Origin of the sequence: Clostridium sp. ATCC 25772, from assembly GCF_001573875.1 — a bacterium.
Classification (GTDB): domain Bacteria; phylum Bacillota; class Clostridia; order Clostridiales; family Clostridiaceae; genus Clostridium_J; species Clostridium_J senegalense.
In genome coordinates, this window is sequence record NZ_LFRG01000023.1 from 1 (window position 1) to 52802 (window position 52802).

41 protein-coding genes and 2 other annotated features are annotated in these 52802 nt (G+C 26.6%); of the genes, 10 read left to right on the forward strand and 31 right to left on the reverse strand.

Features of this window, described 5'->3' with window-relative positions; translation table 11 throughout:
• Positions 1 to 228 precede the first annotated feature (228 nt).
• Positions 229 to 2874, reverse strand: a complete 2646-nt coding sequence (locus AZI32_RS10030; protein WP_061995702.1) for a valine--tRNA ligase — start codon at positions 2872 to 2874, stop codon at positions 229 to 231.
• A gap of 113 nt (positions 2875 to 2987) precedes the next feature.
• Positions 2988 to 3199, reverse strand: a binding site (T-box leader).
• A 499-nt stretch (positions 3200 to 3698) separates the two neighbouring features.
• Between AZI32_RS10030 and AZI32_RS10035 the strand changes: the two genes are divergently transcribed.
• Entirely contained in the window at positions 3699 to 4061 is a 363-nt protein-coding gene (locus AZI32_RS10035; RefSeq protein ID WP_061995703.1) for a CDC27 family protein, read from the forward strand.
• 171 nt (positions 4062 to 4232) lie between these two features.
• Here AZI32_RS10035 and AZI32_RS10040 read toward each other — a convergent pair whose 3' ends face one another.
• The 3 genes from AZI32_RS10040 to AZI32_RS10050 all read right to left on the reverse strand — a co-directional run bounded on the left by AZI32_RS10040 (position 4233) and on the right by AZI32_RS10050 (position 7869).
• Entirely contained in the window at positions 4233 to 5390 is a 1158-nt protein-coding gene (locus AZI32_RS10040) for a transglutaminase-like domain-containing protein (protein WP_157450887.1), read from the reverse strand.
• A gap of 193 nt (positions 5391 to 5583) precedes the next feature.
• The gene (recX, locus tag AZI32_RS10045) at positions 5584 to 6405 is read right to left on the reverse strand and encodes a recombination regulator RecX (protein ID WP_061995705.1); all 822 of its coding nucleotides are present in this window, start codon (positions 6403 to 6405) and stop codon (positions 5584 to 5586) included.
• Positions 6406 to 6636: 231 nt separating this feature from the next.
• Positions 6637 to 7869, reverse strand: coding sequence for a pitrilysin family protein (locus AZI32_RS10050; RefSeq protein WP_061995706.1), 1233 nt, complete (start codon positions 7867 to 7869; stop codon positions 6637 to 6639).
• Between the two features lie 512 nt (positions 7870 to 8381).
• Here AZI32_RS10050 and AZI32_RS10055 point away from each other — a divergent pair.
• Positions 8382 to 10022 (forward strand): DEAD/DEAH box helicase, encoded by a 1641-nt coding sequence (locus tag AZI32_RS10055; protein ID WP_061995707.1) that lies wholly within the window; start codon positions 8382 to 8384, stop codon positions 10020 to 10022.
• A gap of 273 nt (positions 10023 to 10295) precedes the next feature.
• On the opposite strand, the gene AZI32_RS10060 is transcribed toward AZI32_RS10055, so the two are convergent.
• Positions 10296 to 11033 carry an AIR synthase related protein gene (locus AZI32_RS10060; protein ID WP_061995708.1) on the reverse strand — a complete coding sequence of 246 codons (738 nt, stop codon included), beginning with the start codon at positions 11031 to 11033 and terminating at the stop codon, positions 10296 to 10298.
• A gap of 408 nt (positions 11034 to 11441) precedes the next feature.
• Between AZI32_RS10060 and AZI32_RS10065 the strand changes: the two genes are divergently transcribed.
• A complete protein-coding gene (locus AZI32_RS10065) occupies positions 11442 to 12059 on the forward strand; it encodes a flavin reductase family protein (protein ID WP_061995709.1) in 618 nt (205 codons plus the stop codon).
• A gap of 630 nt (positions 12060 to 12689) precedes the next feature.
• Positions 12690 to 14594 (forward strand): NAD(+) synthase, encoded by a 1905-nt coding sequence (locus tag AZI32_RS10070; RefSeq protein WP_061995710.1) that lies wholly within the window; start codon positions 12690 to 12692, stop codon positions 14592 to 14594.
• A 74-nt stretch (positions 14595 to 14668) separates the two neighbouring features.
• On the opposite strand, the gene AZI32_RS10075 is transcribed toward AZI32_RS10070, so the two are convergent.
• Both AZI32_RS10075 and AZI32_RS10080 read right to left on the reverse strand, forming a co-directional pair.
• Entirely contained in the window at positions 14669 to 15187 is a 519-nt protein-coding gene (locus AZI32_RS10075; protein WP_061995711.1) for a chromate transporter, read from the reverse strand.
• A gap of 3 nt (positions 15188 to 15190) precedes the next feature.
• Positions 15191 to 15727: a chromate transporter gene (locus AZI32_RS10080; RefSeq protein WP_061995712.1), complete on the reverse strand. Its 537-nt coding sequence runs from the start codon at positions 15725 to 15727 to the stop codon at positions 15191 to 15193.
• Between the two features lie 118 nt (positions 15728 to 15845).
• Here AZI32_RS10080 and AZI32_RS10085 point away from each other — a divergent pair, with 118 nt between their 5' ends.
• Positions 15846 to 16268 carry a YaaR family protein gene (locus AZI32_RS10085; RefSeq protein WP_061995713.1) on the forward strand — a complete coding sequence of 141 codons (423 nt, stop codon included), beginning with the start codon at positions 15846 to 15848 and terminating at the stop codon, positions 16266 to 16268.
• Positions 16269 to 16328: 60 nt separating this feature from the next.
• On the opposite strand, the gene AZI32_RS10090 is transcribed toward AZI32_RS10085, so the two are convergent.
• Together AZI32_RS10090 and AZI32_RS10095 are read right to left on the reverse strand one after the other, a co-directional pair.
• Entirely contained in the window at positions 16329 to 17663 is a 1335-nt protein-coding gene (locus AZI32_RS10090) for an MFS transporter (RefSeq protein WP_061995714.1), read from the reverse strand.
• A gap of 600 nt (positions 17664 to 18263) precedes the next feature.
• Entirely contained in the window at positions 18264 to 19598 is a 1335-nt protein-coding gene (locus AZI32_RS10095) for an MFS transporter (RefSeq protein WP_061995715.1), read from the reverse strand.
• A 980-nt stretch (positions 19599 to 20578) separates the two neighbouring features.
• Between AZI32_RS10095 and AZI32_RS10100 the strand changes: the two genes are divergently transcribed.
• A complete protein-coding gene (locus AZI32_RS10100) occupies positions 20579 to 23242 on the forward strand; it encodes a cation-translocating P-type ATPase (RefSeq protein ID WP_061995716.1) in 2664 nt (887 codons plus the stop codon).
• Positions 23243 to 23272: 30 nt separating this feature from the next.
• Here AZI32_RS10100 and AZI32_RS10105 read toward each other — a convergent pair whose 3' ends face one another.
• Positions 23273 to 24112, reverse strand: a complete 840-nt coding sequence (locus tag AZI32_RS10105) for a S1-like domain-containing RNA-binding protein (RefSeq protein WP_061995717.1) — start codon at positions 24110 to 24112, stop codon at positions 23273 to 23275.
• A 135-nt stretch (positions 24113 to 24247) separates the two neighbouring features.
• Entirely contained in the window at positions 24248 to 24754 is a 507-nt protein-coding gene (locus AZI32_RS10110) for a gamma carbonic anhydrase family protein (protein ID WP_061995718.1), read from the reverse strand.
• A gap of 706 nt (positions 24755 to 25460) precedes the next feature.
• Between AZI32_RS10110 and AZI32_RS10115 the strand changes: the two genes are divergently transcribed.
• Entirely contained in the window at positions 25461 to 28451 is a 2991-nt protein-coding gene (locus AZI32_RS10115; RefSeq protein WP_061995719.1) for a vitamin B12-dependent ribonucleotide reductase, read from the forward strand.
• A 52-nt stretch (positions 28452 to 28503) separates the two neighbouring features.
• Here AZI32_RS10115 and AZI32_RS10120 read toward each other — a convergent pair whose 3' ends face one another.
• From AZI32_RS10120 to AZI32_RS10140, 5 genes are all read right to left on the reverse strand, one after another.
• The gene (locus tag AZI32_RS10120) at positions 28504 to 30030 is read right to left on the reverse strand and encodes a hypothetical protein (RefSeq protein ID WP_061995720.1); all 1527 of its coding nucleotides are present in this window, start codon (positions 30028 to 30030) and stop codon (positions 28504 to 28506) included.
• A 40-nt stretch (positions 30031 to 30070) separates the two neighbouring features.
• On the reverse strand, positions 30071 to 31459 hold the full coding sequence (locus AZI32_RS10125; protein ID WP_061995721.1) for a HAMP domain-containing sensor histidine kinase: 1389 nt from the start codon (positions 31457 to 31459) through the stop codon (positions 30071 to 30073).
• Between the two features lie 4 nt (positions 31460 to 31463).
• Positions 31464 to 32153, reverse strand: coding sequence for a response regulator transcription factor (locus AZI32_RS10130; protein ID WP_061995722.1), 690 nt, complete (start codon positions 32151 to 32153; stop codon positions 31464 to 31466).
• Positions 32154 to 32314: 161 nt separating this feature from the next.
• Positions 32315 to 32632 (reverse strand): hypothetical protein, encoded by a 318-nt coding sequence (locus AZI32_RS10135; RefSeq protein ID WP_061995723.1) that lies wholly within the window; start codon positions 32630 to 32632, stop codon positions 32315 to 32317.
• 117 nt (positions 32633 to 32749) lie between these two features.
• Complete coding sequence (locus AZI32_RS10140) at positions 32750 to 33490, reverse strand: SDR family oxidoreductase (RefSeq protein WP_061995724.1); 741 nt, start codon at positions 33488 to 33490, stop codon at positions 32750 to 32752.
• A 496-nt stretch (positions 33491 to 33986) separates the two neighbouring features.
• On the opposite strand from AZI32_RS10140, the gene AZI32_RS10145 reads away from it, so the two are divergent.
• A complete protein-coding gene (locus tag AZI32_RS10145; RefSeq protein WP_010293161.1) occupies positions 33987 to 34157 on the forward strand; it encodes a 4Fe-4S binding protein in 171 nt (56 codons plus the stop codon).
• 122 nt (positions 34158 to 34279) lie between these two features.
• Here the strand turns inward: AZI32_RS10145 and AZI32_RS10150 are convergent, their stop codons facing one another.
• The 9 genes from AZI32_RS10150 to AZI32_RS10190 form a co-directional block, all read right to left on the reverse strand.
• A complete protein-coding gene (locus tag AZI32_RS10150) occupies positions 34280 to 35137 on the reverse strand; it encodes a YitT family protein (protein WP_061995725.1) in 858 nt (285 codons plus the stop codon).
• A 315-nt stretch (positions 35138 to 35452) separates the two neighbouring features.
• Complete coding sequence (locus AZI32_RS10155; protein WP_061995726.1) at positions 35453 to 35788, reverse strand: hypothetical protein; 336 nt, start codon at positions 35786 to 35788, stop codon at positions 35453 to 35455.
• Between the two features lie 198 nt (positions 35789 to 35986).
• Positions 35987 to 36391, reverse strand: coding sequence for a YtxH domain-containing protein (locus AZI32_RS10160; protein ID WP_061995727.1), 405 nt, complete (start codon positions 36389 to 36391; stop codon positions 35987 to 35989).
• Positions 36392 to 36639: 248 nt separating this feature from the next.
• The gene (locus tag AZI32_RS10165; RefSeq protein WP_061995728.1) at positions 36640 to 37803 is read right to left on the reverse strand and encodes an SAM-dependent methyltransferase; all 1164 of its coding nucleotides are present in this window, start codon (positions 37801 to 37803) and stop codon (positions 36640 to 36642) included.
• A gap of 306 nt (positions 37804 to 38109) precedes the next feature.
• Positions 38110 to 39501, reverse strand: a complete 1392-nt coding sequence (asnS, locus tag AZI32_RS10170) for an asparagine--tRNA ligase (protein WP_061995729.1) — start codon at positions 39499 to 39501, stop codon at positions 38110 to 38112.
• A 123-nt stretch (positions 39502 to 39624) separates the two neighbouring features.
• Positions 39625 to 39874 (reverse strand) — a binding site (T-box leader).
• 187 nt (positions 39875 to 40061) lie between these two features.
• On the reverse strand, positions 40062 to 40904 hold the full coding sequence (locus AZI32_RS10175; protein ID WP_061995730.1) for a YjjW family glycine radical enzyme activase: 843 nt from the start codon (positions 40902 to 40904) through the stop codon (positions 40062 to 40064).
• Positions 40894 to 42396, reverse strand: a complete 1503-nt coding sequence (locus AZI32_RS10180; protein WP_061995731.1) for a YjjI family glycine radical enzyme — start codon at positions 42394 to 42396, stop codon at positions 40894 to 40896. The genes AZI32_RS10175 and AZI32_RS10180 overlap by 11 nt, the downstream gene beginning before the upstream one ends.
• A gap of 335 nt (positions 42397 to 42731) precedes the next feature.
• On the reverse strand, positions 42732 to 43409 hold the full coding sequence (locus AZI32_RS10185) for a hypothetical protein (protein ID WP_061995732.1): 678 nt from the start codon (positions 43407 to 43409) through the stop codon (positions 42732 to 42734).
• 77 nt (positions 43410 to 43486) lie between these two features.
• Positions 43487 to 43744, reverse strand: a complete 258-nt coding sequence (locus AZI32_RS10190; RefSeq protein WP_061995733.1) for a hypothetical protein — start codon at positions 43742 to 43744, stop codon at positions 43487 to 43489.
• Between the two features lie 316 nt (positions 43745 to 44060).
• Between AZI32_RS10190 and AZI32_RS10195 the strand changes: the two genes are divergently transcribed.
• Positions 44061 to 44555, forward strand: a complete 495-nt coding sequence (locus tag AZI32_RS10195; RefSeq protein ID WP_061995734.1) for a metallophosphoesterase — start codon at positions 44061 to 44063, stop codon at positions 44553 to 44555.
• 91 nt (positions 44556 to 44646) lie between these two features.
• On the opposite strand, the gene AZI32_RS10200 is transcribed toward AZI32_RS10195, so the two are convergent.
• Positions 44647 to 45633: a biotin--[acetyl-CoA-carboxylase] ligase gene (locus AZI32_RS10200; protein ID WP_061995735.1), complete on the reverse strand. Its 987-nt coding sequence runs from the start codon at positions 45631 to 45633 to the stop codon at positions 44647 to 44649.
• Positions 45634 to 45706: 73 nt separating this feature from the next.
• The gene (locus tag AZI32_RS10205) at positions 45707 to 46348 is read right to left on the reverse strand and encodes an HDIG domain-containing metalloprotein (protein ID WP_061995736.1); all 642 of its coding nucleotides are present in this window, start codon (positions 46346 to 46348) and stop codon (positions 45707 to 45709) included.
• A gap of 234 nt (positions 46349 to 46582) precedes the next feature.
• On the opposite strand from AZI32_RS10205, the gene AZI32_RS10210 reads away from it, so the two are divergent.
• A complete protein-coding gene (locus AZI32_RS10210) occupies positions 46583 to 47068 on the forward strand; it encodes a hypothetical protein (RefSeq protein ID WP_061995737.1) in 486 nt (161 codons plus the stop codon).
• A 69-nt stretch (positions 47069 to 47137) separates the two neighbouring features.
• Here the strand turns inward: AZI32_RS10210 and AZI32_RS10215 are convergent, their stop codons facing one another.
• From AZI32_RS10215 to AZI32_RS10230, 4 genes are all read right to left on the reverse strand, one after another.
• Positions 47138 to 48685 (reverse strand): VanW family protein, encoded by a 1548-nt coding sequence (locus AZI32_RS10215; RefSeq protein ID WP_061995738.1) that lies wholly within the window; start codon positions 48683 to 48685, stop codon positions 47138 to 47140.
• Between the two features lie 484 nt (positions 48686 to 49169).
• On the reverse strand, positions 49170 to 50522 hold the full coding sequence (locus AZI32_RS10220) for a VanW family protein (RefSeq protein ID WP_061995739.1): 1353 nt from the start codon (positions 50520 to 50522) through the stop codon (positions 49170 to 49172).
• A 250-nt stretch (positions 50523 to 50772) separates the two neighbouring features.
• Positions 50773 to 51693: a zf-HC2 domain-containing protein gene (locus AZI32_RS10225; RefSeq protein ID WP_061995740.1), complete on the reverse strand. Its 921-nt coding sequence runs from the start codon at positions 51691 to 51693 to the stop codon at positions 50773 to 50775.
• Between the two features lie 4 nt (positions 51694 to 51697).
• Entirely contained in the window at positions 51698 to 52183 is a 486-nt protein-coding gene (locus tag AZI32_RS10230; protein WP_061995741.1) for an RNA polymerase sigma factor SigX, read from the reverse strand.
• Positions 52184 to 52802 lie beyond the last annotated feature (619 nt).

A 52802-nucleotide genomic window follows, 5' to 3' on the forward strand; every position in this document is an offset into this window, starting at 1 on the left:
TCTCAAGCTTATAGAGTTTGAGATTTATTTTTTTGCAAAAATAAAGCTGTGCACTAATTATTTAGTGCGACAGCCCCATTTTAAAAATATTATATATTTTTAATTAACAGTTATTGTAATTATTTTTCTCAACTGATAACAAAAATTTAATGTAAATTTTATTTTTAAAAAAATAAAATAGCCCTTACAATTAATCATAAGGACTATTTTCAAGTTATTTTATATATATTATTTAGTTAAATTTTCTATACTCTCAAGTACAGCATTATACATTTCTTTATATTTTTCACCTTTTGCCTTTTCTTCCTCTACAACAGCAGCTGGTGCTTTTGATACAAATCTCTCATTAGATAATTTTTTTTCTACTCTTTCAATTTCTGATTTTAATTTAACTTTTTCTTTGTTTAATCTTTCAAGTTCTTTTTCTAAATCTACAAGTTCTAATAGTGGCATATATATTTCAGCACCTTTAGATACTACTGTTACAACATTTTCTGGTGCATCTTCTTTAGAGTTTATTAATATAACTTCACTTGCTGAAGCCAATTTTTCAAAGTATGGAACTCCCTCTTTAAAAGGCTCTGATACTTCTGTTGCATAAATATAAGTTTTTGCTTTTCTTGAAGGTGGAACATTCATTTCACTTCTAGCATTTCTTGTATTTTTAATAGCATCTATAATATAATTCATATATTCTTCTGCTTTTTCATCTTTTAATTCTTCTGCAAATTCTGGCCAATTAGAAATTGTTATTGATTCTGAATCCTCTTTTAAGTGAGTATATATTTCTTCTGTTATAAATGGCATTACAGGATGAAGTAATTTTAATCCAGCTACTAATACATCATTTAATACATTTAATGTAACACCTTTAGCTTCATCATCATCACTATATAATACAGGTTTTACAAGTTCAATATACCAATCACAGAATTCTGTCCACATAAAGTCATATACTTTTTGAAGTGCAACTCCAAGCTCAAATTTCTCTATATTATCAGTAACTTCTTTGATAATAGAGTTCATTCTTGATAATATCCATTTATCTGCTATTGAGTAATTAGTACAATCTTTGTATTTTTTCATTAAATCTTCATCAAAGTTCATCATAACAAATCTTGAAGCGTTCCATATTTTATTTGCAAAATTCCTTGCAGCTTCAACTCTTGACTCATAGAATCTTATATCACTTCCAGGAGCATTTCCTGTTACTAATGAGAATCTTAATGCATCAGCACCATAATTTTCTATTACTTCTAATGGATCTACTCCATTTCCTAAAGACTTAGACATTTTTATTCCTTGATCATCCCTAACAATTCCATGCATAAGAACATTTTCAAATGGTACTTGATCCATATTATAAAGTCCTGAGAATATCATTCTAGCTACCCAGAAGAATATTATGTCATATCCAGTTACTAATGTATTTGTTGGATAGAAATAACTTAAATCCTCTGACTTTTCTGGCCAACCTAATGTTGAAAACGGCCATAATGCAGAACTGAACCAAGTATCAAGTACATCCTTATCTTGTTCTACATTTGAAGAGTTACATTTTGAACAAGCTGTAACATCGTCTACAGATACTGTTAACGCTCCACAGTCTTTACAATACCAAACCGGAATTCTATGACCCCACCATAATTGTCTTGAAACGCACCAATCTTGAATATTTTCCATCCAGTTAAAGTATATTTTTTCGAATCTTTCTGGTATAAACTTAGTTTCTTTTTCTTTTACAGCTTTAATTGCAGGTTCTGCTAAAACATCCATTTTTACATACCATTGCTTTGATAACATTGGTTCTACAACTGTTTTACATCTATCATGTATTCCTACATTGTGACTATGATCTTTAATCTTAACAAGATATCCTTCTTTTTCTAATTCTTCAACAATAAGTTTTCTTGCTTCATATCTATCAAGACCAGAGAATTTTCCGTAACCTTCACTTACTTTACCATTTTCCTCTAAAACAACTATTTCAGGAAGGTTATGTCTTTTACCTACTTGATAGTCATTTGGATCATGAGCTGGTGTTATTTTAACTGCACCTGTACCAAATTCAACGTCAACATAATCATCTGCTACTATTGGAATCTCTCTATCCACTAGTGGTAATTTAAGCATTTTTCCTACTAAGTGAGCATATCTTTCATCTTTTGGATTAACCGCTACTGCTGTATCTCCAAGTAATGTTTCTGGTCTTGTAGTTGCTATTTCTATTTTTTCATCACTACCTACTACTGGGTAATTGATATGCCAGAAATGTCCACCTTGCTCTTCATATTCTATTTCAGCATCTGAAAGTGCTGTCATACATTTAGGGCACCAGTTTGTTATTCTATTTCCTTGGTATATAAGCCCTTCATTATAAAGTTTTACAAAAACTTCTCTAACTGCCTCACTAACCCCTTCATCCATTGTGAATGTTTCACGAGTAAAGTCTGCAGAACAACCCATTTTTTTAAGTTGTGTTCTTATTCTCTCTCTATATTCTTCTGACCACTCCCAAACTTTTTCCAAAAATGCTTCTCTACCCATTTCTTTTTTCTTTAAACCTTTTTCAAGTAAAGCATTTTCTACTTTAACTTCTGTTGCTATACTTGCATGATCTTGACCAGGAAGCCATAAAGTACTATATCCTTGCATCCTTTTAGTTCTTATTAATATATCTTGAAGTGTATTATCAAGAGCATGACCTAAGTGTAATTGTCCAGTTATATTTGGTGGTGGCATTATTATTGTATATGGTTTTTTATTTTCATCAACTTCTGGTGTGAAAAACTTCTTTTCTTCCCACCATTTATACAATCTCTCTTCAAACTCTTTCGGATCATAATTCTTTGCTAATTCTTTATTATTTTCCATAATAATTCCTCCTCTTCTTTATCTGTTTTTATATTTTTTTTACAAAGTTAAATTTTTAATGTATATATGCTTAATTTTCATAATTTATAAAACAAAAAAAGAGCTCTTTCATCCAAAAGGACGAAAAAACTCGTGGTACCACCTTTTTTCCCTGCAAAAACAGGCTCATATAAATTAACGATTTGACAACCGTCTTTATCTACTAAAGTTCAATAAAGAAGCTCCAAAGCTACCTTCAGATTATTCCATATAGAAAACCTTTCACCCTAGAGTTTTCCTCTCTTTGATATTTCCAAATCCTACTCCTCTTTTTCAATGCTTTTATTTTAAATATTATTTTAAATAATTATATATTAACTCTGCCATAAAAGTCAACAGAGTAAATATAGCGAAACTGTAGTTTTATATATAAGTTTATTCATTCCAAAACTTGGATACCTAAAATAGTGAGCCATGCTCCCAATCACTTAGAATTCAAAACTACATTTTGTATAAAAATATTTTAAGGTTATTGAATAAATTTAAATTTGGGCTTGTTTCCCTATATAGGGTTCCAAGTTGACTTTTAAAATTATCCATTCCAAAACTTGGATACCCCAAATAGTGAGACATGCTCTGAATCACTTGGAACTCAACACTGCATCTTGTATGAAAATAATTTAAAGTTATTGAATAAATTTAAATGTGAGCTTGTTTCCCTATAGTATTCCCAAAATACTAGATTAAATTGTAAATTTGTTATTAATTATATTTAAATATGTATAATTTAAGGCTTATTGTCAATTATTACAAATGTAATTATATTTTTATTTGGGAGGTCTTGTATGAAATATTTTGAAAAAGCTAATGATCTTTATAATAAAAAACAATATGAACATGCAATAAATTTTTATAAAAAATCTATTGAAACTAAAGAAAATGAGGCTGCTTCCCTTTATAATACAGCAGTATGTTTTATCAAATTAAAAGAATTTGATAAAGCTATTATAAATTTACATAATGCATTAAACATAAAGAAGGAAAGCTCCTATTTCTTTAATCTTGGCTATTGTTATGCAATGATTAATGAAAAAAATAAGGCACTAAATTATTTTAACATTGCATGGTCATTAAACCCTAAAGATACTGAGTGTGAAAAAGCCATTAATTTAATTTTAAAATCTTATCTTCACAAAGCATCTTCATAAAAAACATAGAAATAACTAGTCAAAACCTATTGATATTTCAAATTTTGTAGAAACTATAGTGGAAGAAATTTCTCCTGATATAAGTTACGGAATGATTTTTACTTTCATATGCAAAGTTAATTTTAAATTAAGCTTTTTTCTATAAAACATCAACAGTATTGACTAGTTATTTTACCATTGTCCTACAACTTTAGAATTCCTATGATCATTTTCAAAATTATTATTATCAAAGTAATTTCCACCAGAATAAAATGTTGTATCTACACTTATCCACCTATCACTTGATTCATCATAAAACTCATTCCATGAATGACTTACCCATTGTTCGCCATTAAATCCTTCACCTATAACCATTCTAACTTGAATATCATTAGCTCTACACATTGCCACAAATAGACATGCATAGTCAAAGCATACACCTTTTCCTGTGTTAAAAGCTTCTACTGCTCCTGATTTTACTATTTTTAAGTTGTTTGATATAACTTCCATTGCTTTTTCATCGTCATATTTTATATTATTACCTATCCAATTATAAATATCTTTTGATTTTTCATAGGTACTTTCATTTTCTTTTACAATAGATAAAGCAGTTTTATTTATAGAAGCGCTAGATTTAACCCCTTCATCTAAAGTAATTCCATTGTAATAAATTATAGCTTTTCTATCCAAATACTCATTAAAAACACTTTTATCATTTTTACTAATGTCCGTATCTTCAACAATTATCTTAAAAGAATCATTCACTACTTGAGGCAAATTTTTAACTACATTTGAATTTATCACTGGATTTACAACATTATTTGATAGATAAGTATATATTTGTGATTTTTCCAAAGTATTCATATACTTTGGATTTTTATTAAACATAGCTCCAAAGCTTAATAAAAAGCATAGTACAACTAAGTTGCAAATTGCCTTAGGACTTTGAAATAATGCACCATATATTCTTCTTGACAAATTGGATTTTCTTTTTAAACTATTATCAATAGCCTCTAATATTGGGGTTAGTATTATGCTACTAGCAACCCATAAAATAAACACAAGTATTCCTTGAATTACTAATATAAAAGATATTGTTACTACAATTCTAGTAATAAAAAGATTTTTAGTACATAAATTCATTATCCAATTAGGTAAGTATTCATAAATATTATTGAACTTACCTTCATTATGCATTTGAAAAATAATCCATACCTTTTTACTACCTATTATTATAGAAACTATCAATGCTAAACTAGTAAAAATAGAATTTATTACTTCTTTTAATGCTTCTGATGAATTCTTTTTAAGAAATCCTATGATAATAGGATATATGAAAACTGCTATCAATATTATATTTACCACATTATTTTTCAGAATATAACACCACCTTTTATAGTTATATGGTTCTAAGTTTGCATCTAAATTTATGCATTTATCAAATGAGAAAATTTAAGATTATAATTAATAGTTATATTTATTTTTTCCTAACTGATAACAAAAATGTGACGGATAAATTAAATTTGGCTTGTTTCCCCATATACTACAATATTTCTTTTAATATAGTTTTTATTTCATCATATTTATATCCACGTCTTAATAAATAATCATATAACTTTTTATGTAGTTTATCTTTATTTTTTTCTGATTTTTTTAAAACATTTAATCTTTTTAATGCTAAATTATTTAATTCTTCAAAGTTTACTTCCTTTTGTTCTACAGTTTCTGAAAAATCATCACAAACTACAATACTATTTACCACTTTATTTATTATACTAAAATTATATCCATTTCTTAAAAGATAATCACTTAATTTTTTTTTCACTTTTAAATGATTTTTTTCACTTTTGATTAAAGTGTTATATTTCTTTTCGCCTAATTTTAATGCTGTTAATTCCTCTTGTTCATTAGAAATATTACTTAACTTATTTTCTATAACATCTTCACCTATTCCTTTATTGGACAGCGAAAATTTTATTTTTGATTTCCCGTGAACTTTAATTTTATCTTTTATATAAAGTTCTGCATATCTTATATCATCAACAAATGAATATTCTTTTAAAAATTTTATAACTCTTTGTATAGTTTTATCATCATATTCTTTACTTAGTAATTTATCATATATCTCTTTTTCTGTTTTATAAGATCTTTCTAAAACCTTTAATGCAACATTTTTAGCCTTTATATAATTATCTTCCTCTACAACTTCTATAATCTTATTTTTGTCTAATTCTAAACCTTTTTTTAAATTATGATAATAAACCAATTCACCGCTACAAGCAAATAAAAATTCGTCATTAACATATACATTTACTCTATCTTTATTATTTTTTTGAACTTGAATTTTACTTATAATGTATTTCATAATAATTTTTATTAGGATCCTTTCTTTAGCATCTATATATCTTTAAGAACTCTAGATAGACAATCTCCCATTTAAATTTATTCAATAGCTTTAAAATATTTCAAATGAGAAAATTTAAAATTAATATTTCACTTCTAGTTAACGATTTACTTTACTTAAGAGTGAATATTTAAGCGTTCTTGTTTAAAAAAGCTTAAACCAATAAAAATTTCATTAGTTTAAGCTTTACTTTTATTTATCTCTAAGTAATATATGAATTGTAGGATTTTTTAAAACTTTTCTTGCCACTTTATATAAATCTTCTTTAGTTACATCACTTAGCTTTTCCATTTCCTCTATGAATTCATATATAGGTTCACCTTCCATAGATTGATGCAATGCATAATTTCCTAAATCTGTAACATCTTCCAACGTTGATGCCACTGCAGTTTTAAATACCTTTTTCATAATCTCTATAGTTTCATCATCAAATACTATCTTTTCTTCTGTTATATCTTTTATACATTTATCAATAGTTTCTAATGTTTCTTCAACATTTTCTTCTGCTATTGATGTATAAATATATAATGTTTTTAATCCTTCACTTAAGTCTAATGTTGTATACACATCATAAGCAAGTCCCCTGTCTTCTCTTAACTCTCTAAATAATATTGAGTTGGAACTTTCTCCGAACTTATGATTTAAAACTCTAAGTGCTAATTCCTCCTCTTTTGTAAGATTGTTGAAAGAATATAAGTACAATACTGTACTTTGTTCTATTTCCTTTTTATAAGTTATTTCTTTTTTACATATATTCTTTTCAAATTCTACAATAGGCTTATTTACTTCCTTTGATTCCCAATCCCCAAAATAATTATTAATTAAAGTTCTTATATAATCATGATCATAGTTTGAAACTATTGATATATAGCAATTATTTGGAACATAATATTTATTATAAAACTCAATCAAGTCTTCTTTTGTCATAGCATTTATATGGTTTTCTTTTCCTATTACATCACACTTTAGTGGACTTTTTAAAAATGCCATGTTATTTATTCTATTAAAACTTAATTCTTCTAAATCATCTTTTCCACTTTTTACTTCAGAGATAATAACTCCTCTTTCCTTTTCTAACTGTTTTCTAGGAAATATAGAGTTAGTTGTCAAATCTGCTAACAAATCTAAAGACTTATTTAATTCCTCATTAAGAGTTGTAGTACTATATACTGTACACTTATAATCTGTATAAGCATTATACTCTCCCCCTAAACATTCTAATTCATAATTTAAAGCCTCATTATCTCTGTTTTTAGTACCTTTAAAAAGCATGTGTTCAACGAAATGGGCTATTCCTTTTTTATCATTTACTTCATATAACGCCCCTATATTAAACCCAACATGAACTGAAGCTAACTGAGTTTCTTTCTTTATTGTTATAAGTCTTATTCCATTTTCTAAAATAATATCACAGGTATCAAATATATTCTTAATAGTAATACCCTCCTCCCAAAATTTTCATAATCATTTTAGACATATTTTTAAAAATAACATTCAAAATTCAAATAATATTTTGTTTCAAAATATACAAGAATACTGAATTATTATTTTTTAATGTTTTAAACTAAATATTTTTATTATATCATTTTATTTCAACATAACAAGAATAATTCTTTTATTCCTATAAATTACTATAATATATTGCCCTTACTAAAGCAAATCTTATATTTTATCATCAAATTTATAATTTTTTTTGCATTTTCCTACTATATTATTTTCACGATTGATGTTATAATATATATTTTTTCAATATATTCCATTGATATTATGTTAATACTATGTTACTATAAGTTGTATTTCAACTTTAGAAAAACTTAAAATATTAATTATTTAATAAGTTTATAGATTTATATGACTAACTACATTATAGAATAACATTATTAAGTTTATAAGTTATTTAAATTTTTATATAAAACATAATAGAAAGAGGAATGTTAATGAATAAAATTAAATTTGAAGATTTAAATCTTAAGCCTTCAATATTAGAGGCTATTAATGATTTAAAATTTGAATATCCGTCTGATATTCAAGCTAAAAGTATACCAGTAAGTTTAGAAGGTTTTGACTTAATCGGTCAAGCACAAACTGGTACTGGAAAAACTGTTGCATTTGGTGCTCCACTTCTTAGTCTAATGGAACCCTCCAACGGAAACGTTCAAGCAATAATGTTAGCTCCAACAAGAGAACTTGCAATACAAGTTAGTGAAGAATTAAGCAAACTAAATAAGTATGCTCAATATAAAATACTTCCAATTTTCGGTGGTCAATCAATTGATAAACAACTTAAACCATTAAAAAAAGGTGTAGATATAGTTGTTGGAACTCCTGGAAGAATTCTTTATCATATAAATAGAAAAACTCTTAAATTAGACCACGCTAAATTCCTAGTTTTAGATGAAGCGGACGAAATGTTAAACATGGGATTTATAGAAGATATAGAGCTTATTATAAGCAATTTAAAGAAAGACAGACAAACATTATTGTTTTCAGCTACAATGCCAAAAGCTATTAAAAGCTTAGCTCAAAACTATATGAAATCTGACGCTAAACATATTGCTATTGCAAAACAATCTCTAACTGTATCTAAAATAAAGCAATTTTATTTTGAAGTAAGTCAAAAAGACAAACTTGAAGCTCTTTGCAGAATTTTAGATGTTGATGCACCTAAAAGCGCTATACTATTTTGTAAGACTAAAAGAGGTGTTGACGAATTAGTTTCTGCTTTACAAAGCAAAGGATACATAGTTGAAGGTATGCATGGTGACATGAAACAACTTCAAAGATTAAATACTTTAAAGAAATTCAAAACTGGTAATTTAAATTATTTAATAGCTACTGATGTTGCTGCACGTGGAATTGATGTAGAAGATATAACTCATGTTATAAACTATGATTTACCTCAAGACACAGAATCTTATGTTCATAGAATTGGAAGAACTGGTAGAGCTAACAAAGAAGGTACAGCTTATAGCTTTGCAAGTCGTAGAGAAATGTCTATGATAAGACAAATTGAAAATGTAACTAAGAGCAAAATGGAGAAAAAACAATTACCAACTTTAAATGATATATATGCTTCAAAATCAGAGAGTATATTAGAGTCTGTTAAAGCTACTTTAGAAGAAAATTCTTATGAAAGCTTTATACAAACTTCTAAAAATTTAATAGACGAATTCGGAGCTGAAGATGTTACTGCTTCACTAATAAAAATATTATTTGAGAAAGAGTTAAACTATGAGTATACTCAAGACACTCTTAAATGTGAAGAACCTTTCAGCAGGGATTCAAATAGAAGAGATTCAAATAGAAGAGATTTTAATAGAGATTTCAACAAAGATACTGCTAGATTATTTTTATCTGTAGGTAGACTTGATAAAGTTTCTGCTATAGACTTAGTTAAGTTTTTAGATAATACAGCTGGAGTAAAATCTAAAGAACTTGGAAGAATTGATATATTAGATAAGTTTACTTTTATAGATGTTCCTAATAACTTAGTTGATGTAATCTTAAAAAATAGTTCAGGTCAAAAAATAAACAACGTTAGAAAAGTAAGAATCGAAGTTTCTCATAAAAGAAAATAAATGTTAGGCTTTAGCCTATCATTTATTTTTTTATTTTAAATAATATATTTGGTAACTTTTTCAATTTTGTATCATATATTATATTATAATGGACAATTTAAAACTCTATATATACCTATTTTATTAAAAGCTTTTAAATTTTTAATTCCATTTATTTTTTATTTTCTTTAGGAGGGGTATAATGAAATTTTTTAAAAAATTATTTTTAATACTTTCCTTAGGCCTTATATTGGAATACATTATAATATATTTATTGTATATAAATAAATAAAATTAAATAATTTTTCCTATTTCAACTGCATTTTTAAATTTTTTTATCACGTCAGTTTTATTTTCTTTTATTGCAACTATAGCTACTGTTGCTGGCCCACAAGTTTTTTTCAAATCTAAATATACATTATCCTTTAATGTAAATTTTTTTTTATTACTAGTTGCTAGTTCCTTTGCTTCATACAATATTCCTTTTGAACCTACTGGAACTATTTCTAAAACTTCATCTAATTGCATAAGCTTATTTAAATCTTCATAAGAAAATATTTCATCATCACCATAAAAATTTATTTCACTTCCAACCTTAGGTTTACCTATAGCATACACCTTTGCTTTTTCACTTATATTGTTAATTTTCGCATTTTTCTTTTCACAAATTCCTATAACAGTAATCCCTACTCCTGTAGATGTAACTCTAAAGTTCTCCTCTGTGCTTCCTGTTAGCGGTATTCCATCTATTGCAGCTAGCTTCATTTCACTTTTTATACCTTTTATAATTTCTCTACCTGTAGGTTCCATTTCTGCACAAACATTATCTACAATACTTATTACTTTTGCTCCACTACATAGAATTTCTAACAATCCTACCCTTACACTGTATTTTCCTGTTATAAATGGCTCTACTTTTAGTGCATCATGTTCCTTATCTCCTATTCCACCACTACTATCACAAGCTATAACCATTACTTTTTCTTCATCTATATCTACACATACTAAATCTCTCACCTTATTTTCTATCATATGTTATAACACCTACTCTTTAATTTTTTAAAATAACTTAATTCTACAAATAAATTATATCAAAGTAATCTATAAATGCCATGAATTTTTAAAATTTATGTTATAATTTTATATAAACTTATTAATATACTCATACTATAGGGTTCTAATTTGACTTTTAAACTTATTTATTTATCAAATAATAAAATTTAAGATTAATATCATACTAATAGTTGACAGTTTATTTAAATTGAAAGTTATTGTGATTATTACTCACTATGTCCCTAATAGTTCTAAAGGCATTTTTTCTTTCTTTAAATTAATGTCTTGAAACCTCTATATATGAGAATTAATTTAATTAATATGAATAAAGAAATCATTTTACTATTAGATAATTATAAATATTATGCAGTACAAAAGGAGAAAAATATGAACAAAGTAAATTTTAAAGGTAGTGTAATGCTTAATCCTACACCTGTAGTATTGGTTACATCTAAAAATAAAGAAGATAAGGTAAATGTATTTACCGTTGGATGGATAAGTACTGTGTGTACAAAGGAACCTATATTGGCAATGGGTGTTAGGCCAGAAAGATTAAGCTATAATTATATAAAAGAAAGTAAAGAATGTGTAATTAATCTTACTACTAAAGATATGGTTAAAATGGTAGACTATTGTGGAGTAGTTAGTGGTAAAAAAATTGATAAAATTAAACATCTAGGAATTAAATTAAATGATGCTGTTAAAATAAACACTCCGTCTTTAGAAGAATCTCCAGTAGCCTTAGAATGTAAATTAAAATCTATCACGCCACTTGGAACACATGACCTATTTTTACTGGAAGTTCTAAATGTTAAAGTAAATGAGGATTTAATTGACGATAAAGGTAAAATACATTTTGAGAGAGCTAATTTGATTAGTTATTGTCATGGAGAATATTTTGCTTTAAATACTAAACCTTTAGGCAAGTTTGGTTATTCCATAATGAAAAAGAAAACTGCTAAACGAAAACTTAATGAAAAAAATAAACAAAAGTTCAAAAAATAATTTATATATAGGTTTCCAAGCATAGGCGTAAAGCTAAGCCTAAAACTTCCAAAATTATAGTGTTAAAAAGTAATAATGAAAAAATTTAAGATTAACATTTACTTTAGTTAAGAGTTAAAAGTTCTGGTTAATTACTAGTGGATGTATTCCTAGTAATACTGGACATATCTTTTTTAAGACCGGCTTTGTTTAATATAGATTTTATTATTGAACTTTCAATTTTACTGGAAAATAATTTATAGAGAATATGTTTTGTTACGCCTGTCCTTCTTGTTATGGATGTATACTTTGAATATAGATTCAATCAATTTTATATCTTAATTTCAAGGTTTAATACTTCTACTAGGATGAAACTGACTATTCAGTTTCATCCTAAACTATTAATTCTTAACTTTTAACTAACTATACTTGACTGATAGCAAAGATTTGATAAATACACTTAAATATGAGGTTACATAACTATGATTTTATAAATTAGCTTTTATTAAATTAGAAAATTATATCAAACTTAAAATTTATATAATAATAAAAAACAAAATTTTTCGACTATAATTTATAAATATATATTAAAAAATCTTTAAACTAGATAATATATTTATTAACTTATTTTTTAAGAAAGGTAGTGAGTTTATGAATTTTTTCAAAGTAGCTTCTGCTTGTCCTATAACAAACGTTGCAGATGTAAACTTTAATATTAACGAAATAAAAAAATGTATTTCAAATGGACTAAAACAAGATTGTAATTTAATAGTTTTTCCTGAACTAAGCGTAACATCATATAGTTGTGGTGATTTGTTTTTTCAAAATAAACTATTAATAGAAAGTGAAAAAGGCATCTATGCACTATGTGAATATTCAAAGGAAAAAAATATAATCATATCCGTTGGTGCGCCGATTTTACATAATAACTGCTTGTTTAATTGTGCGGTAGTTATATTTGATGGAAAAGTTATTGGTATTATCCCTAAAAGTCATTTACCTAATTACTCTGAATTCTATGAAAAGCGTTGGTTTACTAGTGGACTTAATATTATTAATGAAACTGTGAATCTTAGTTTTCAACAAGATGTTCCTTTTGGAACAAACATTATATTTTCTGCTGGAAATGCCAAAATAGGCTTTGAAGTATGTGAAGACTTGTGGGTAACTATACCACCTAGTAGCTATTTAAGTTTATGTGGCGCTAATATAATTTGTAATTTATCATCCTCTAACGAATTAGTTGGAAAGGCTGATACTAGAAGAAACTTAGTTAAAAACCAAAGTTTAAGATGCATTGGTAGTTATATATATTCATCATCTGGTGTTTTTGAATCTTCTACTGATGTACTATTTAGTGGACATTTAATAATTTCTGAAAATGGTAGCACCCTTGCAGAAAATAAAAGATTTCAAAGAGAAAATGAGATAATAACTGGAATAATCGATTTAGACAAACTCAACAATGAAAGATTAAAGAATATAAGCTTTAGAGATAGTATGTGTTTATGTCCTTTTATACCAAAAATAATTGACATAAACATAAAAAATACTTCTATTAATAGTTTTGATAGAACTATAGATAAGCTTCCTTTTGTACCTAAAACAGAATCTGAACGAGAATTAAGATGTAAAGAAATATTTAATATTCAAACAGCTGCATTAGCGAAACGTTTTTGTCATACAAAACTTAAAAATGCTGTTATAGGTATTTCTGGAGGATTAGACTCTACTCTTGCACTGTTAGTAGTTGTTAAAACTTTTGATATGCTTGGATTAGATAGAAAAAATATAAAAACAATTACTATGCCCGGATTTGGTACCACTGATAGGACTTATATAAATGCATTAAAACTTTGCGAAAATTTAGGTACTGAGCTTAAAGAAATAAATATTGTAGATGCTTGTATACAACATTTTAAAGACATTGGGCATGATCCAGCTATACATGATGTTACTTATGAAAATGTTCAAGCAAGAGAAAGAACTCAAATATTAATGGATATTGCAAATAAAAATGCAGGACTTCTAATTGGAACTGGTGATTTATCAGAACTTGCATTAGGTTGGTGTACTTATAATGGTGACCATATGTCTATGTATTCTGTTAACTGCTCTATTCCCAAAACATTGGTACGTTATTTAGTTGAATATGTTGCAGAAAAAGAATTAGATGGTAATGCTTCAGAAGTTCTTATGGACATATTAGATACTCCTGTAAGTCCTGAGCTACTGCCAAAAGATAGTGAAGGTAAAATAGCTCAAAAAACAGAAGACATTGTAGGACCTTATGAACTACATGACTTCTTCTTATTCCATTTTATAAAACAAGGTGCTACTCCTGAAAAACTTCTATTTTTAAGCGAAAATGCTTTTGGTGATGAATACACCAAAGATGAAATTTTAAAATGGAGAGATATGTTCCTTAGAAGATTCTTTACTCAGCAATTTAAACGCTCTTGTATGCCTGATGGTCCAAAAGTAGGTTCTATAAGTCTTTCACCTAGAGGTGATTTAAGAATGCCATCAGATGCGAGTTATAATAGTTTTATGTAAAAACTTAGAATTCTATCAAAAAACTAAAGGAGCATCGCCTATGATTAATTTTTATTCATAGACGAAGCTCCTTTTTAATAAAACACAATTCCTAAAATTGCTGAAATTACTATTATCAATATAGGATGTATTTTAGTTTTAAAAAGCATAACCCCTATTATTGCCCCTATTATTAAACTTTTTAAATCTACATATGCTGTTTTACTTAAAGATATAAACACACCAATTATAAGACCAATAAGTGCTGGCTTCATTCCTGATAATGCTGAATTTAATAGTGTAGACTCCTTAAATTTTGTGAAAAAGAAATATGCCAGTGTAACTAATATAAAAGATGTAGTTACAACTCCAAGAGTTGCCACAATACTTCCTAACACTCCACTAACTTTATATCCAGTAAAAGTAGCACAATTTATTGCAACTGGTCCTGGTGTCATTTGAGATATACCAATTATATCTACAAATTCTGTGGCGCTAATCCATTTATTACTGTTAACAACTTCATTTTCTATAAGGGATAAAATAGCATATCCTCCACCGAACCCAAAAGTGCCAACTTTTAAAAATGCTAAATAAAGTTTTAAAAGTAACATACTTTATGACACCTTCTTCCTATTGCAAAATATCCCATATAAAGCAGCTAAAATAATTATTATAACAGGATTTACATTTAAAAATGCAGTAAGTATTACAGTAATTATCACAATCATTATGTTATTAGTAGACTTTTTTACTGATTTACTAAGACTAACAACTGCCACTAATACAAGCAATGGAACTGCTGCATTTATGCCACTAAACATTCTTTCTACAATAGCTAAATTTCTAAATTTTGAAAAGAACATAGCTATAATAAGTATTATGCCAAAGGACGGTAGCGTTACTCCCAGTAACCCTAAAATGGCTCCTGGAAATTTCCCAATTTTATATCCAATAAATGTAGATGAATTTACTGCTAATGCTCCTGGAAAACTTTGAGCTATAACTAATATCTCAAGAAACTCATCTTTAGATAGCCACTGATTTACTTCAACAACTTCCTTTTCTATAAGTGGAATCATTGCATATCCTCCACCAAAAGTAAAACTCCCTATTTTTAGAAACGTGAAAAACATTTTTAGAAGCTTTTGCATATAATTACCTCTCTTTATATAATAATATATGAAATTATAATTTATTTTTAAAGATACCTTAATAAAATTATACTACATTCCGATAATAAATATAGAGTGTCTAAGAGAGGTGTTTAATATGGAAATATCAAAATTAAGAAATAGTCCACAAATCCAAAGAAGCGGTTCTAAAATAAATAAGCAATTAGACTTTTCTAAGAACTTTAACTTTGCTCAACAAAAAAAATCTGAAGAACAATTAAAACAAATGCTAAAAAATATAAAAAACAAAGGAACAAAATTAGTAGCAAGTAAAAATTATGCTGATGTTAAAGCCTATAAGAGAGAAATTAAAGCCTACTTAGAATCAGTGCTTGCTTTTATGTATTCAGTAAAAAAAGACACTAGTTTTTGGCAAACTCAATATTTCATTACAGTTGATATAATAGATAAAAAATTAGAAGAACTAACACAAGATTTATTAAATGAACAGAAAGAAAATTTAGATGTAGCAAGTACTGTTGATGAAATAACAGGTCTTATAGTCGATATTTATAAATAAGTTAAGTGCTTATTTTACAACATAAAAAACAGCCATAACATGGCTGTTCTCATTAAATTATTAAGAAGCTACTTCTTCTTCATTTTCATTTTGAGGTCTGTTAAATTTTCTAGTAAATTGAGTAAGTAGTATTACTATTGCTATTGAATAGATAACTGCTGTTACATAATATGCTATTCTGTATCCTGAATCCCCTAAGAAGTTTTCATTGAAAAGGAATCCTGCTGTAAACAGACCTGCTAATATTGTTACTATTGCTTGTGATACGAATATTACTGAACTATAAGCTGGTCTTAATTCTTTAGTAACAAATTCCATTGGTAATGATTGAACTATTGGATTTGCTGCATTCATAAAACCTGCCCTAAAGAATAGTCCTGCCCCTACTGCAAGTACCATCATTCCACCAAATTTATCACCATTTCCTATAATTAACATGAAAGGAACTGAAATTGCTGATAACAGTGATATTGCACCAACTCTACCAAATTTCTTAGAAAACCATGGTGAGAACATCATAAATATAACCATTGCTATTGTTTGAAGTGATATAAGGAATGATACTGTTGCTCTGTCTATTCCTAAAGTCCCTAAGAATATTGTGAAGTAAGGAACTATTAATGATGCACCAAATCTTATTAATCCATTATATACTAAGTATAATAGTGCATATTTATTACCAAGTACTCTCCAATCAATTTTAGTTTTACCTTTTTCATCTTGGTGTCCTGCATAATCTTCTTTAACTTCTCTTAATAATAATAATGGTATTGTTCCAAGAACTGCAATTACCACAAATATTAAAAACACGTCAGTATGTGCAGATATGTATGCTGCATTTTGAACTGTAGTAAATTCTGCTGTTTTAGTTGATAATGCTTGTGCTTGATCATAAGCAATTCCAAGTCTTGAAGCAAATCTCCAAACTATTAATGCACCACCTGTAAAACTTGCTAATGCCATTCCAGCAACATTAGAATACATTGTTCTTGAGAAAACTTTATCTCTTTCTTCTTCAGTAGTATATTGTGTTAAAAATGGTGGTAATACTGCATCAAATAAGTATAATCCTAAAATTAACACAAGAGTTATACAACTTACTGATAACCAACTTCTTGTAAAACTTATTAATATCAATCCAGCTATACTAACAACTCCGCCAGCTACAAGTATTTTTTTATATCCCATTTTAACTATAGCTGCGACTAATCCTGCTGTTAATAATGTAGCTATACCTGTATATATCGTGTAACTATTTACTATTGTAGGCTGAGCTTGTTTTAAAAATGTTATAAGTGTATCATTTACAATACCACTTAATATCCCCATAAATAAATAACTAATGAAAAACATTCTACTATTATGTTTATAACGTTTTAATACCTCTTCATTCATATGATCATCCCCCTATAATAATACACATATTTAAATTAACCCTTTATATAATTTCGTGTGAGAGAAAACTATTATGTAACAATATTTTATAAACCCCTGGCCAGAGACAATATATATATATTGTTAAACAATTCATAATTTATTTACAATTGTTTCTCAATTAGTACTATAATACACATTTTTTTGAAAATCAAGATATTATTTAAAATTAAGAAAATTTAGAATTTTCTTTAAATTTTATAGTTTTTAATAAACATTTATGAATTTTATATATATTTATTTTCATTTTTGTAACTATTTTGTGAATATTGTTTCATTTTTTTTATTTTTTCATTCTTTTTATTTTTTTGTTACAAATAATGGATTTGTTTTCTATAAAATTTTATTTTAATTTATATAAATGAATTTTTAATACATTTTTCACATTTTCCATTACTATTTTATATAAAATATCATTTATAATATACATTTAAATTTTAAGTATATTTTTTAATTTTATAAATTTTTTTTCATAAATTAAAACTACTATTATAAAATTCTATAATAGTAGTTTTAATAATTCTTAATAAAAAAGACGTCTACTTTGAGACGTCTTTTTTATTAAGCTGCTTCTTCTTTATCATTTTTAACTTTCGGTCTATTAAATTTCTTAGTAAATTGAGTAAGTATTATTATTGTAGCTATTGAATAAATAACTGCTGTTATATAATATGCTATTCTATATCCACCCTGACCAAAGAATGCACTGTTAAACAAGAATGCTGCTGTAAATATACCTGCTAGTGTTTGTGCTACCGCTTGAGATAAGAATATTATAGAACTATATGCAGGTCTTAATTCTTTGGTAACAAATTCCATAGGCAATGATTGAACTATTGGGTTTGCTGCATTCATTAAACCGGATCTAAAGAATAAACCTATTCCTACAGCAAGTACCATCATACTACCAAATTTATCACCATTTCCTATAATTAACATGAAAGGAATTGATAATGCTGCAAGTGCTCCAATTGATACAACCCTACCAAATGTTTTAGATAACCATGGTGAAAATATCATAAATATAACCATTGCTGCATATTGAGCTGTAACTAGCGTTGAAACTGTTGATCTATCTATTCCTAAGGTTCCTAAAAACACTGAGAAGTATGGAGTTATTAATGACGCTCCAAATCTTGTTAAAAAATTATATACTAAATATAATAATGCGTATTTATTTCCAAGAACTTTCCAATCTATTTTTTGTTTAGTATCACCTTCTGTACTAACTTCATAATCTGCTTTTACTTCTTTTAATAATAAAAGTGGTAATAAAGCAAGTACACCTACTATTAAAAACATTAATAAAACATCTTTATGTGCTAATGTATAAGCAAAATTCTGAGCTTCTGTAAATCCATCTATATTTGCAGATAACGATTTTGCTTCCCCATAAGTTATGCCAAGTCTTGAGGCAAATCTTGAAACTATTAACATACCACCTGAGAAAGTTGCTAAAGTCATACCAATGACATTAGTATATAAAGTTCTAGAGAAAACTTTATCTCTTTCTTCTACTGATGTATACTGTGTTAAAAATGGTGGTAATATTGCATCAAATAAAACTACTCCTGCTAATAATGATAGCGTTACAAACATTATTACAAACGTATTTCCTGTTACATTAACTAATACAAGAGCTAAAATTGTTAATACCGGTCCAGAAATTAATATCTTTTTATATCCTAACTTTGGTGCTAAAGCAACTAGTCCAGCTGTTAACAATGTTGCTATTCCCATGTAAGTGGAATAACTTGCTGCTACACTTGGCGCTGCTTGATTTAAAAATGTAACTAAAGCATCAAATGCCATACCACTCATTATACCCATAAATATATAGCTGATTATAAACATATTACTATTGTGTTTATAACGCTTTTTTAGTTCTTCACTCATTAAATATTCCCCCTAATTTTTATAAATCAGAATAATCGTTTCTTTTTAAATATTGAAATATTTTTTTATATTTTAATCTTATCTTTTATTTGTACATAATAGTTTGATTTGTTTACATACTTTAAATTTTGGCCAAAAAATTATTTTATGTAGCGTTAACATTTTATTAACATTTATTCTTATTAGTAATATAATACATAATTTTTACAAAAGCAATACATTAAAAAATATTAAGATAATTAAAAATTTTTAGTTAATTTAATTGTTTTGTTTGTATTTTATTATAATTTTGTATTTTTTTGTATGTTTTTATTAATTTTATGTTAATTATAACTACAATTTCATTGATTTTTTTATAATATTAAATTTTCATAAAAAATAATTGTTTTTTTCTATTTAATAGAATTTAATTTTATTTTTATTAAATATTTAAAAAAAATTAATTTTTATTTTTCAATAAATTTGATTGTTGTTAAAATAATAAAATTTATCTACTACATAAACATCATGTGCGTAAAGCTAAGCCACTTTATTCCAATAAAATATCTTTCTTTTAATTTATTGATACATTATGTAATAATAAAAATTTCAAATAAGCTATTCATTGAAAATTAATTTAGAGTTTTTTTGGAATTTTTAGGCCTAGCTTTACGCCTATAGGGAAACAAGCTCCAATTTAAATTTATTCAATAACTTTAAAATATTTTCATACAAGATTCAGCATTGAATTCTAAATGATTCGGAGCATGTCTCACTATTTTAGGTATCCAAGTTTTGGAATTGATAATTTTAAGAGTCAACTTGGAAGCCTATATAACATAAACATATGAAATATAAGAATATCCCGAAATTATAAAATATATTTAAATATTTTAAAGTTAATCATATTTTTTTTAATTATGTTGATACTAAATATTAGGCTAATATTATTCTTCGAATCATAAAATATAATGAATACAATTAATAGAGGTGATATATTAATGTGGTTTAACAAAACAACGGAAGATGTCCTTACTCTTTTAAATTCCAACTTAGATAATGGACTTTCTTCAGAGCAAGTAGAAGACCATAAATCTAAATATGGACTTAATAAATTTACTACTAAAAAACCTAAAACTAAAGTTCAAATGTTTTTTGCTCAATTAAACGATATGATGATTTATATTTTACTAGTTGCAGCTATTTTATCTGCTGTAGTTGGCGAAACAAGTGACTCAATAATTATTTTAATAGTAATTCTTATTAATGCTATAGTTGGTATGATTCAAGAGGCTAAAGCAGAAAAAGCCTTGGATGCCTTAAAGGAACTTTCTACACCTAAAGCACTTGTAAAAAGAAATGGAGTAATTGTTGAAATTCCTTCTGAAGATGTTGTACCTGGAGATATAGTTATAATAGATGCAGGTAGGTATATTCCTTGCGATATACGTTTAATAGAAAGTGCTAATTTAAAAATTGAAGAATCAGCTTTAACAGGTGAATCTGTGCCTGTAGATAAAGATTCTGGTATTACACTTGAAAATGAAGACATTTCTCTTGGTGATCAAAAAAACATGGTCTTTATGTCAACTTTAGCCACTTATGGACGTGGTATCGGTGTTGCTGTTGCAACAGGTATGGATACTGAAATTGGGAAAATTGCTAAAATGCTTGATACAGACGAATCTGAACAAACACCACTACAAAAAAAACTTGAACAACTTGGTAAATATCTTGGCTTTGCTGCTATAGCTATAAGCATAATAATGTTTGTAGTTGGTATTTTGCAAAATAGAGACATTCTAGATATGTTTATAACTTCTATAAGTTTAGCTGTTGCTGCTATACCTGAAGGTTTGCCTGCAATTGTTACTATTGTACTTGCAATTGGCGTTCAAAAAATGATAAAGCAAAATGCAATAATAAGAAAGCTGCCTGCTGTTGAAACTCTTGGTTCTGTCAATGTTATTTGTTCTGATAAGACTGGTACATTGACTCAAAATAAGATGACAGTAACAAAATTTTATTGTAATAATAATTTAAATGATATCGAAAATCTAAATATTGATGACCCTGTAGAAAAATTATTAATAGAAAATTTAGTTCTTTGTAATGATGCAACTTCTAGTGAAGATTCTAAAACAGGTGACCCTACTGAAATTGCATTGCTAGATATAGGCAATAAGTACAACTTAACTAAATTAGATACTAATAATAATCATCCAAGAGTTGGAGAAATTCCCTTTGACTCTGATAGAAAACTTATGAGTACTATAAATAAATATTCTAATGAGTCTTTTGTATTAACTAAAGGTGCAATTGATAACCTTTTAAACTTATGTACTAAAATATATTTAAACAATGAAATAAAAGATTTAACTACAGAACTTAAAGATTCAATCTTAAAAGCCTCATATAAAATGTCTGATGATGCTCTAAGAGTTTTAGGAGCTGCATATAAAGCAGTTGAAGATTCTACAGCCTTAACAGAAGACGATGTAGAAAAAAATCTTATATTTATAGGATTAGTAGGAATGATAGATCCTCCTAGACTAGAAGTTAAAGATTCTATAGAAATTTGTAAAACCTCTGGAATAAAAACAATAATGATAACTGGTGATCATAAAAATACTGCTTTTGCTATAGCTAAAGAATTAAATATAGCTACAGATTTATCACAAGTTATATCCGGAGCCGAATTAGATAAAATGTCAGATGAAGAGCTTACAAATTCTATAGATACTCTTAGAGTTTTTGCAAGAGTTTCACCAGAACACAAAGTGAAAATTGTTAAAGCTATTAAATCAAAAGATAATATAGTTTCCATGACTGGAGATGGTGTTAATGATGCTCCATCCTTAAAAGCAGCTGATATAGGCGTTGCTATGGGGATAACCGGTACAGACGTTGCAAAAGGTGCAGCTGATATGGTTCTTACTGATGATAACTTTTCCACTATTGTTTCTGCAATTAAAGAAGGTAGAAATATTTTTAATAATATTAAAAAATCTGTTATTTTCTTAATTTCTTGTAACGCTGGTGAAATAGTCAGTCTATTTCTTGCAATTTTGCTAGGTTGGGCTGCTCCACTTAGTGCAACGCATATCTTATGGGTAAATCTAATAACTGATACTTTTCCAGCATTAGCATTAGGTGTTGACCCTGGTGATAAAGATATTATGAATAAACATCCTAGAAATTCTAAAGACAGTTTATTTAAAGGATCCATGTTTACACTAATATTTAATGGCTTTTTAATTGGATTTCTAACATTAATAGCCTTTGTTTATGGAGCTAAAGTTTATGGTGGTTCTGATATCACCTTATCAAACATACCTGATAAAATTCTTATTCATGCTCAAACATTAGCTTTTACTGTATTAAGTAGTACTCAACTTGCTCATTCACTAAATATGAGAAATGAAAGTAAATCTATATTTTCCATTGGCGTGTTTTCAAATAAATATCTAATTAGTTCTATAATACTAGGATTACTACTACAATTCTTAGTTATAACAATACCACCAATAGCTACATTGTTTGGAGTTTACAAACTTACTTTAAATGATTGGATTTTTGTACTATTAATTAGCTTAGTACCAATTATAATAAATGAAATTTTAAAAATTTTTAAAAGAAGTAATGAAAAAAAAGTTAGAGATTAATCTCTAACTTTTTTATTATTTCTATTAATTTTATAATAGTCTAGTTCCCTCTTTATCTTGAGTTATTAATTTTTTCTTCATAAGCCCACCTAAAGCTCTTTTAAAAGCATTTTTACTAGTTTTGAAGATTTTTTCTATATCCTCTGGTGAAGATTTATCATTCAATTTGATAAATCCGTCGTTTTCTTTTAAGTACTCATGTATTTCTGTTTCTAAATCTGACTTTTCTTCTAATCTTTCTTTTCTTAATGAAAGCCCTACTTTACCATCCTCATAATATTTTTTAACTCTACCTTTAACTATATCACCTATTTTTAAATCGTTATAATATTCATTTTTTAATATTACACCTCTATATGTATTTTCTAAAGCTATTTCTGCAGAGTTATTAGTTTGGAATCCATATATAGTTCCTTCTACTTCTTGACCAACTTCATAAGCATTTGTATCATGTAAATAGTTGTCTATTTTTGTTGTTGCTGCAAGTCTATTTGTTTTATCTACATATAATGCAAATAAATATTTTTTACCAACCTCAAGATTATATTTTTTTTCTTTAAAAGGAACTAGAACATCCCTTTCTAACCCTATATTAATAAATGAACCAATACGGCTTTCATCAACAACTTCTAAGTAAGCTATTTCTCCAACTGTTGCTAATGGCTCTTTCATAGTACCTATAATTCTATCTAAAGAATCCCTATATATAAACACCTCAAGTTCATCACCAATTCTTATATCATTTCTTAACGCACTTTTGTTAGGTAATAATATATCATCTGATGAATTTCCTGTGGTTCCATCTAAATAATATCCAAATTCTGATCTTCTAACAACTTTTAAATTATTTATTTCACCAATTTTTATCATAATTTCCTCCTAATTTTTTCCTTTTGTGTTATTGGACAATAAACCTGTACTCATCACACTGAATATATTTATTTAATGTCTCTACAAATTTTTAAAAACATTGTTCTTTTAATTCTAAAAATCTGTTTTATTTTATTAAATATTTTTATGTTCATTTGCCATCTTCACATATTCTATTGCTGATTTTTTTATATTTTCTATTTCTTCTGCTGTAAGTTCCCTAATAACTTTTGCTGGTGATCCCATACAAAGTACACCAGATGGTATTTTTTTACCTTGAGTTACTAAACTACCTGCACCTATAATTGTATTTTTTCCTATCTCCGCATTGTTTAAAATAATTGAACCCATGCCTACTAAGACATTATCATTTATTTTGCATCCATGTATTATTGCATTATGCCCTATTGTAACATTATCCCCAATTTCTGTTGGTACCCCAAAATCATTATGAACAGTTGTATTTTCTTGAATATTTGTATTTTCCCCTACCTTCAAATAGCTCATATCACTTCTTAAAACTGTTCCATACCATATATTTGTATTTTTGCCTATGGTAACTTCTCCTACTATAGTTGCATTTTCTGCTATAAAGCAACTTTCATCTATAATTGGACTTTTTCCCTTAAATGATTTTATCACAAAAATCACTCCTTATCATAAAAATATATTCATACCGACCTTTAACTATACACTACTCCTCATTATATCCTTTTACGTTAGGTATATTCAACTACTAACTGAATGTATATTTAAATACTATAATGCTAACTTTATAATATATGGATAAAATCTCGAAATTAAATTTATACATCAAGTTTTTGTTATCAGTTAAAAAAAATAAGTGCAAATATATTTAGTTAAGAATTCACTCTTAACTAAAATAATCTGTTAGTTATTGATAAAATATTAATTTGAGTTTTCTCATTTGATAAATAAACAATTCTTAAAGTTAACTTGGATACAAAAAGAGTAATACAATTTTATAAAAATGTAAATTAAATACTCCCTTTTGAATTAAGATATTTTTAAGTTATTGAATAAATCTAAATTGAATCTTATTTTGCTATATTAATTAATAAATTTATTTTTATAATTTAGTATATATTATTTTATATACTTATTTTTTTCTACAAGAGTACAAATAATTCTATTATTTTCGAATTTTTTTTCATTATTGTTATAAAATAATAATTGTTGATTAAATTTAATCCTTGTTATATAATACAACATATAGTGCATATTATACTACATATAGCAATATGTAGTATTTTTGTTTCGTTAATTTTCTACGCTTAGGAGGTGCAATACTAGTTAGTTTTGACAGTTAACTAATCTAGTGATGATAATGAGTAATATAAAAAATTTATTTAAAAGATATTATACAAAAAAACTTGATGGAAATAAAAATCTTACTGTATATGATTTATTCAAATGGAAAAAGATTAATGTTTTTATAAAGGACTATAAAAGTGATAAAGTTTTAGTTGATATGAAAGATCTAGAATTTCCTATTCACTACTCACAAAATGCTTGTGATATAATTGCTTCAAAATATTTCAAAAAAGCAATGGTACCTAATGAATGTGGTTATGAAAATTCACTTAAAATGGTAGTTGATAGAATTGTTAATTTTTGGTGTGAAGCCTTAATTGATGAAGGCCTAATTAATTCTGAAAAAGAAAAAGAAATCCTTTATGATGAATTAGCATACTGTTTTTTAAATCAAATGTATGCTCCAAATTCACCACAATGGTTTAATACAGGTTTAATGCACTCCTATGGAATAAATAGTGAAAGTTTAAATAATTATTATTTTGACCCTAATGAAGGAAAGGTAGTAAAAAGTAAAGATGCCTATACAAGAACTCAAGCTTCTGCCTGCTTTATACTATCTATAGAAGATAAACTTTTAGGAAAGCATTCTATATCTGAACAATTTGTAACAGAGACTAAATTGTTTAAAGGTGGCTCTGGTACTGGTACAAATTACTCTAATATAAGAGCTAAAGGAGAAAAACTTTCTGGAGGTGGCATATCTTCTGGAATTATGAGCTTTTTGAAAGGTTTAGATAGAAACGCTGGAGCTATAAAATCTGGTGGAACTACTAGAAGAGCCGCTAAAATGGTAGCTTTAGATATCGATCACCCTGAAATATTAGATTTTATTGAATGGAAAGCAAGAGAAGAAGATAAAGTTAGAGCCTTAGGTAAGATGGGGTATGACGCCAACTTTGAAGGTGAGGCTTATGAAACAGTCTCTGGTCAAAATGGTAATAACTCTATAAGATTTAGTGATGACTTTATGCAAAAGGTTGAAAATCTTTCTGTTAACCCTGAAGAAACTATAGAGTTAAAAGGAAGAGTAGACCACTTTATAAATAAAAAGGTAAAAGTAAATTTATTATGGGATAAATTTAATACATCTGCTTGGAAATGTGCAGACCCTGCACCTCAATTTGATGATACTTTTAATAGTTGGCATACTTGTCCATGTGGAGAAGATGGTTTATTTAACGCTAAACATAATAGAATAAATTCTACAAATCCCTGCGGCGAATATGCTTTTATAGATGATACATCTTGCAATTTAGCATCTATAAATCTCTATAAATTTTATAATAATGAAGATAATTCTTTTGATTTAGAAGGCTATATTCACTTAGTTTCTATTCTACAATTAGCTTTAGAAGCTTCTATACATTGGGGTCAATTTCCAACTGAAGATATAGCTAGAAAAACTCATTTATTTAGGACTACCGGTCTTGGAGTTTCTAATCTATCATCTTTACTTATGGTTATGGGATACCCTTATGACTCTGATGAAGCTAGAGCAATTTCTGCATCTTTAATAGGATTACTTACAGCTACTTCCTATAAAACTTCTGCTATAATGGCAGAAAAATTAGGTTCATTTGAAAAATACAATATTAATAAAGAATATATGTTAAAAGTTATAAGAAATCATTGTAGAGTTGCTAAAGCTTTAGACTCTGACTATGAAAACTTAAATTATAAACCACTTGAAATTAATCATAATATTTTAAGCAAAATCGGCTGTGAAAAATTAAGTAAATTACTAAAATCCACATGGAAAGATGCTCTTAATTTAGGTGAAAAGCACGGATATAGAAATGCTCAAGTTTCAGTTATTGCACCTACTGGAACTATATCATTTGCAATGGACTGTGGTGCTACTTCAATAGAACCGTATTTTTCTCACTTTGTATATAAAAAATTATCTGGTGGTGGATTTATGACTATAGTAAATCCTGTTATTGAAGAAACACTTAAAAACTTAGGTTATTCGTCCAGTGAAATTAAAGATATTTTAGATTATATACTTAGAAAAGAAATTGTCTCTGAAGATGGATTTGAATATGAAAAAATAGTTGATGGAAAAATAGATGATGCACCACATTTAAAAGATGAACATCTACCAATATTTGATACTGCTAATAAATGTGGTAGTGGCGATAGATTTATTGACGCCATGGGACATGTACTTATGATGGCTAGTATAACACCTATGATTTCTGGTGCTGTTTCTAAAACTGTTAATCTTCCATCTAATGCAACTGTAGAAGATTTTAAATCTGTTGTAATAAATTCATGGAAACTTGGAATTAAAGGCATTTCTCTTTACAGAGATGGTTGCAAAGCTAGCCAGCCACTTAATACTACTCTTGATGATGGAAAAAAATCTAATCTTGAAGATTTAACTTATGATGAATTACTAAAAAAAGCTAAAGAATTAGAAGCTAGCCGTTGTATTTCCACTCGCGAAAAACCTGAAGGAATTCGCTATGGAACAACTCATCCAGCTCAAATAGATGAAGTAAAGATATATACAACAGTTAATAGAAATGAAAAAGATGAAATTTGCGAAATTTATATAACTACAGATAGAGAAGGTACAATAATAATGGGGCTTTTAAATTCATTATCTAAATCTATCTCTGTAATGTTACAATATAACGTTCCACCTCATGACATAGCAAAAATGCTTAGAGGTCAAAAATATGAACCATATGGATTTGTTCAAAAACATCCCTATATAAAACAAGTTTCTTCTATATCTGATTTGATTAGTAAAGTTATTGATATAGAACTTGGAGATTTTTCTAGATGCCAAGTCAAACCACAAATCAATAACGCTGAATTTAATATCCAAAACAATATTACTCATAGCGTAGCAGAAACTGAAATTTCTAGTAGTTCTATTGATGGTGAACGAATTTATTCTGAAATTTGTTCCAATTGTTCTAGTACTAGACTTGTAAGGAATGGTACTTGTAAGGTTTGCCAAGACTGTGGCACAACAACAGGATGTAGTTAAGTATAGTTCAAAAGTATAGTTCAAAATAAAAGCTATTTTGAACTATACTTTTTTATTTTAAATTTTCATTTACTTCTTTATCCCACTGATCAACATAATCACCAGTGGCCCATTCAGCCATTATAAGCTTTTCATTTTCTTTTAAATCAAATTCACTTAATGGTGCATCGCTTAAGTTAGTTCCAACTATTTTATATACAAGTATTTTTTCATCTGTAAACACTACTGCCATATCTTTATTGGGAGAGCAAATTACATCTTTGGCCCTTGGCACCTGTTCTTTTATTTTAGCTAATGGTAAATATACTGAATCATATTTTAAAAGGGTTTGCGGTACGTCTATAGGAATTTGGAAATCTGCATAATCATTATTCGTTAAATCTTGATTAACTCTACCTTTCAACCCCCATTTTCCAGGTACTCTTTCTACTCCGAACCCCCAAAAATCTTTAGTATAATCATCTTTATTGACAGATTCTGTTTTATTATTTATTCTCATTATTTCTTCATTAACAATTTCTAACTGCTCTTTACTTAAAACTTTTGATATACTTATTGATTTCATTTCTCCTGAGTATACCGTGTCAATAGGAACTGTTTCTAAATTTTCATAGTCAAATTTTTCATTTTCATAATCTACATTATTTCCATGAGTTTCTACACACATATAATCATTAGCTATGAAATTTATTTCAGCAGTTCCATAGGTCCAACCATTTCTAATTTCCCTTTTAATTATATTGTTTTCTTCATCCTTTTTATTTAAAGGAATTGCTGTAATATTATCCTGTATATAATCATTTCCTGAGACCCTTTCACTTTCTACTTTCCAAAATCCATTTTTTCTAACTAAAAATATATATGGTATCTCTTTAATTTCCACATTCTCCCCATCAAAATTAACCCATAAAGTTCTATAAGAAAAATTATTCATTTTATCTATATAATTTTTAAATATAAGTGGATATGTATCCATTTTAGTAGTTTCCTTTAAGCCTATAAAAACGCCACTTTTTTCTTTGGTTAAATCACTTTCATCAGAGTATTTACTATTTCCTATAGCAACACCTTTTTGATTTTGTTTTTCTTTTAACTCATCTATATCATTTGAATCAATCCTAGAAATGTAATATATTATATTATTACTTTCCACAATAGCATTATCATTATCTATTAATAACACATCTTCATAATAGTGTTCATCTGAAGATATAGATATTATACTTATTCTTTCATCATTAATTCCTAGCTCTTTTGGTTCTATTCCGTATTTTTTTAGAATATAGTTTTCCGCTTCTACTACTTTTAATTTATATTTTGGATTTTTATATGTATTATTAGGAAATATAGCTACCTGCGTATTTATAGTAATTATAGACTTATTCCAAACATTATATGATTCATTTAAGTCATCACTTTTTTCTAAAGGTCTATATCCATCAACTATCCATTGTCCATTAATGATAGGTGTTGTAATTGGTTCTTTTGCTTTTACAGATAAATCAATATTATCATATTTACAACCTACCAATAGAATTATCATAATAAACATGGATATTAACCCGAAAATTTTCTTCATATATTACTCCTCTGCACTAAAATAAATTTCTATCGTATTTCTATAATAATAATGGTAATTTCACTATAACTTCTGTACCTACATTAACTTCACTTAATATTAATAATTCTCCATCATGTAATTTAATTATTTCATCACATACTGATAGTCCAATTCCATTGCTTGACTTTGAATCCTTTCCTTTAAAAAACTTTTCTTTTACTTTTTCTAAATCTTCTGAGGCTATGCCTCCTCCATTATCTTTAACACTTATGTTTATGTAATCTTCATCAGTGTTAACACATATTAAAATTCTACCACCATCATTAGTAAATTTTATAGCATTATCGATTATATTTATAAAAACTTGTTTTGCTTTATTTATATCTACACTTATACTTGGCAACTCTCCATCTACTTTTAAAGTTAAAGTTAAACCTTCATTATTTGCTCTTGGTGTAAGTTGTTTACATATACCTTTAAGCAAATCATCAATATTTACATTTTCTTTTTTCAATGTCATATTTCCTGATAATAATTTTGAAAAATCTAATAAATCTTCAACTAAATATGTCAACCTATCAACTTCTTGCTCTATTATATCTAACCCTTCTTTTATCTCTTCCTCATCCTCAAATTCAGATGATTTTAACACAATAGACCATCCTTTTATGGATGTAAGTGGTGTTCTAAGTTCATGTGATACAGATGCAATGAATTCATTCTTCAATTTTTCGTTTTTCAATATCTCTTCTGACATATAATTTAAGGTATCTGCCAGTTTTCCAATTTCATCATCAGAATACTTAGGTATTTTATCATTAAAGTTTCCTTCTGCCATTTTTTCTGCACCTTGGCTTATTATTTTAAGTGGTTTTGCCACACTATTAGAAATTACTAGACTAACAAAACTTGATAATATTATAATAATAAATCCTGCCATTATTGCATATTGAGATACCTTTAATATATTTCTATCCACATCAACAGTAGAAGATGTAAACCTAAGGACACCATCAACTTCTCCATTATAATATAATGGCATATATACACTCAAAATAGGTTCATTATTTAAACTGCTTTTTTCTTTAAAAAACTTTATTTTACCATTAACCAAATCTTTAAATTCATTTGTTACTGTTATTTTCCCCCTATTTTGACCTTGGGAATCCATTAAAATATCTCCTTTTTTATCTATTATTTCAGCCTTAGCATCAGCATTCTCCCAATAAAGATCTATGTCATTGGAAATATTACTTTTTACTGTATCATTATAAAAATACGTATTATAGAAATTAGTAGATATACCAATTTGATTGACTAAACTTTCTTCTAAACCGCCATAATAAAAACTCCTAATGGCAAATATGCTTATAACTTCCACTAGTATTACTGTTATTATTATACTCACTAAATATCCACCGGAAATTCTTGTTTTTATAGATGTCACTTTACTACGCCCTCCATCTATATCCAGTTCCCCAAACCGTTTCAATATATACTGGTTCTGATGGAACTTCTTCTATTTTACTTCTTAATCTTCTTATATTTACATCAACAATTTTATTATCGCCAACATAGTTATATCCCCACACCATATCTAAGAGCTCATCTCTACTAAAAGCTTTACCTCTATTTTCTATAAATATCTTAATTATCATATATTCTTTTGGTGTTAAATCTAACTCTATATTGTTTTTATATACTTTTTTACTATATATATCTAGCTTAAACTCTCCAGAATATAAATAATTATCCTCTTTTTCTTTTTTAGAATATTGCATTCTTCTTAATAGGGATTTTATTATTGCAACTAATTCTAACGGATTAAATGGTTTAACTAAATAATGATCTGCACCAAACTCTAATCCATTAATTTTATCAGAATCTTGCCCCCTAGCAGTTAACATTATAACCCCTATTTCTGGATAATCTTTTTTTAATATTTCACAAACCTTAAATCCATCTATTCCTTTTCCAAGCATAATATCTAATATAACTATATCTGGATTTTCTTCTCTTGCTTTTTGAACTCCATCTTCTCCATTTTCAGCTTCTAATACATCAAAACTTTCCCTTTTAAGACTTATTTTTAAAAATTTCCTTATAGATACCTCATCCTCAACAATTAAAATTTTAGCCATATTACCACTCCCTATATATACATAAATAACCCATATTAGTTTGCCTTAACTATACTCTTTTAAAACATAACCTTATTGTAATAAAGAAAACTTTTAAAATGATGTTTAATTTCATTAATCTTTAGAAAAGAAAAGAAAAAATCACAGATTTCTGTGATTTTTTACTTTGAATCATCAATATCTTCATAATCAACATCTATAATCACAGATTCTTCATCTTCTGCTGTGTATAAATTTTCACTGTTCGTTTTATTTCTATATCCCTTATTGTATTGACTATAAGACTGATCATAACTTTTAAATTGTTTTTTAGCTTTATGTTTTAAATACAAAACACCTAATACTGTTAATAATATTATTATCCCTACTATAGTAAATATAAAACTTATAACTGTTCCAAAGATAGATAGTATAGTTGGTCCTAATAATATAATAAGTACAATGCCTATTATTGTATATACTAACTCCTTACCGCTCATATCTATGTATTCACCTCTTTTAGTATTTGTATTAAATTTTTATATTTTAATATCATTATACTATAACTTTGTTTCAATTTATTTTCAATGTGAAATTTCAATTATAATTTATTATATTTATATTATAGCCCCATCTACATTTAATATTTGTCCTGTTATGTAAGATGAATTTTGAGATACTAAAAAAGCTACAGCCTTAGCAACCTCTTTCGGTTCCCCTAGTCTCCCCATAGGAATTTCTTCCTGCAAATCATTTAATTCTTCCTTACTAAGCCATGAATTCATTTTAGTTTTTATTACTCCTGGTGCAACTGCATTAACCCTTATATTCATAGGTGCAACTTCCTTAGCTAATGCTCTAGTAAACATATTTACTGCTCCTTTTGATGCTGAATAAGCAACTTCACATGATGCACCAACATTTCCCCACATTGAAGATATATTTACTATATTTCCACATCCTCTTGCAATCATATGAGGCATTACATTCTTACTCATGTTAAATAAGGACTTTACATTTACGTTTATTAACTGGTTAAATTCTTCTTCTTTCATATCAATAAATAGCCCTACTTTAGATATAGCTGCATTATTTACTAATATATCAATTTTACCAAAGATGTTCAAACATTTTGTTACTAATTCATTACAAAAATCATAATCAGAAACATTTCCTTTTATTAGTATCCCATATCCTCCTAAAGACTTAACTTCGTCTAATGTACTAATAGCACTTTCATCATCTTTGCTATAATTTATAACCACGCTAGCACCTAATCTAGTTAATTCCAAAACGATAGCTTTTCCAATACCTCTGCTACCACCTGTAACAATAGCTACTTTACCCTTTAAGCTCATAAAAACACTTCCTTTATTAATATTTATCTTTAACATACATATATATATGTATACAAGTTCTAAACTTTAATTATAAAATCCACTTCAACTAAAACTATTAATGTGTTATATAGGGAAACAAGCTCCAATTTAAATTTATTCAATAACTTTAGAATTTAGTTTAGAACCCTATAAAAATGGCAAGTTTAAGATTAATATATTTTTATATAATTTATAAAATTTTCATTTGATAAATATATAACTAAAAATTTAGCTTTAAATCTTTTAATACTTCTAAACTTTCTTTTATTTTAACATGAAAAATTTCATAAAATTTATCCATTTATCAAAAAATTAAATTATATTTTAAAATTGCCAACAAATAATTATTATTTGAATACTATTATTATTTAAATGTTATGATTATTTTATTTCAAAATATTTAAATAAACACTTTATTATTAACATAATTTATGGTATTATAATGTTGAATTATTAATAAGGGAGGTTTTTGATTATGGCTTATAAAATTGCTGATACTTGCATAAGCTGCGGAGCTTGTGAAGCTGAATGCCCAGTTAGTGCTATAAGTGCTGGAGATGGTTTATATGTTATAGATGCTAACACTTGTATCGATTGTGGTGCTTGTGCTAACGTTTGTCCAGTTGGAGCTCCAGCTCAAGAATAATTTTAACATATTATAAACTATTTCTTAATAGTTTAAAAGACTGATGTATATCAGTCTTTTTTATTTGGACAAGCTTTTACATAAAATGCGTTAAACAATTATCTAACTACTAATATATTTTTTTATTTTAAGCTTCCAAAACCTTCTCCTAATGTTTCATGAACATTATATATTATTATAAAAGCATTCTCATCTATATCTTTTATATACTTTCTAAGCTTTATAAATTCCTTTTTTTCAACTACTGTAGTTATTACCTCTTTTCTCTCCTTTGTATATGCACCATGTGCCTCAAAAACAGTAGCACCTCTGCCTAATTCATCCATAATAAACTTTTTTATTTCTTCACCCTTGTTACTTACAATTTCAACCTTAGTTATTACATTTAATCCATCTATAATATAATCTACCATGAATCCATTTATAATAACACCAAATAAGGAATACATACCTATCATCGGTCCAAAAGTTGCTATTGCTATTAATGTTACTAAAAAATCTGTAATTAACAATCCTTTTCCTATATCTAGCTTAAAATACTTATTAAATATTTTTGCTATTATATCAGTACCACCTGTTGATGCATCTTGATTAAATATAATTCCCATTCCTATTGCACCAATTACTATTCCGAATATTAAATTTATAAATAAATCATCTACAATTGGACCATTAATATTAAAAATTTTAGCTAATATAGACATTAACATTGGTAACATCAAGCTACAATATATAGATTTAAATCCAAAACTTGCTCCTATAAATATAAATCCTATTATATATAATATAACATCTAATCCTAACATTATAATAGGTACTGCAATTGTAGGTATATAGCTATTAATTATTATTGCTAAACCAGATATTCCACCTGCAGCTAAATTATTTGGTACTAAGAACAGTGTTAATGCTACAGCTAACAATATTAATCCTATTGTTATAAAAAAGAATTCTTTAAATGTTTTTTTGTTTAATCCCATATAAAACTCCTCCCTTTTCATTTTTATAAAAATATATTTTTAAATTTATTATTTAATTTTAAAAAATATTTTTTAAATTGTTTTTGTAGTTAACTATTTATTTTCACAACAACTCAACTCATCACATTAAAACATTAAAGTATAAAATCAGTATTAACCCTATTTTTTATATTTATAATTTATTCAATTTTTCAAATTCAGCATATACTTTAATTATACACTTTTTTCAAAGCTAGTACACAGTTTTTTTACGTTTTGTTAATATAAAATTAACAAAAACGAAATAAAAAATCATGAGATTTTTCTCATGATTTTTTACTTTATAAATACATCTTTTACTATAGCAACTATATCTTTTACTATCCTTAAATATTCTGAAACATTATCCTTTGTTTCAATTACCTCTGCAGTAACCGTTGTAACGACTTCACTTACATCCTTAAAATTATCAGTTATTGTTACAATATTTTCTGTAGCTTCTGGTAAATTACTTATGGTTCTTTCTAAATTTTTTTCATTTTTTTCTATAACATTATTTAAATTTTGTAGGAATTTTATAGCTTTACTCAAGAAAATTATTACGAAAATTAAAGCTGTTCCCCCTAAAATACTTAATATTATAAAAAATAAATTTTCTATAGAAATATACAATTAAATCACCTAATTTCTATTATTTATTTTTCTTTTTTAATCCTCTATAGGTTTCCAAGTTGACTCTTAGAATTATTCATTCCAAAACTTGGATACCTAAAATAGTGAGACACGCTCCGAATCACTTAGAATTCAACACTAAATTTTACAAAAAATATTTTAAGATTGATGAATAAATTTAAATGGGAGCTTGTTTCCCTATATATCTGATTCACAAACTTTATCTTTGCAAGCTTCTTCTTTGCAAATATCTTCTTCACATTCTATATCTTCACATTCTATATCTTCACATTTTTCTATCTTCTCAACATAAAAATTTGGTTTTTTCTTTTCCTCTAAATAAGCATTAATTTTTTCTTTTGCTTCTGACACATTGTCCTTTATTTTAATTGAATTACCTTTTAAAGTTTCATTAGCACTTTTAGCTTTATCTTTAATTTGCTTTCTAGTCTCTTTTCCTGGTTTAGGTGCAAATAAAATTCCACCTACTACACCTATAACAGATCCAATTAATGCAGTAGTAGCTGCTATCCCTCTTTGTTTTCTTTTTGCTTTTTTTTTCTCTTCTTTTTTTCTCTTTTGCATTTTAGATATCATCCCCATTTTAAAATCTCCTCCCTTTGCCACTTGCTTAATTCTACACTTAAATATACTTAATATTACTAATTAAACCGAGTATAAACAATAAGTACTTTAAAATATGTATTATTTATATTTTATCACAAGTAAATATTTTTAGGAATATTTTGCTAATATATTTACTTATAACTTATTTATTAACACTCTATTTTAAATTAAGAAAAATAATATTTCCTAAAACTTTAAAATAATTAAGAAGCCTTATATCCAATTTAAATCAAATCATCTTTTTTAAGCAAATTAAGTAAAGTTGGATTAAAATTAAATTCTTTAATTAATGCCTTAACTTCATTTAAAGCTTTTTCTTTTTTGTTATTAGTTATATTGGCCTTTGATGCTCTAATTAATATATTCTTAGGTGAATGTGCTATATCAATAAATTCTAAAAGCTGAGTTTTATATCCGGCCGCTTCTAATAGATTAGCCCTAACTGCATCTGTCATAAGTGCAGCAACTCTTTCTTGTATTATTCCATATTTAGTTAATATATTTAGATTTTCACTTTTCATTTGATCATTAAACTCATGTTGACAGCAAGGAACTGAAAAAATCATTTTACTATTCCATTTTATTGCATTATAAAGTGCATAATCTGTTGCAGTATTGCAAGCGTGTAATGTAATTACCATATCAACTTTATTATTATATTTAAATCCATTTATATCACCAAGTTCAAAGTGCAAATCATTATAACCATACCTTGTTGCTATATCATTACATTTTTTTATAACATCTTCTTTAAGGTCTAATCCTATCATCTTAACTTTAATTTTTCTAATTTCTACAAGATAATAATACAATACAAATGTTAAATATGATTTACCACACCCAAAATCTAAAACTGTAAGTTCTTCAAAATTATTTTTCTTTATTTCATCATCAATAATCTCTATAAATCTATTTATTTGTTTATACTTATCATACTTAGAATTAATCACTTTACCTTCCTTAGTGAAAACACCTAAATCAATAAGTGGTTCAATAATCATTCCCTCTTTAAGTATGTAATTTTTTTCTTTATTATGGCTTTTATTAATAAGCTTTGAGTTATCACTTTTCTTTTTTCCTAAAAATATTTTTCCCTTTTTAGATACTTTCATTTCAAAATTACTTGCCGTGGACCATGCTGACATTTGCTTATAATCAGAATTCATGCATTCTAATAATTTTTCTTTTAGCATATTTTTTTCAATATTTTCATGAAATACTTGTTTATCTGTATACTGCTCTATTTGATAATACTCACCTTTACTGTTTTCTTTTAATGTAAAATTTATCTTATTATATTTAACATCTTTATTAATCCTATTACTAATAACTATTTTTATAATTTCTTCATTTAAAATTTCTTCAATTGTATTTCTTAAATCTTCCATATCAACACACCTTATTATTTATTTTTAATTTAACTTATTTATTATAACATAACTCATCTATATCATAATTAAAATATTAATTCAATAATTTATATTTTGTAATTTTGTTTAATTCATTTTTTATAATTTTTAATCTATGTTTATAAAAATAAGCTACTTTATTCCAATAAAACATTTTTCTTTTAATTTATCACTACATTATGTAATAATAAAAAATTTAAATATTATATGAAAAATATAATAAAAAAGCTTCAAAATGAAACATAAATTTCATTTCAAAGCTTTTTATCATTAATATTTTTTATATTAGAATTCTGCAGTTCCTGTAGTTCTTGGGAATGGTATTACGTCTCTGATATTGCTTATTCCTGTTACGTACATTATCATTCTCTCAAATCCTAGTCCGAATCCAGCGTGTTTAGTTCCGCCGTATTTTCTTAATTCTAGGTACCACCAGTAATCTTCTTTTTTAAGTCCTAATTCTTCTATTCTAGATTCTAGTACATCTAATCTTTCTTCCCTTTGGCTTCCTCCAACTATTTCTCCTATTCCTGGTACTAATAAGTCCATAGCCGCAACAGTTTTTTGATCCTCATTTAATCTCATATAAAATGCTTTTATCTCTTTTGGATAATCAGTTACAAATAAAGGTTTTTTAAATACTTCTTCTGTTAAGTATCTTTCATGCTCTGTTTGTAAGTCTATTCCCCACTCTACTGGATATTGGAATTCTTTTCCGCATTTCTTTAGTATATCTATTGCTTCTGTATAAGATACTTTACCAAAATCAGATGTAGCAACATGTATTAATCTTTCTTTTAATCCTTTATCGATAAAGCTGTTAAAGAATTCTATTTCCTCTGGAGCATTTTCTAATACATAGCTTATGATATATTTAATCATATCTTCTGCAAGTTCCATATCATCTTGTAACTCAGCAAACGCTATTTCAGGCTCTACCATCCAGAACTCAGCAGCGTGTCTTGCTGTGTTTGAGTTTTCTGCTCTAAATGTTGGTCCAAAAGTATAAACATTTCTAAATGCTAATGCATAAGCTTCTGCTGCAAGTTGACCACTAACTGTTAAGTTTGTTTCTTTTCCAAAGAAATCTTCTTTATAATCTATTTCTCCACCTTCTGTTTTAGGAATATCGTTTAGATCCATAGTTGTAATTCTAAACATTTCTCCTGCACCTTCACAGTCACTTCCTGTAATTATTGGAGTATGAGTATAAACAAATCCTCTTTCTTGGAAGAATTTGTGTATAGCAAAAGCTACTAATGAACGTACTCTAAATACAGCTGAGAAAGTATTACTTCTTGGTCTTAAATGAGCTATTGTTCTTAAGAACTCAAAGCTATGTCTTTTCTTTTGAAGTGGATAATCTGCATCTGATAATCCTTCTATTTCTATTTTTTCAGCTTTTAACTCAAAAGGTTGTTTAGCTCCTGGAGTTAAAACTAATTTTCCTTCTACTGTTATTGATGAACTAATACTTAATTTTGATACTTCTTTAAAATTTTCTAATCCTTCTTCAAATACAACTTGAACATTTTTGAAAAAAGTTCCATCATTAATTTCTATAAAACCAAAGTTTTTAGAAGCTCTTAAAGTTCTAATCCATCCACTTATTGAAATCATTTGTTCTGCGTATTTTTCAGATTCTCTGTAAAGTTGTTTTACAAGTATTTTTTCCATATCTATATCCTCCTTTAAATTGCGATTAAAAATCTTTACTTATGTATCTATTTTTAATCTAATTAACTTTATTTTTTAGCTTTAATATAAATTTAAATATAAAAAAACCTTCCATCCTCTAATAAAAGGGACGAAAGGTTACAATTCCGCGGTACCACCCAAATTGTCATAAAATGACCAACTTATCATCAGTACAGATATTAATCGATACTGTTCAATTTATAACGGTTTGACTCCGTCTAAGCCTACTTTCATAACAATTTCGGTTAGAAACTCTGAGATGTTCTTCTATATAAGTTTCATATTGGTCTCTCACCACCACCAACTCGCTAAGATTACCTCTTATATATACTCTTCTCTTCATAGTTTTTATTTATTTGCTTTATTTATATATGATTTTATATTGACACAATTGAAATGTCAAGTGGAAAATCTTTTATTTTAAATTTATTTTTTCTATTTTGACATAATATTATGCGCTATTTTTTAAATATTAATGTCAAACTCATGTATTTTTATATATTTTAAAATTTAATTTTATTTAAATTTAAAAATTATTTTTACACAATTAGAACATTTTTAACTCCATTTTTCAATGCTATTTCTTTTAATTTATTCATATAGTCTTGACTAGGTGTATATGCTTTTAAAAGTTCTTCTCTTACCCCTAAACTACGAAATTTTATTAATTTATAAATTATATTGTTATCTATTTTTGATATAAGTTTACTTCCCATATCTATAGTGTATTCATTATCCAATAGTTCTGGAACTACTACTGTTCTTATTTCATAGACTTTGTCTTTTTTCGCAAGCTCTTCTATGTTTTTTAAAACCATTTCATTTCCAAGTCCTACAAGTTCTTTGTTTTCTTTCGAATTAAAGGCTTTTAAATCTATCATAGTTTTATCTGTTACTTCTAACAACTGTTGATTCTCATATAATCTTGTTGATCCATTTGTATCTATGAATGTAGTTAAACCCATTTTTTTAACCACTTTAAATAATTCTAAAAGAAATTCACTTTGAAGAGTACACTCCCCACCGGATACTGTTATTCCTGATATAAAGAATTTAACTTTTTCTATTTCTTTAACAATATCATCTACAGTCATTTCCAAAACTTTTGGACTACTATTTCTATCACAGGCAGCTATACAACAATCACAATTTTTACACTTAGCCCTGTTATAATTAACTTTATCATCAACCATGGTAAGTGCACCATAGTTACAACTTTCAACACACTTACCACAGTTTATACATAAATTTATAGTCTCTGGATTATGACAATACAAACAATTGTAATTACACCCTTGTAAAAATATTGCCATTCTATTTCCTTCTCCGTCTACAGAACTAAATGGAATTATTTTATTTACTAAAGCTTTATTATTCTTCATTTTTCCTTAATCTTCTCTCTAATATCTTAGCATTTTTAGCTGCTCCATATCCTAAGACAACTGTATCATTTAGAACTTGCTCATTTTTTTCTAATTTTTCTATATCAGATCTTTTTACAAGATATCCAGTTATTCTTATTACATCACAATCAGCACAGTATAATGAAATATATCTTAAATTCAACTTAAATGCTCCTCTAACAATATCAACTATAGCTTTAGGATTTCTCTTAGCTGTTTCATCAAATTTAAATATATCACCTATTCCTGATGGGAAATATTTGTGATATGGAGCACTTTGAATTAAATGCTCATGTATTGGAGGTTCTTCTCCTATTGGAATTCTACAACCTGGAGCTACTCCTTTGTCACTATCAAGACCTACTTGAGCATGTAATACATACTTTCCATCTGTTGCTTTGCAATGCTCATTTGTATGTAGGTTTACTATCTCTTGCATTTTCTCTATAATTTCTATTCCTAAATCATTAGCTTCTTTTGAATATCCAAATCTATCTTCTTGCTTTTCTGAGCCTACAAAATAGTTTACAGCATCTGCAAGTCCAACCATTCCAAACATTGCAGTAAAATTGTCTTTATTTAAAAATCCTTCTTTTACTAAGAAATTAGATTCAAAAAATCCACTTTCCTCCACAATAAAGTTCACTCTAACATCCATAAGCTCTAACATAGATTGAATTGATTTTGGTAATAGTTCGTTCATAAATTCATCTATATTTTTTGCCTTTGGTGCAAGTTTTGCAAGATTTAACCTTACTAAAGTATAGCTTCCACCACCAATATTTAATCCATTATAACAACTTGCTATTGCGTAATTTCCTAAATCACTAGTGAACATTTCATGGTTAGCAAAACTTGGTTTTGCACAACTAAGTGCAGTATTAACAGCCTCTACCATAAGTTCATCTGGCGTATTTTCAGCAACTTTCAATGTTATATTAGGTGTGGAATTTTGAAGTTCTCTTTCTGCTTTTAAAATTAATCTTCCTGCTTTAGTATCCATAGGGCCAATATTTGCGTGGCAGAAAGAATCTGTTATTGTTCTATCAATATGCATTAAAAATAATTTTATTGCATTGTATGCTTCTTCTTCATCCTTAACAAAGGGTTCTAAAAGTGTGTCTAAGTTTCCAACATAGACTGGGAATGTAGTCACTGATGGAACATGTTTATAAAGCATTAATAAACTGTGAGTTGCTTCCCATATATTTGTTGGTGGTTTTATGCCTAGAAACTCACTACCTTCCACCATAAATTTTTCATAATCTGGAACTATATATCTAGGTCTGTATGGTGCATTGCCTTCCCATAAGTCACAAATTACACCTTCATCCATATAATTTTTTATATCATCACTAATGTTTAATATATTAATACTATTTTCAGCTAGTTTTGCTAAAGATATAACTTTCATTTGATAAGTTAATGTATTATTTTTAATAATTGAAAGTACTTCTTTTTCCATATCCATACTTAATCACTCCATATCACATTTAAATTTTTAGTTTAATGCATCTTCAAAAATAATAAATTAGTATTATTTTTATATTTAGTTATTCTTTAAACTAAGTATAATTTCTTTTTTCACACTTTTCAATAACTTTTATTAATTAGTACATTTTATTAATTAGTGTTTTAAAATAATTCACTATTTTAAATATTTTATACATTTAAATACATTTTTGTTAAAATGCACAACATTAATATATTTAAAAGATTACCGTGTAGTATACTTTCATTTTTGTGATACACTATTTTCTTCATTATACTACAAATATCGAGTTTTTTAAACAACTGTTTATAATATTAAAATTTGTTTATTTTGTATAAAATTTCTCTACCTATCTTTTCACTTCCATCTAGAATACTTGCTTTTTTAAGTGTATATGTAATTTTTCTAGCAATTCCTATGGAAATATTTAATTCACTAGCCAATTGTTTATTGGTAAAATTCACACTCTTTTTAGATAAAAATCTCAGATAATCATAGGGTCCATTTAAATTTATAGTTTCAAAGATTCCCACTAGGTTATTATCTAATTTAGATATACCTTTTCTTCTCCAAGATCCTTTTCCATCATCAATTCTAAATTCTTCTTTTGATATAAGTAATATCTGTATAGTTAAATTTTTTTCATTGATGAACTCTGGAGCAGAAACCAATTCATCAAAAATATTTTCCACCCGTCCCTTTCTAGGTGACTTTCTTCTCCTTATAACTTCCCCTTTTTTATTCAAGGTTATTATAGTATTTTCAACTGCTATAGGATGTACTAGTACTACTTTATTTTCCACACAAAGTTTTTTTATTTTTTCTTTTATATTATAAAAATTTTTACTTTGAATTTCATATATGATATGATCTTTTACTACATCAACAATATAATCCAAATATGTAACTTCTATTTCTCCGGCTTCTTCAGAATACATTTCCTTTAACTGTCTATGTATAGTTTTTTCTTTCATTTGTCCAATTGTTTTCATTTTTATCCCATCCTAAAACACAAATTTCAATTTTTTATACAACAAAAATGCTACAAACTCTTTTTAATTTGTAGCATTTAATTTTTCTTCTTGCTATATAAGGTTGTCAATAATGCTATAGACGCTATAATATTTATAATAGGTATCAATACATATATAGATATAATGAAATCAATAAAATCATTAGAATCATCATCCTCAATATTTTCATTATTCAACATCATATCGAACATTTTTGATTGAAATTGTTCATTATTATTAAGCGCATAAAATATAAGCATTATTGTTAACATACTAAATATAACAGTAATTAAATAAAAGTTAAGTATTAGCATTTTATAATCCTCCATTAGAGTACACTATAATATTTTATAATTTAAAATAAACATACTATATACCCTAAGAATAAGGTAATATGTTTTAACATACACACTTTATACATACTAGTATATAATACCATATATTATGTAAAAAAACATCTTAAGCACCTTTTATTACATTATATGTAAAGTAACATATAATAGTATACTTTAATAAGATAAAATTAATAGATTTATTTTGTAAAATCTACAAGTTAATATACATCTAATAAAAAAATTTAAATTTACGATTATTTCCCTATATACACTATAATAAGGTGGTGATATAAATTTGAGAGTAGCAGTAATATCTGATACCCATGTTAGAAAGCATTTGAGTAAAATAGAAAATTTAATAGAAAAAAAATTAAAAGATGTTGATTTAATAATCCATGCCGGGGATTTTACTAACTCTAAAACTCTTCCTTATATAAAAAAACATTTTAATGTTATTGCAGTGTACGGTAATAACGATAAAGAGGAAACAAGACAAGTGTTAAAAGAAAAAGAAATTATTACTTTAGAAAATTACAAAATAGGTATTTACCATGGTCATGGAGATAATAAAACAACCTTAGATAATGTATATGCAACTTTTGAAAATGAAAACTTAGATATAATTATCTTTGGTCATAGTCATAAGCCCTTCATTACAACAAGAGACAAAACCTTAATTATAAATCCTGGCTCTCCTTCTAGTAAAAGAAAAGAAAGATTTTATTCATATATAATTTTAGATTTACTTCCCTCTGGAATAGAAGTTAATTTAAAACTTTTTACTGAATAAAATAAAAGTGGGCGTCTAAAATAATATTTATAATTTTAGAATTCGCCCTTTTTATTTTATATAATTTTCTTTAAACTATTCTAAAACATTTTTAAACGTATCCATATAGACCTCTAACACTAACTTCTCCTGAAAGAACTTTTCCCACAGTACCATCATCATACTTAACAATTAATTCTCCATCATCTTCTATATCTATTACTTTAGCAGCAACTTCTTTTCCATAATAAATTATTTTTACTTCTTTTCCAATTAAAATTGAATTCTTCTTACATATGTTTATTACATTTTCTAAGGTTCCATATTCTTTAAAATCATCATAAAAATCCTCAAAATGCTTCAATAAACTGCAAAGTAATTGCTTTCTGCATACTTCTTTCCCATATTCTATTTTTAATGATGTAGCAATTTTACTTAATTCATTTTCAAGTTCATTTTCTTCTGTATTTACATTTATACCTATTCCCATAACGATATAATTAAGTTTATCCATTTCCCCACTCATCTCTGTTAATATTCCACAGACTTTTTTATTATTTAATATTATATCATTAGGCCACTTTATTTCGCTTTTTATGCCAAACTCTTCTAATGTACTATGTACTGCTGCCGCACCAATAAGTGTAATTCTTGGTGCCATCATAGTTGGTATATTAGGTTTTAATATAATGCTAACCCAAATGCCTTTTCCTCTTGGTGAATACCATACCCTTCCAAGCCTACCTCGTCCTAAGCTTTGTTCTTCACTAATAACAATTGTTCCTTCATCAAACCCATCTGTAGCTAATTCCTTTGCTTTTTTATTGGTAGAATCTATTTTAGAATGATAAACATATGTTTTTCCTATATATTTTGTATTTAAACGTGGCAAGATTTCATCTTTAGTAAGTAAATCTGGAACATCTATTAATTTATATCCTTTTTTAGAAACAGAATCTATTTCATATCCTTCTGCTTTTAAGGAATTTATATGTTTCCAAATAGCTGCTCTAGTTATTCCTAGTTCCTTACTCAACATTTCTCCCGATAAAAACTTATCTGGATTTTCTTTTAAAGCTTTTAATATCTTTTCTTTCACAAAATAACGTCCTTTCCACTTTTTCTTCTAAAAATATTGTTAAAAATTAATTTTTAGACCGGTTATATTAAAACTATTCATTCTTACTATTATTTTTTATTTTATTGCTCTTTTCTAAGAATATTTTAACATTTTTATATTCTTTTTCAATTGCTTCTTTACTTATAAATCCTCGACCTAATCTGTCACTAAGACCTAGTAGTGCCAATTCATCTAAATCAACATTCTTAATCATTCCTTTTTCATCTTTAAATGACATATCTTTAACTATAAATAATATATGCATATGATATCTAATTAAATTTTTTACTGTACCTATAAATTTTTCATCATTTGTAAATGATTTTAAAAATTCTTCTGCCATTTTGGCCCCAACTATATCATGTTCATAAGCAGTATATCTTCCTTTTCTTAATACTGTTGTCGGTTTTTTTCCTATATCATGAAGTAATGCTGCCCACATAAAAGCTCTTGGATTTTTACTTTTCTCTCTTAAAACAGCTGCTTTATCTACAACTAGCATAGTATGATTCCATACATTACCTTCTGGATGATGTTCTTTAGATTGAGGAACATCTTTTAACTCACTAATCATATCAAAAGGATATTCCTCTGGAAATTCACCTTTTTCAATTAATTCATTAAAATAAGTAGATGGTTTTTCCATAGAAAGTAATACTTTTTCAAATTCAGTAAAATTTCTTTTTAAATCCATAAAATTACCTTCTTTCTATATAAATATATATTTTACATTATAGTTAGAATGTTGTATTATAATTAATAATTTAATTTAAGTTGTTAATTGTTGTTAAAAATTTCTAAATATATATATACCTATTTTTTTATTATGTGCATAAACTATAATTGAATTAAAATTGACTATTATTTTATCATACATATAGGGAAACAAGCTCCAATTTAAATTTCATTAATATTGAGGTGATATCTATTGCGTAATATTGCATTATTTATAAATAATATATTATTAATTTTATTTATTTTTGATTTATTTTTAAGAATAACTTTTTCAACAAGAAAAATATTTTTACCTTCCCATAAAAAAATAACTAAACTAAAAACAGAATCATTGATTTTATTATGTTATTTTTTATCAACATCATTAATTTTTATTAATAGTTTAGAAGCTTTAATAATAGGAGTTACCATTCTTATAATGCTTAAAATACTTGAACTTAATAAAGAAAATACTATTTTTTTAAAGAAAATAGCTTTACTTTTATGTATAGGTGGAAGCATCGTAACTTTAATAATTTCAACAATATCTATCTTTCAATATGGAATATATTCTTTAAGACAAAGTCTTTTAGTGGTATTTAACATAGCCTCATCTTTTACAAAAGGTATTATAGATATTTTTGTTGCTTTCATAATAATATTCTTTTTTATAAATATTATTAGCAATATCAAACATTAATATATATTATTTTAAATTAAAAGAGCATCCTTATAACTGGACGCTCTTTTAATTTAATCTATATACCTATTAATTTGGTTTTGATTCATTAGGTTTTGATTCTTCTGGTTTAGAATCATCTGGCTTTGAATCTTGTGGCTTAGATTCTTCCTTTTTAGGTTCATCTTTTTTTGGTTCGTCTTTTTTAGTTTCTTCTTTTTTTGTTTCAGCCTTTGCCGTACCTCTTCTAATTATTGTAGGTAACGGTTGATATGTATCAGTATTTATTAACTCAGTGTTTACCAATACATCATTTTCATATGTTAATCTATAGGCCTTAACTTTATGACCAATAGATCCATGTTGAACTTCCTCTTCTTTGCCTGCTGCCAGTGTAGAGTCATCTTTATATTCTGTAGTTGTTGGTATTGTATCATATTCTTCACTAGTAAATTCATACCTTTTAGATGTTTTTACAGATGAGTTAGAATACATATTAAAAGTAACTGTTCCTCCACCTGCAACACCTTCTATATATATTGGATACTTGGTAGAATTAGTAAATATATAATCCACTCCACCATAAGATATAGTTGCATCTAATCCTAAAGGAACATAAGATACTGGCAAATTATGATTTAATCTAGAATCTGGTAAAATACCCATTTTTAAAACTGCATTATGTAGAGTACTTGAAACTTGACATATTCCTCCACCATATCCAGTTTCTAATTTATCACCAACTATTTCTATTCCAGACATATACCCTTTATCCGGTGTAGTATCTCCTACTATTGTATTAAAACTAAATTTTTCTCCAGGCATTAATAATGTTCCATTTACAGTGCTAGCTCCTAGTTCAATGTTTACACTTTTATTATAATTTGAAGGACTATAGTTTGTACTATAAGTTGATATTAAAGTATCTATTTTAGCCAACTCATCTTTAGTAACGATAGGCTTGTCCTCTACCATTTTACCTTCTACTACAACTTCCTTTTCAGAAGCACTAGATTTAGTCATTTTATTAATTATTTCTGCCTTTAAGCTTTCCGTATCTAACTTAGATCCTACTTGTTCTGGTGTTATATCAAAATTACCGCCATAACCAGATATAGTAGCTTCAGTTTTAGGTTTATTAAGCTCACTTGCAATAGCATTTATTTTTTCATCTATTGGCTTTACATCATAAGTAAATTTAATCTCATGATCTTTTGCTTCACCATTTTTTATCATCTTAAACTTTTCAAATGTAGAATTGTTTTTACCTTCTTTTAGGACATCCTCCACTGTTTTTTCGTAGTCAAACTTTAAAGATAAATCTTTATAATTTATATCATAGCTTTTTCCACCTGATTTTACTACAATCTTCTTCTTTTCCATATTAGCTTTATAATTTTGGTCTATAATTTTTACAGCTTCTTCTTTTGTTTTTCCTGAAAGGTCAATACCTTGTATTCTCATACCAGGATATATAGCATTTTCATATTTAGAAACTGTACTTTTAACGTATGCAGTTCCACCACCTATAGCAATAACTACTACTAATGCAGAAATTGCCATTCCAATTTTTAGTTTTTTATTATTTTTTAATTTTTTAATTTTTGATTTTTTATCTTTTTTTAAGTCCTCGCCCATATAATAAAATTCCTTTCATAATTTTTAAAAAAACTTAAAGTATTATAGTGAAACAAGCCAAAACTTTAATTTATCTGTTGATTTTTAATATTTATTATCATTTTAAAGTTAGCTTTATTAAAGAACTATAATCTTATCATAACCCTTTTAGAAATTAAAATCTTTCAACTATAAGTTAATCGGTGATTTTAAATTCCTATAATAACTATTAAATAAATTTATCATAATTTCATCTATAAGTATACCATATACATAACACTTTTCCAGTGTCATAATTATTACAAATTTAACTGATTTTAAATAATTTTATAAATTATCTTTGATTTTCTTATTTAAATTAATATTTAACTTAAAAACAAAACTTTTGAAAATATTTGTCAAAAGTTTTATCTTATGTAGATTTAAAATCTATAAACTTAATACAATTTTTTTAATTTACATTTAGGCTTAAATTTTACTTTTCTTATCTATATAACTTTTAGAGCTACTCATGCTTTAGAATAACTTTATTAACCGGTTTATAATAATCATCATATAAAAGTTTTGATTCTATTAATTCACTATTTTCATATACATTTCTATAAGTTTTTACTTTATAACCTATACTACCTGGATTTTTAATTTTCATATCACCAATATCAATTGTATTATCAATTATATATTCTGTTTCTATTGGCTTTTCCCAATAAACTTCTTGTAAAAACTCATAATTTCTATTTTTTAAAGAATTATTAGAGTATATATTAAAAACCACCTCGTCATTTTCTATGTAACTTTGTATATATATAGGATATCCTAATGTGTTAGAAAATTTATAATCTATATAATCATAAGCTATTGTTGCATCCATCCCTAAGTTAGTATATCTTACAGGCATATCATGATTTTTTCTTTCTGTAGGTATTATTCCAGAATTTAATATAGCATTATGAAGTGTTGTAGATACTTGGCATATTCCTCCACCAATTCCATCTTCAAGTTTTCCATCTATTATTACCTTTGATGAAACATATCCTTTTTCAGCAGTAGTATTTCCAATTAATTCATTAAAGCTATATGCATTTCCATCCATTATTAGTATGTCATTATTACTATTAGTGCAAAGTTCTATATTTTTATGTCTACCATCATCCCCTGGAGATATTTTAGTTCTCGCACTTCCTATAAGTTTATCTATACTTTTTAATTTCTCTGTAGTTATATTCGGAGTTTTTTCTGTAACTTTAATATTATACTTTGCATTTAAATTTCTATTGGATATTATAAGTGATTCTATATCCATCAAAATTGTATTTTTATCTATTTCTTCTTTATTTATATGTGGGGTTATTATAAAATTTCCATCAATTAGTGAAATTTTTGCATCTACACTTTCTTTGTTTAGGTTTTCCTGTAATTTATTTATTATGGCTGCAACTATATTTTTATCATGAGTAAAGCTTAAATTTAAATTTACTTCTTGTGGCTTTTTTATAAGCTTGTATTTTTCATAAATATTTTTATCTTTTCCATAATTAAATGCCTTCTCTACAACTTTATTAATATCATAGTTAGCCTTTATATCTTTATAAGGAATAGTAATTTCATCACCTTTTAATTCCATAGTTATAGCACTTTTTTCTAAAGGAATCTCAAATTTTGCATCTAATAATTCTATTGCCTCATCTTTAGTGAGCTCACCTACATCATAACCTTGAATTTTTATATTAGGATATATTATAGATTCATATTTATCTACATTAGATTTAACATAACCATAATATGATATAACTGCTATTAAAAAAAATATTATAATTCCTAATATTATCATAAACATACTTCTTTTATTACTTTTCATTAATATTCACCTCACTAAAAATATTTTTATTAATCCATTATAAATATTTTTAGTATATATATTTATAATATACAGTGAAATTTTTTTCCAATTTTATTTACTCAACATCCTATTATAGAATAGAAAAGCACCATTCTTATGAATAATGCTTTTTATTTTATAAATATTCTTTTAAATTTATACCCTTATTAAATTATAATTCTATTTTTATATCTTATTTTATAACCAATTGTTGATACTTACCTGGAACTTATTTATTGGGATTAATTTCAATTTGTCCATTCCATGAACCTGAAACTTTTCCTATTTTATTAATGTTAATATCTAAATTCACAGGATACTCCAAAGGATTAAAGCCAACAAATGTTATAGTTCCTTCTGTTTTCTCTCCAAGCTCACGAACACCAATCTCTAATTTATTTCCATCTTTAAATAATTCAAAAGGTGAACGACCTTCTTCACTTTGTAGGAATGTAAGTACTGAGAATGTACCTTCTTTTTTATCTAAATAATATTCAGGATCATCCACTTGCTTTCCATCTTTAATGCCATCATCTTTTAAGTCTAATCCTTTTGTATCATACTCAATAGGTACAAGATTTCCATTTTTATCTTCTATTCTATAGTTAACAGATACTCTAGATTCTGAAACATATAAATCTGTTAAATGAACCGTAATGTCTTTGTCTGTAATCTTCTCATCTAAAGTTTGAAATTGACCATCTTTAGTTCCATCAACAACTGTTCCATCTTCCCTAACTAATGTTTCATTAACAATAGAATCTTCTAACACATAAGTTGAAAATAAACTCTGTACTCCTTTTGCTGCCATAGGTAAAGCCATTATCGTTAATGCTGCCATTGTAACTGTAGTAATTTTTTTCAATTTGCTCTTATTCATATTCATAAATACTCCTCTAATTTTACTAATTATATTTTGATTGTTTAAATTATATTCTAATTTATTCCATGCTTTTTCAACATCAATTGGATCTCTTTGTATATCTTGATTTCTTAGTTCAATCTCCCATTGATTCAACTCTAGTAGTTTATCAAATTCACTCTGACAAACCTTACATTTATCCAAATGATTGGATACTTTTTTCATCATTTCTGGTGAAAGTTCCCCATCAATATATGATTGTAATATTCCTGTATCATAACATTTCATATTTTTACCTCCAATTTTCCTTATAAACATCTCTAAATTTTCTCTGAGCTCTAACTAACATTGTTCCAACATTAGCTGTTTCTATTTGTAGTATCTCTGCTATTTCTTTATATTTAAGTCCTGAGTATCTCAACAATAAAAGTTTTTTATCTTGTTCTTTTAATTTTTCCATAACAGTCCGTACATTTTCAATTTCCTCCTTTCGAATGTATTGTTCATCAACCATCTCAATATCCTCTTCTATAAAATTACCTACTTTTTCTATACGTGCTTTATGTCTTTTTTCTGATCTTAAATAATTATATGAAACATATATAGCTGATTTATTAAACCAACTTGTAATATTTTCAATTTCATTCCAATTTGTTTTGTATAATTGCATAAACACTTCCTGCGATAAATCCTCAGCTATAGTTTGATCTTTAACAATTTTCATAACTTGCTTAACAACATACACATAATACTCTTTAAATAATTTTTCAAATTCCATAAATGTTAAACCCTCTCCTAGTTCTATTTGTAATGTTTATCTTTGTTTAATTCCTAATTTGATTTTTATATTTTTAGTTATCAATCGATAAGGTTCCAAGTTGATTTTCTAAATTATTCATTTGAAAACTTGGACACCCGAAATAGCGAAACATGCTCGGAAACACTTAGAAAGTTCAACACTACATTTTACATAAAAACATTTTAAAGTTATTGAATAAATTTAAATGCAAGTTTATTTTCCTAAATATATACACAAGTATAGTTTCCATTTTAAATACTTATAAATATTTATTTTACTTTTATAATTTTTTATACTCATATATATAGAACCCAGATTTATAATTTTTATAACACATTTTTCATTTTATTTTTTTATTCTTTTATTTTTATATTTTCCTTTCATTATTATATAGGGTTCCAAATTAAATCTTAAACTTATTCATTTATCAAATGAGAAAATTCAAATTAATGTTTTATCAATAACTAACAAATTATTTTAGTTAAAAGTTAAGAGTGAATAGTGAACAGTTGTGGTTATTGCTACTCACTTCGTTCCTAGTAATTCTCAACGTACCTTTTTATAAATTTGCAAAGCAAATTATATTGATAGATTTTTT

Excerpts from the sequence above, each read along its gene's own strand:
- AZI32_RS10105 (WP_061995717.1), bottom strand. The coding sequence starts at position 24,112 with ATGATAAAAATTGGTGAAATAAATAATTTAAAAGTTGTTAGAAGATCA.
- AZI32_RS10095 (WP_061995715.1), bottom strand. The coding sequence starts at position 19,598 with ATGAGTGAAGAACTAAAAAAGCGTTATAAACACAATAGTAATATGTTT.
- recX (WP_061995705.1), bottom strand. The coding sequence starts at position 6,405 with ATGAAATACATTATAAGTAAAATTCAAGTTCAAAAAAATAATAAAGAT.
- AZI32_RS10035 (WP_061995703.1), top strand. The coding sequence starts at position 3,699 with ATGAAATATTTTGAAAAAGCTAATGATCTTTATAATAAAAAACAATAT.
- AZI32_RS10185 (WP_061995732.1), bottom strand. The coding sequence starts at position 43,409 with ATGAAAACAATTGGACAAATGAAAGAAAAAACTATACATAGACAGTTA.
- AZI32_RS10055 (WP_061995707.1), top strand. The coding sequence starts at position 8,382 with ATGAATAAAATTAAATTTGAAGATTTAAATCTTAAGCCTTCAATATTA.
- AZI32_RS10165 (WP_061995728.1), bottom strand. The coding sequence starts at position 37,803 with ATGGAAGATTTAAGAAATACAATTGAAGAAATTTTAAATGAAGAAATT.
- AZI32_RS10215 (WP_061995738.1), bottom strand. The coding sequence starts at position 48,685 with ATGGGCGAGGACTTAAAAAAAGATAAAAAATCAAAAATTAAAAAATTA.
- AZI32_RS10115 (WP_061995719.1), top strand. The coding sequence starts at position 25,461 with ATGAGTAATATAAAAAATTTATTTAAAAGATATTATACAAAAAAACTT.
- AZI32_RS10070 (WP_061995710.1), top strand. The coding sequence starts at position 12,690 with ATGAATTTTTTCAAAGTAGCTTCTGCTTGTCCTATAACAAACGTTGCA.
- AZI32_RS10060 (WP_061995708.1), bottom strand. The coding sequence starts at position 11,033 with ATGATAGAAAATAAGGTGAGAGATTTAGTATGTGTAGATATAGATGAA.
- AZI32_RS10130 (WP_061995722.1), bottom strand. The coding sequence starts at position 32,153 with ATGGCTAAAATTTTAATTGTTGAGGATGAGGTATCTATAAGGAAATTT.
- AZI32_RS10085 (WP_061995713.1), top strand. The coding sequence starts at position 15,846 with ATGGAAATATCAAAATTAAGAAATAGTCCACAAATCCAAAGAAGCGGT.
- AZI32_RS10030 (WP_061995702.1), bottom strand. The coding sequence starts at position 2,874 with ATGGAAAATAATAAAGAATTAGCAAAGAATTATGATCCGAAAGAGTTT.
- AZI32_RS10090 (WP_061995714.1), bottom strand. The coding sequence starts at position 17,663 with ATGAATGAAGAGGTATTAAAACGTTATAAACATAATAGTAGAATGTTT.
- AZI32_RS10135 (WP_061995723.1), bottom strand. The coding sequence starts at position 32,632 with ATGAGCGGTAAGGAGTTAGTATATACAATAATAGGCATTGTACTTATT.
- AZI32_RS10120 (WP_061995720.1), bottom strand. The coding sequence starts at position 30,030 with ATGAAGAAAATTTTCGGGTTAATATCCATGTTTATTATGATAATTCTA.
- AZI32_RS10190 (WP_061995733.1), bottom strand. The coding sequence starts at position 43,744 with ATGCTAATACTTAACTTTTATTTAATTACTGTTATATTTAGTATGTTA.
- AZI32_RS10100 (WP_061995716.1), top strand. The coding sequence starts at position 20,579 with ATGTGGTTTAACAAAACAACGGAAGATGTCCTTACTCTTTTAAATTCC.
- AZI32_RS10205 (WP_061995736.1), bottom strand. The coding sequence starts at position 46,348 with ATGGATTTAAAAAGAAATTTTACTGAATTTGAAAAAGTATTACTTTCT.
- AZI32_RS10230 (WP_061995741.1), bottom strand. The coding sequence starts at position 52,183 with ATGGAATTTGAAAAATTATTTAAAGAGTATTATGTGTATGTTGTTAAG.
- AZI32_RS10220 (WP_061995739.1), bottom strand. The coding sequence starts at position 50,522 with ATGAAAAGTAATAAAAGAAGTATGTTTATGATAATATTAGGAATTATA.
- AZI32_RS10140 (WP_061995724.1), bottom strand. The coding sequence starts at position 33,490 with ATGAGCTTAAAGGGTAAAGTAGCTATTGTTACAGGTGGTAGCAGAGGT.
- AZI32_RS10145 (WP_010293161.1), top strand. The coding sequence starts at position 33,987 with ATGGCTTATAAAATTGCTGATACTTGCATAAGCTGCGGAGCTTGTGAA.
- AZI32_RS10080 (WP_061995712.1), bottom strand. The coding sequence starts at position 15,727 with ATGCAAAAGCTTCTAAAAATGTTTTTCACGTTTCTAAAAATAGGGAGT.
- AZI32_RS10175 (WP_061995730.1), bottom strand. The coding sequence starts at position 40,904 with ATGAAGAATAATAAAGCTTTAGTAAATAAAATAATTCCATTTAGTTCT.
- AZI32_RS10075 (WP_061995711.1), bottom strand. The coding sequence starts at position 15,187 with ATGTTACTTTTAAAACTTTATTTAGCATTTTTAAAAGTTGGCACTTTT.
- AZI32_RS10065 (WP_061995709.1), top strand. The coding sequence starts at position 11,442 with ATGAACAAAGTAAATTTTAAAGGTAGTGTAATGCTTAATCCTACACCT.
- AZI32_RS10160 (WP_061995727.1), bottom strand. The coding sequence starts at position 36,391 with ATGGGGATGATATCTAAAATGCAAAAGAGAAAAAAAGAAGAGAAAAAA.
- asnS (WP_061995729.1), bottom strand. The coding sequence starts at position 39,501 with ATGGAAAAAATACTTGTAAAACAACTTTACAGAGAATCTGAAAAATAC.
- AZI32_RS10150 (WP_061995725.1), bottom strand. The coding sequence starts at position 35,137 with ATGGGATTAAACAAAAAAACATTTAAAGAATTCTTTTTTATAACAATA.
- AZI32_RS10180 (WP_061995731.1), bottom strand. The coding sequence starts at position 42,396 with ATGGATATGGAAAAAGAAGTACTTTCAATTATTAAAAATAATACATTA.
- AZI32_RS10225 (WP_061995740.1), bottom strand. The coding sequence starts at position 51,693 with ATGAAATGTTATGATACAGGAATATTACAATCATATATTGATGGGGAA.